This is a genomic window from Streptomyces sp. NPDC058620 (genome assembly GCF_042717135.1).
GTDB lineage: Bacteria > Actinomycetota > Actinomycetes > Streptomycetales > Streptomycetaceae > Streptomyces.
In genome coordinates this window covers 50,035-106,713 of the sequence record NZ_JBHXQO010000007.1, presented here as the reverse complement: position 1 = coordinate 106,713, position 56,679 = coordinate 50,035, and the positions used below count along the sequence as shown (strand labels likewise).

Genomic DNA, 56,679 nt, shown 5'->3' with positions numbered 1-56,679 from the left:
AGGAGGGCGAGGACGGGGCGCCGTCGGCCGACGAGGAGGACGTCACCCGCTACGGGCTGGTGAAGCTCACCCCGCTCGGCCTCTACGGCGTCCGGGCCCGGATGCTGGAGGCGGGGGTGGACGCTCCCGCGATCGGCGACCTCACGGAGAAGGGGGCCGAGGAGCTGCTCGCGGGCATCGCGTACTACCCCGAGGCCGCCGTACGCGCCGAGACCGAGCTGTGGCTCGGCCGGCACGGGAGCGCCGGTGCGGTGACGGCCGCGCGCGAGCTGCTGAGCGCCTCGCGCGGTTCCGACGCCGGCGCGCCGCTGCGCCGGCTCCACTGTCAGCAGGCCCTCGCCCTGGTCGGCCCGGAGGCGGAGCCCGCCGTGCGCGCGGTGCTGGACGACTCCGAACTGGGCGGTCTGGCGCGGGTCTGGCTCGCGGAGCGGGGTGCGGCCGACGTGCCCCCGCCGCCGGAGTCCATGATCTTCTGGCTGGCCGTCGACACGATCGCCGCCCAGCTCGACGCCGAAGGTGATCTGGACGAACTCCAGGGCCTGGTGGAGGGTCTGTCGGGTCAGCACAGCGGCTTCTTCGACGAGGTGTGGCGGGTGGACCATCCCGGCACGGCTGAGGTCCTGGAGGCGATGGGGCGGCTGCACAGCGACAAGAAGGCGGCGAAGGAGGCGCGGAAGGCGGCGTTCAAGGCGCGTTCGCGCAAGAGCGGCTGACGTTCGGTCAGGGGCTTCGGGCGGTCGACGGCTTCAAGCTCTCCGGGCGGCATCCTCGGCGAGGTCGAGGGTGCCGCCTGTGGCCGCGGTGGGGCTCCGGGCGCACGAACTCGGCAGGTCACGGGCATCTCTGGCCACAGCCTCACAGGAAGGGTGCCGCTCGAAGTCGTTCGTTGTTCAACCTCCGTTGGTGTGAGGGAGGGAGCCTGGGCGCGCAAACCACCCGCCCGTTACCTCACATGGAGTCCGCGATGTCCTTCACTCGCAGGGAATTCACCCGGCAGTCCGCCCTCACCGGTGCGGGTATCGCCCTCACCGGTGCGGTCGGCGCGCTCGCCACCGCCCCAGGCGCCCTGGCCGCCGAGGACCCGGAGCACGGCCCGGGCCACGGCTCCGAGAACGGCCGCGGGCACGGTCACGACAAGTCGCCGGGTTACGGGCCGCTGCTCCCCGACCCCGAGGGCATCCTCGCGCTGCCCGCCGGATTCTCGTACCGGATCGTCACGCACAGCGGTGTCACCACGCTGGAGTCCGGCGAGCCCACCCCCTCCAACCACGACGGCACGGCCGCCTTCGAGGGTCCGCGCGGAGTGACGCTGCTCGTCAACAACCACGAGCTCAAGGGCCCCCGCTCGAAGTGGAAGTACCCCGTCCCGCTCGCCGAGGGCCTGGTCTACGACCCCGCCGCGTCCGGTGGCTGCACGGTCGTCGAGACCCGTAACGACGGCCGGACGGCCGAGTGGGTCGGCATCGCCGGCACCTCCACCAACTGCGCGGGCGGCTCCACCGCCTGGGGCACCTGGCTGACCTGTGAGGAGAACTCCGACAAGGCCGGACAGAACGGGATGACCAAGGATCACGGCTACGCGTTCGAGGTCGACCCCTACGACCGGCGCGCCAACCGTGACCCGCGGCCCATCAAGGCGTTCGGCCGGTACGACCACGAGGCGGTCGTCATCGACCCCAAGGCGGGCCACGCCTACCTGACCGAGGACGCCTCCGGCCCGAACGGACTGTTCTACCGCTGGGTCCCGCCGCAGGGCTTCAAGCACGGCCGCGGCAAGCTCCGCACCCTCGCCGACGACGCCGGAGTCCTCCAGGCCGCCAAGTGCTTCGACCGCAACGGCGTGTTCGTCGACGACCTCTCCCGCGCCACGAAGACCGGCACGGTCTACGGCGTGGACTGGGTCGACGTCCCCGACCGTGACGCCAGGACCGTCCCCGTGCGCAAGCAGTTCGGCCAGCTGGACGTCACCCGGGGTCGCAAGCTCGAAGGCATGTGGTGGGGAGACGGGGGCGCGTACCTCGTCTCCTCGTACGCCCGCGACGAGAGCCCCGTCGAGCACGACGGGCAGGTCTGGTTCTACGACCCCAAGCGCCGCACGCTGACCCTGAAGGTGCTTCTCGGCATCAACCCCGACCCGTCCAAGGACGGCGCCTTCGACAGCCCGGACAACATCACCGTCTCGCCGTACGGCGGTCTCGTCATCGCCGAGGACGGCGAAGGCATCTCGCACCTCTTCGGCGCCACGGAGAACGGCCGTACGTACCCGATCGCACGCAACGACCTCAATGTGGGCACGGCCGAGGCCCCCGCGTACAGCGAGTTCGCGGGCGTCACCTTCTCGCCCGACGGGAAGACGCTCTTCGCCAACATCCAGACGCCCGGCATCCTGCTCGCCATCACCGGGCCGTGGAAGCGCCAGCCGAACCGGCCCCGCACCGCGGGCGGCACGACGTCGGACTGACCCGTCACGGTGAGACAGTGCGCGTGCGCGCTGCGTCGTGAAGCCTGGAGGAAGCCCGGCCCGCGGGTCGGCCACGCCCCGTCGGGAAGCGAGAACCGCCACACCTTCGGGGGGCGTTCCTGGGCGGCATTCCGCATAGCGCCCCTGGTGGCAGCGGGCAGAAGCCCCGTGCGGCGCCGGAACGGCTGATTACGAATCCGGCACTACTGCGCCCCCAGGAGTGGTCGGGCATGGCGTCGGGCGCTCTCAGGGCGCATACTCGACGTAATGAAACAGTCAGCCGGTTCCCGGCGTCACCTGCCTTCCAGTCCCTTCAACCGCCCGGCCCAGGCGGCCCCACCGGTCGAATGTTTCGATGTGGGCGACAGGGTGTCGCACGACCAGTTCGGGCTCGGCAGAATCCTCGCTGTCGAGGGCGACAACGATGCGGTCCTCATCGACTTCTCTGGGCGACAGGGGAGGATTCTGAGCCCGTACTCCAAGCTGACCAAGCTCTGAGAAGGATCACGAGCACACACAGCGTCCGCCTGGAGAATCCTCGGACCCGGGGCACCTGAGAGCCATCAGGTGCCCCGGAAGCCGTTTCCGGGGGGTGCCCGTCGCCGGGTTTACAGGGACTTGGCGGCGGGCTTCACCATGCCCCGGACGGTCCGTGACTTCACGAACTCGCCCATGCCGGTCATCTCCCACTCGCCGGAGAACTGCTTGATCAGCTTGGCCATCAGCACGCCGGTCTGCGGCTCCGCACCGGTCAGGTCGAAGCGGACCAGCTCCTCGCCGGTGGCCGCGTCGATCAGCCGGCAGTACGCCTTGGCGACCTCGGTGAACTTCTGGCCGGTGAACGAGTTGACCGTGAAGACCAGGCCGGTCGCCTCGGCGGGGATGCGGCCCAAATCCACGACGATCACCTCGTCGTCACCGGCGCCCTCACCCGTGAGGTTGTCGCCGGAGTGCTTGACCGCGCCGTTCAGGATGGAGAGCTTGCCGAAGTAGCAGCTGTCCAGGTGATTCCGGTTGGGGCCGTAGGCGATGACGGACGCGTCCAGGTCGATGTCCTTGCCGCGGAACGCCGGCTCCCAGCCGAGGCCCATCTTGACCTGGGAGAGCAGCGGCTTGCCGCCCTTGACGAGGGAGACCGTCTGGTTCTTCTGGAGGCTGACGCGGCCCTTGTCCAGGTTGATCTTGCCGGAGCCCGCGGGCGCCGGTGCGGCGGCGGGCGGGGCGGGCGGAGCCGCCGGGGCCGGGGGAGCGATCCGCGGGTCGACGGGGGCGGCCTGCGGGACCGGCGGGGCGGGGGCGGCCGCCGGGGCGGGCTCCTCCACCGAGACGCCGAAGTCCGTGGCGATGCCCGCCAGCCCGTTCGCGTAGCCCTGGCCGACGGCGCGGGCCTTCCAGACGCCGTTGCGCAGATAGATCTCGATGACCACGAGCGCTGTCTCGGCGCCCAGTCGGGGCGGTGTGAAGGAGGCGAGCGCGGTGCCGTCGTCCGCGTTGCGCACGGTGGCCGTGGGCTCGATGCCCTGGAAGGTCTGGCCGGCGGCGTCGGGGCTCGCCGTGATGACGATCTTCTCGATGCCGGGCGGGATCGCCGTGGTGTCCACCACGATCGCGTCGGGCGCCGAGCCGCCGCCGGACCGGTAGGTCACGCCGGAGCCCGAGGGCTGGTTGTAGAAGATGAAGTCGTCGTCGGAGCGCACCTTGCCGTCGGCGGTGAGCAGCAGGCCCGAGACGTCGAGCCGCACGGGAGCGGCGACGTCCACCGCCACGCGGGCGGCGGAGAGAGGGATGTTCGAGCCGGGTGTCATTGCGGTCATGCACGGGGTAACGAACGACCCCGCTTTGCCGTTCCCTTACCTTTGCCCCGCGTGCTCCGTACGGGTTCCGCCGTGCCCGGGTGGGCTCCGTACGGGTTCCTTCCGTCCGGCGTGCTCCGTCCCGCGTGCTCCGTACGGCTCAGCGGGCGCCCCGCTGGTTGCGGGGGTGGCTGCGGGCGGCGCGCTCGTTGCCGTGCTTGTACGCCCCGGTCCAGCGGGCCATGACGAGTTGGGCGTCTCCCGCGGCCACCTCGGTCAGGAACTTCTCGGCCCGGGCCCCGCGCAGGGTGCCCGCGGGGCGGCCATGGTGGGTGAGGGTGACGCTTGCGTCGGCATGCTGCTCGTACAGGAATCCGGAAGGTTTCGGCATGGCCCGCATGATGCCCGCGCGCACGGCGGGCTGTCACCGGAGTTCCGGCATCCCCGGGCTCGCGGTCAGCGGGGCCAGATCGGCGGGTCGGTGACGAAGTGGCCGCCGATGTGGGCGTGCTCCGGCTTGGCGGGGTCCAGTTCGCCCTGCTCGGCGACGAGTTCGGCCGCGTACGGCTCGGAGTCGTCCTTGGGCTCGTACCCCAGGGACCGGGCCGAGCTCAGGTCCCACCACAGGCGCGTGTTGTCCGACGAGCCGTAGACGACGGTGTGCCCGACGTCCTCGGCGGTGAGCGCGGCGTGGAACAGCCTGGCGGCGTCGGCCGGGCTCATCCAGACCGAGAGCATCCGCACCGAGGTGGGCTTCTCGAAGCACGAGCCGATGCGCACGGACACGGTCTCCATGCCGTGCCGGTCCCAGTAGAGCTGGGCGAGGTCCTCGCCGAAGGACTTGGAGAGGCCGTAGAAGGTGTCGGGGCGGCGGGTGACCTCGACCGGGATCAGCGGGTCGCCGGGGAGCGGGCGCGGGGTGTAGCCGATGGCGTGGTTGGACGAGGCGAACACCGTGCGGCGCACGCCCTCCTCGCGCGCGGCCTCGTAGAGGTTGTAGGTCCCCTCGATGTTCGCGCGCAGAATCTTGTCGAAAGAGGCTTCCAGGGAGATGCCCGCGAGGTGGATGATCGCATCGACGCCCCGCACCGCCTCGCGCAGCGCGTCCTTGTCGCCCAGGTCGGCGACGACCGCGCCCGGTTCGCCCTCGACCGGGACGATGTCGAGGAGCCGGAGCTCGTATCCGTACGCGGGAAGCAGGGCGCGCATCAGGGTGCCGAGGCCGCCGGCGGCGCCGGTGAGCAGGACGGTACGGGGAGCGGGCATTGGGGGATCTCCTCGGTGCGGTCGCGGACGCGACAGACGCGCGCAGCACATCAAATCCATGGATGACATTCACATGCATGGACAAGCTACGAACGCGCGGCGGATCGCGTCAAGTGTTTCGTGGAGTGGGTGAGTCCGCCTCCAGGTCGGTGTTGCTGTCTTGACCTGCGCCAGGTGGCTGCTTTAGCGTGGCGGCGTTCATAAATATGGACACTGATCAGAATTGTGCACGCCTGAACCTGCTCAGGGAGCGTCTGTGACCTCAGCCCCCCTTGCCGCCCGGCTCACTCACGTCGCCGGGCCGCTCTTCTTCCCCGTCACCGCGTACGGGCCGGACGGTGCCATCGACCTGACCGCCTTCCGTACGCATGTGCGCGACGGCATCGACGCCGGCGCGGCCGCGGTCTTCGCGTGCTGCGGCACGGGCGAGTTCCACGCGCTGACCCCGGACGAGTTCCGGCTTCTCGTCGCCGCCGCGGTCGAGGAAGCGGCCGGGCGGGTGCCCGTCGTCGCCGGCGCCGGATACGGCACCGCGCTCGCGATCCAGTACGCGAAGCTCGCCGAGGAGGCGGGCGCGGACGGGCTCCTCGCCATGCCCCCGTACCTCGTCGTCGCCGGCCAGGAGGGCCTGCTGCGCCACTACGCGGCGCTCGCCGCGGCCACCCGGCTGGAGACGATCGTCTACCAGCGCGACAACGCGGTCTTCACTCCGGAGACCGTCGTCGCGCTCGCCGGGACGCCCGGAATCATCGGCCTCAAGGACGGCCTCGGCGACCTCGACCTGATGCAGCGGATCGTCAGTGCCGTACGCACCCGGCCGCCCGGCCAGGACTTCCTGTACTTCAACGGGCTGCCGACCGCCGAGCTCACCGGTCTCGCCTACCGTGGCATCGGTGTCGCGCTCTACTCCTCGGCCGTCTTCGCCTTCGCCCCCGATATCGCCCTCGCGTTCTACCGGGCACTCGACTCGGGCGACGACGAACTGGTCAACGCGCTGCTCGACGACTTCTACCGGCCGCTGGTCGAACTGCGCGCCAAGGGCCACGGCTACGCCGTCTCGCTGGTGAAGGCGGCGGTCCGGCTCGGCGGGCTGGACGTCGGAGAGGTGCGCACCCCGCTCACCGAACCGCCTGCCGCCCACATCGAGGAGCTCACCGCGATCATCGCGAGCGGACGCGCCCTGCTTGAGGGGCGCGGGGCCGAGGCACCGGCGGCGGGAGCGCGCGGGTGAAGACCTCCGCCTTCCTGTACCCCTGGGACGTCGTCGGGGACCCGGACGCGGCGGCGCGCATCGCCGGCCTCGGCGTCGAGCAGGTGACTCTCGCCTCCGCCTACCACTCGACCCGGGCGCTGACCCCGCGCCACCCCGGCCGCCGGATCGTCACCGCCGAGTACGCCGCGGTGCTCTACCCGCCGGACGCGGCACGCTGGTCGGGGCGCGCGCTGCGGCCCTACGAGCAGTCCTGGGTGCCGGGTGCAGACCCGTACGCGGAGGCGGCGCGGGCGCTGACCGACGCCGGTCTCCAGGTGCACAGCTGGGTCGTGCTCGCGCACAACTCCCGGCTGGGCGCCGAACACCCGGACACCTCGGTGGTCAACGCCTACGGCGACCGCTATCCGTGGGCGCCCTGCATCGCGCAGCCGGCCGTCCGCGCCTATCTGGTCGGCCTGGCCGCCGAGGCGGCGGTCCGCGAGGGGACGCTCGGCACCGAGCTGGAGTCCTGCGGCTGGTACGGCTTCGCCCATCTGCACGCCCACGACAAGACCGCGGGTGTCGGACTGGGGGAGGCTGCGCAGTATCTGATGTCGCTCTGCTTCTGCCCGGACTGCCGGTCCGGGTACGGCGAACAGGGTCTGGACGCGGACGAGCTGAGCGCGTCGGTGCGGCGCGCGCTGGAACCCGTCTGGGCCGGGTCCGCCACCACGGGGGCGGGCTGGGCGGGAGTGGGCGGACTTCTCGGCGCCGAGCTCGCCGACGCCACCCTCCGGTGGCGCCGCCAGGTCGCCCGTACGCTCCAGGAGTCCGCGGTCGCCGCCGTGCGGGAGGCGGCAGGGGCCGGGTTCCAGGTGCTTCTGCACGCCGACCCGGCCGTGTACCGCTCGGGTGCCAACGTGGGTGTCGACGCGCGGCACATCCTCTCCGTCGCCGACGGTGTGGTGCTGCCCTGCACGGGTGGCGACGCGGCGCGCGAGGCGGTCCTCGGGCCGTTCGCCGGTGAGGCCGGTGTGCTGGCCGCGAACTTCGGCGTCGTCTCCGGGATGGGCGGCAGCCCCGGCACGCTCGCCCGGGACGCCGCCCACGCGGCCTCGCTCGGCGCGAACCAACTGCGGCTCTACCACGCCGGGCTGGCCTCGGGCCCGGACCTCGAAGCCGTCGCCGACGCGCTCTCACGCATCGGGCGATGACGGGACCGGGCCGGTGGGGGTGCCCGTCAGCCACCCCCACCGGCCCGTGACCAGCAGGATCGCGGTCAGCAGCCCCACCGATCCGGCCAGGGGCAGCAGCATCCGCACGTCGGCCACGGCGACCAGTCCGGCGCCGCACGCCAGAGCCACCGCGTTCGGCGCCGTCATCAGGGAGCCCGCGGTGGCCGCAGTGCGTCCCAGGACCGGGGCCGGCGTCTCCCGCTGCACCGCCGTCATCGCGGCGATGAGCACACAGGGCAGCCCCACCCCGATCCCCGCGCTCGCCGCCAGGGCCACCGCGTCGTACGGCAGCGCCCGCGCGCCCACCGCCACGGAGAACAGGGCGATCCCCGACGCCGCGAACACCCGCTCCGGCATCCGCCGCAGCAGCGGCCCCGCCAGCAGCCCGACCGCCACGGAACCGGCGCCCTGGGCCGCGTACAACACCCCGGTGTACGTGGGGGAGTGGCCCAGCCCCTTGTCCACCACGGCGTGGATCGCCGCCCCGTTGAGCCCGGCGAGCAGCATCGTCACGGCCGCGGCGAGCACCAGGGGCCGCAGGGCCGCCGAGTGCCACAGCACGCGCGCGCCGGCCGCCAGATCGCCCCGCCGCCACGCCGGCGCCGCCGGGGCGGACGCCCGTACCCGGATCCGGGTGAGGATCAGTGCGGCCAGGACGAACGTCACCGCGTCGAGCAGTACCACCACCTCGCCTCCGAAGCGCGCGAACAGGCCCGCGCCCGCCAGCGGTGCGAGGAGTTTCATGCCCTCGTTCGCCGTCGTCCGCAGCCCGTTGAAGTCACCGAGCAGCCGGGCGTCGACCGTCTGCGCGACCAGCGAGGACTCGGCCGCGTCGAGCAGCACCCCGCTCACCCCGTAGAGGACGAGCACGGCGAAGAGCAGCGGGATCCGGTACGCCGCGCCGGCCGGCAGCAGCGCGGCCAGCAGCGCCGCCATGGCCAGGTTCACCCGGACCAGCAGCGGCTTCCCGGGCATCCGGTCGGCGAGCGCGCCGAGGGCGGGTCCGGCGAGCACCGGCGCCCACATCGCGAACACCGTCAGCGCCGCGAGACTGTCCGAGCCGGTGAGGGACTTGACCCAGATGCCGGCGGTGAGCCACATCGCGGAGGTCCCGAAGCCCGAGACGAGGACGCCGGCCAGGCAGAGGGCGGCTGTGCGGTCGCGCAGTACGTCTTTCACCGTGCCGATGCTGCTCACTAAGGAGGCCGGTGGACATCGGGCGCATGGCCTGGTCGCGCCGCCTTCGGCCCCTTTGGGGACATAACGGCAACGGCAATGCGACGAGCCGCGAAACTTCTTTTGTCAGAAGCGTTGACGAAACATTCGGCACAGCTCTAGCTTCATCGCGTCGTACTTCGTACGTCATATATGAGACGCGATACGCGAGATGCGAGAGCCCTTCACTCATGACCTTTGCGCCCACCCCGATTCCGTCCCGCACCCAGTACGTGCTGGAGGCGATCAAGCACGCGATCCTCACCGCGCAGCTGAGACCAGGGCAGGCGCTGGTGGAGACCGAACTCGCCGCACAGTTCGGGGTTTCCAAGACCCCGGTGCGGGAGGCGCTGAAGACACTGGCCGGTACCGGGCTCGTCGTCATGAGCCAGTACAAGGGCGCCACCGTACGGCTCGTCGACGCGACCATGGCCCGCGAGGTCTACGACGTGCGGCTCCTGCTGGAGCCCGAGGCGCTGCGCCGCTCGATCACCCGCAAGGGTTCGCTCGACGAGGCCCAAGAGGCGCTGGAACGCGCCGACTCGGCGCTGGACAAGGCCGAACGGTCCCTGGCCAACCGGGACTTCCACCGGGCGCTCTACCTGCCCTGCGGCAACCCGCTGCTCGCCCGGATGCTCGACGAGATCCGTGACCAGGCCGCCCTCGTGTCGACCGTCGCCTGGTCGGCCATTCCGACCTGGGAGCGGGAGGCGGCCGAGCACCGGGAGATCCTGCGGCTCGCGCTCGCCGACGACGCCGAGGCGGCCGCCGGGGCTCTGCACGACCACATCGCGTCGTTCGTGCGCCGCGCCTTCCCCGACGACGTAGACGGGGGTGACGCGGCGTGAACCACCAGCACACCGACGAAAGGCGTGTCCGCATGGACCTCACTCCGCTGAAGGCGGCCCTCGCAGATGTCGTGGCCATCCCGGTGACCCCGTTCGCCGAGGACGGGACCATCGACACGACGGCGCACCGCGCCCTGCTGCGACGGCTGCTCGACGGCGGCGTCCGCATCCTCACCCCGAACGGCAACACCGGGGAGTTCTATGCGCTCACGCCCGACGAGCGGCGGGCCGTCACCGAGCTGACCATCGACGAGACGGGCGGCCGCGCCACCGTCCTCGTAGGCGTCGGACACGACGTGCCGACCGCCGTCGCCGCCGCCCAGCACGCAAGGGACGCCGGCGCCGAGATGGTGATGGTGCACCAGCCGGTGCACCCGTACGTCTCGCAGGACGGCTGGATCGACTACCACCGGGCCATCGCCGAAGCCGTACCCGAGCTCGGCGTCGTCCCCTACATCCGCAACCCGCTGCTCGGCGGTGAGGCGCTGACCACCCTCGCCGACAGCTGCCCCAACGTCATCGGTGTGAAGTACGCCGTGCCGGACGCGGCCCGCTTCGGCGCCTTCGCCCGGGACGCCGGCCTGGAGCGCTTCGTCTGGGTCGCGGGCCTCGCCGAGCTGTACGCCCCCTCCTACTTCGCGACCGGCGCCACCGGCTTCACCTCCGGCCTCGTCAACGTCGCCCCCGGCGTCTCGCTGAGCATGCTGGAGGCCCTGCGGGCCGGGGACTACGCGGCCGCGATGAAGGTCTGGGAGCAGATCCGCCGCTTCGAGGAACTGCGCGCCGACCGGCAGTCCGCCAACAACGTGACGGTCGTCAAGGAGGCCCTGGCCTCGCTCGGGCTCTGCCGCCGCGACGTCCGCGCCCCCAGCAGGGTGCTGCCCGAGGCGCAGCGCGCCGAGGTCGCCGATCAGGTCGCCGGGTGGTCCATATGACCGCCCGTCTCACCTCCGGGGAACTGCGCAGCCACCAGTGGTACGGCACGGACGGGCTCCGCTCGTTCAGTCACCGTGCCCGCACCCGTCAGCTCGGCTACCTCCCCGAGGAGCACCTGGGCAAGCCGGTCATCGCGATCCTCAACACCTGGTCGGACATCAATCCCTGCCACGTCCACCTGCGCGACCGCGCGCAGGCGGTCAAGCGGGGGGTCTGGCAGGCGGGCGGCTTCCCGCTGGAATTCCCGGTCTCCACGCTCTCGGAGACCTTCCAGAAGCCGACCCCCATGCTCTACCGCAACATGCTGGCGATGGAGACCGAGGAGCTGCTGCGCTCCTATCCGGTGGACGGCGCCGTGCTGCTCGGGGGCTGCGACAAGTCGACGCCCGCGCTGCTGATGGGCGCCGCGTCCGTCGACCTGCCGACCGTGTTCGTCCCCGCGGGTCCGATGCTGCCGGGCCACTGGCGCAACGAGGTCCTGGGCTCCGGCACCGACATGTGGAAGTACTGGGACGACAAGCGGGCCGGGCTCATCGGCGACTGCGAGATGGCCGAGCTGGAGAACGGGCTGGCCCGTTCTCCCGGCCACTGCATGACGATGGGTACCGCGTCGACCCTGACGGCCGCCGCCGAGGCGCTGGGCGTCACCGTGCCGGGTGCCTCGTCCATCCCGGCCGTCGACTCCGGTCACGACCGGATGGCGGCGCAGTCGGGCATCCGGATCGTCGAACTGGTGTGGCAGCAGCTGACCTTGTCGAAGATCCTCACGGCGGAGGCGTACGAGGACGCCGTCGCCACGGTCCTCGCGCTCGGCGGTTCCACCAACGCGGTCATCCATCTGATCGCCATGGCGGGCCGCTCCGGGGTGAAGCTCTCCCTGGACGACTTCGACCGCATCGCCCGTACCGTGCCGGTGCTCGCCAACCTCCGCCCCGGCGGTAAGTACCTGATGGAGGACTTCCACTTCGCCGGCGGGCTGCCCGGCTTCCTGTCCCGCCTCACCGACGTCCTGCACCTGGACCGTCCCACCGTCTCGCACACCTCGATGCGCGAACAGCTCGACGGGGCGCTCGTGCACAACGCGGACGTCATCCGGGAACGGGACAACCCGCTCGCCGAGGAGGGCGGCGTGGCGGTGCTGCGCGGCAACCTCTGCCCGGACGGCGCGGTCATCAAGCACATCGCCGCCGAGCCGCACCTGCTGCGTCACACCGGTCCCGCGGTCGTCTTCGACGACTACAAGGAGATGCAGCGCACCATCAACGACCCGGCGCGGGCCCTCACCGCCGACCACGTCCTGGTGCTCCGCAACGCCGGACCCAAGGGCGGCCCCGGGATGCCCGAGTACGGCATGCTGCCGATCCCCGACTATCTGCTGAAGCAGGGTGTACGGGACATGGTGCGGATCTCCGACGCCCGGATGAGCGGCACCAGTTACGGGGCGTGCGTCCTGCACATCGCCCCCGAGTCGTACGTCGGCGGGCCGCTCGCCCTCGTCCGCACCGGTGACGCGATCACCCTGGACGTCGGGGCGCGCGTGCTCCACCTCGACGTGTCCGACGAGGAGCTGGCGCGTCGCCGCGCCGAGTGGACACCGCCGCCCAACCGGTACGGGCGCGGTTACGGGGCGCTCTACCAGGACCAGATCACCCAGGCCGACACCGGTTGCGACTTCGCCTTCCTGGCCCGGCAGGGAGACGTGCCCGACCCCTACGCCGGCTGAACCGCCGCAGAGAATTCCAGCGCACCGTCCCGTTCGGCAGGCCGAACCACATGCGGGAAGCGCTTGCGCACTACACGCACCACACCCGTACACCGCAAAGAACGGAGACGTGTCATGGCCCAAGCCGCAGCCGTGGCCAAACCGCCCAAGGTGCCCAAGCGCCGATCGGCGAGCCCGCGCCGACTGCCCTACCTGCTGATCGCGCCCGCCGGGCTGCTGATGCTGGGCTTCATCGCCTATCCGGTGATCAGCGTCTTCTACTACAGCCTGCAGAACTACAACGTCACCAAGCCGTGGCGGAACGGCTTCGCCGGGTTCGACAACTTCACCCGCATCTTCACCGAGGACGACCAGTTCTGGACGACGCTCGGCTTCAGCGCCCAGTGGGTCGGCGTCCAGGTCTCGCTCCAGCTCGCGCTGGGCCTCGCCCTCGCGCTGATCGTGAACCAGAGCTTCATCGGCCGCGGCATCTCCCGCGCGATGGTCTTCTCGCCCTGGGCCGTCTCCGGCGTGCTCACCAGCACCATCTGGATTCTGCTCTACAACTCCTCGACCGGCTTCAGCCGTTACCTCGCGGACGCCGGAATCGGTGACTACGGCACCTCGGTGCTCTCCGACACCGGCACCGTCTTCTGGGCCGCCACGGTCGCCGAACTCTGGCGCGGAGTCCCCTTCTTCGCCATCCTCATCCTCGCCGACCTCCAGTCCGTGTCGAAGGAGCTGTACGAGGCGGCGTCGGTCGACGGCGCCGGCCGGATGCGCCAGTTCTTGCACATCACCCTGCCGCACCTGCGCGACGCGATCATCCTCTCCACCCTGCTCCGCGGGGTCTGGGAGTTCAACAACGTCGACCTGCTCTACACCCTCACCGGCGGCGGACCGGCGGGCGAGACCACCACCCTGCCGCTCTACGTCGCCAACACCGGTATCGAGGGCCACGACTTCGGCTACGCCTCCGCGCTCACCACCGTCGCCTTCGTGATCCTCCTCTTCTGCTCGATCGTCTATCTGCGCCTGAGCAAGTTCGGAGGCGACCACAAGTGACTGCCGCACTCGCCGAGAAGCACACGGGCACGGCCCCGGAGCCCGTACGGAACCCCCCGCCGCCGCCCGCACGGCGCCGCCGCGGGCGCGAGCGCGCCTTCGACGACGTACCGCGCTGGCAGATCTACGTGCCCCTGGGCATCTATCTGCTCTTCACCCTCATCCCGTTCTACTGGATGTTCCTCTTCGCCGTACGGCCCGCGGGCTCCACCTCGCTGGTGCCCTGGCCGATGACGGGCGAGCACTTCTCCAAGGTCTGGAACGAGCGCAGCTTCGCGATCTTCTTCCAGAACAGCATGATCGTCGGGGTCGCCACCCTGTTCACCACGACACTGGTGGCCCTGGCCGGCGGGTACGCACTGGCCCGCTTCAACTTCAAGATCAAGAACGCGTTCATGCTGGCGCTGCTCTGCTCCCAGTTCATCCCGGGCGCGCTGATGCTCGTACCGCTCTTCGAGATCTTCAAGAACCTCCAGATGATCAACTCCCTCGGCAGCGTCATCATCGCCGAGACGGTCTTCCAGCTGCCGCTGTCGATCATCCTGATCAGCGGCTTCATCAAGAACGTGCCCATGACGCTGGAGGAAGCCGCCTGGGTGGACGGCTGCTCGCGCTTCCGTGCCTTCTGCGCGGTCGTGCTCCCGCTGCTCAGGCCCGGACTGATCGCCGTCGGCTCCTTCGCCTTCGTCCACAGCTGGAACCACTTCCTGTTCGCCCTGATGTTCCTCAGCGAACAGGACAAGCAGACGATCCCGGTCGGCCTGAACACCCTCATCGGCGCTGACAGCGTCGACCTGGGGGCGCTCGCCGCGGGCGGCGTCATCGCCGCCGTGCCCGTGGTGATCGTCTTCGCCTTCATCCAGAAGTGGCTGATCACCGGCTTCAGCGCCGGCGCAGTGAAGGGCTGACGCACATGACCGCACCTTCCCCCATGACCGCGTCCCGGCCCCGCACCGGCCGCCGCGCCGCCGCGGCGCTCGTCCTGCTCGTCGGCTGCCTGGCCCTCCAGCCCGGAGCCGAGGCCGCCACCCCCGCGGTGCCCGCGGCCGTCGTACCGGACCTGGGCCGGGAGATCCTCGCAGCCGATGACGGCTGGGCCGCCGAGGGCGCCGGGACCACGGGCGGTTCGGCCGCCGACGACGCCCATGTCTTCACCGTACGGAACCGGGCCCAGCTCGTCGCCGCACTGGACGGCGGCAGCTCCGTACCGAAGATCATCCGTATCGCGGGGACCATCGACGCCAACACCGACGACCGGGGCCGCGAGCTCGGCTGCGACGACTACGCCACCGGCGGCTACGACCTGCCGGCCTATCTCGCCGCGTACGACCCCCGCACCTGGGGCGGCGCGAAGCCCTCCGGGCCGCAGGAGGAGGCCCGCAAGGCATCCGCCGCCCGGCAGGCCGAACGCGTCGAGCTGCGCATCGGCTCCAACACGACACTCGTCGGCCTCGGCCGCAACGCGGTGCTGAAGGGCGCGAGCCTCCAGGTCAGGGACGCCGACAACGTCATCGTCCGCAACGTCGAACTCCGCGACGCCTACGACTGCTTCCCCGTCTGGCAGCCCAACACCGGTGGCCTCGGCGACTGGAAGACCGCGTACGACACCCTCTGGCTGCGCGGCGCCACCCATGTCTGGGTCGACCACGTCACCGCGAGCGACAAGGGCCATCCGGACGAGAAGGAGCCCACGCACTTCGGCCGCAACTACCTGCGGCACGACGGGCTGCTGGACATCACCAACGGCTCCGACCTGGTCACCGTCTCCTGGAGCCGTTTCCAGGGCCACGACAAGGCCATCCTCATCGGCAACGGGGACACCGTCACCACCGACCGCGGCAAGCTGCGGGTCACGCTGCACCACAACGAGTTCGACGCCGTGGTGCAGCGCGCACCGCGCGTCCGCTTCGGACAGGTCCACCTCTACAACAACCGGTACGTCGTCCCGGAGGGCGCCGCCTACCGGTACTCCATCGGCGTCTCCACCGAGTCCCGGACCGTCGCCGAGAACAACTCGTTCACCGCCCCCGGCCACATCGAGGTCGCCGACCTGCTGAAGAGCTGGAACGGCAGCGCCCTGGCCCAGAGCGGCAACGAGTTCAACGGCTTCCCCGTCGATCTGCTGGCCATCTACAACGCGTACAACTCCGGCAGCGAGCGCGATCTCACCGCGGACGTCGGGTGGACACCCACCCTGCACGGACCGGTCGACAGCGCGGCAGCGGCCGCCAAGGCAGTGGCACGCGGCGCGGGCGCGGGGAGGGCCGGATGAGCACGACCGCCACCCCCCTCCCGATCGTCCTCGCGGGGGCCCGCGGCCACGGAAGCTGGCACCTCGCCAACATCCGCAGGCTCCAGGACCAGGGCCTCGTCCGGCTCGCCGGGATCTGCGAACTGACACCGCTCGGTCCTGCCGAACTCGACGCCTTCGCCGGAGAACTCCCGGAGCAGTCCGCCGACTTCGGGGCGCTCCTGGACTCCACCGGAGCCCGCGCCGCCGTCGTCTGCACCCCGATTCAGACGCATACCGAGCTGGCTCTCACCGCCGCCGCGCGTGGTGTCCACCTCCTCCTGGAGAAGCCGCCGGCCGCGACGTACGCCGACTACCTCCGGATGACCGACGGGGTACGGGAAGCGGGCGTCGCCTGCCAGATCGGCTTCCAGTCCTTCGGCTCGCACGCCGTCCCTGCCATCCGGGAACTCGTGGGCAGCGGTGCGATCGGCACCGTCCAGGGCTACGGCGCCGCCGGCGCCTGGGTCCGTGACGCGGCCTACTACCGGCGGGCGCCCTGGGCCGGACGCCGCAGGATCGGCGACACCGACGTGGTCGACGGGGTCCTCACCAACCCGCTCGCCCACGCCGTCGCCACCGCGCTCGAACTCGCGGACAGCGGGACGGCCGACGACGTGGTGGCCATCGACACACAGCTGTTCCGGGCCAACGACATCGAGGCCGACGACACCTCCTGCCTCCGCGTCACCACCGCGGGCGGGCCGCCGGTCACCGTCGCCGTCACCCTCTGCGCCGAACAGGCCGCCGAACCGTATGTGATCGTCCACGGGGACCGGGGCCGGATCACCTTCTGGTACAAGCAGGACCGCGTCCTCGTCCAGCGCGCGGGCCGGGGCCCCGAGGAAGTCGTGCACGGGCGGACCGACCTCCTGGAGAACCTGGTCGGCCACCTCGCGCACGGCACCGCCCTCCTCGTACCCCCGCACCGCACCGGCGCGTTCATGCGCGTCGTCGAAGCCGTGCGCACCGCCCCCGAGCCCACGGCGCTGCCCGCCGCGGCCTGGTACACGGAACCCGCCACCGCCACAACCGGCGTGCGACGCGTCGTACGTGGCGTCGACGCCCTGGTCGCGGCGGGCGCCGACACCCTCAGCCTCTTCTCCGAACTCGGCGCCCCCTGGGCGCACCCCAGCGAGGTGAGTACACCGTGACCACCGCACTCCTCAGCTGCGCGGGCCGCACTGTCGGCCGCTACAGCTACCTCCCCGCCGCCGACGACGGCCGCCCCTACCTCCACCCCGTCACCACCCTCGCCGGCACCCCCGTCACCGAGGAACGGCCCGCCGACCACATACACCACCTCGGCGCCTCCGTCGCCGTGCCCGACGTGGCCGGATACAACTTCTGGGGCGGCCGCACCTTCGTCCGCGACCAGGGCCCCACCGAACTCGACAACCACGGGGTGCAGCGCCATCTCGGCTGGAAGCTCCGCGACCCGGACGGCTTCGTGGAGGAGCTCAGCTGGGAGGCCGACGGCACCGAGCTGCTGCGCGAACACCGCACGGTCGCCGTCACCGGGCTCTCCGGCACCGCCTGGGCGCTCGACCTCTCCTTCTCCCTCACCAACCGGGGGAGCACCGAGCTCTCCATCGGCAGCCCCGCCACCAACGGCCGCCCCGGCGCCGGATACGGCGGCTTCTTCTGGCGCGCCCCCAAGGAGCCCGCCGCCCCCGCCGTGTTCAGCGCGGAACTGGAAGGCGAGGAGGCCGTGCACGGCAGCACCGCCGACTGGATGGCCCTCGCCGGGGACGGCTGGACCCTCGTGTTCGCCGGGGCGACCGAGGAGACCCGGCGCGACCCCTGGTTCGTCCGCGGCGACGAGTACCCCGGAGTGGGCTCCTCCCTCGCCGCCGACCGGCGGCTGACCGTCGCCGCGGGAGCCACCGTCGTACGCCGCGTCGTCACCGTCGTCGCCGACGGCACACTCGGCCGGGACACCGCGGAGGCGTACGTCCGCAAGGTCGTGACGGCATGAACGGCCACTCCAAGCTGCGCTCCGCCGACCTCGGCGACGGTACCTACCGCAACCCGGTCCTGGACGCCGACTGGTCGGACCCCGACGTCGTGCGCGACGGGGACGACTACTACATGACCGCCTCCAGCTTCGGCCGGGTCCCCGGCCTGCCGCTGCTGCACTCCCGAGACCTGGTCAACTGGACGCTCATCGGGCACGCCCTGGAGCGCCTCGAACCGGCAGCCGACTTCGCCGTGCCGCGCCACGACTGCGGGGTGTGGGCGCCCTCCCTGCGCCACCACGCAGGACGGTTCTGGATCTTCTGGGGCGACCCGGACCACGGCATCCAGCAGATCAACGCCGAGGACATCCGGGGCCCGTGGAGCGCGCCGCACCTCATCAAGGCGGGCAAAGGGCTGATCGACGCCTGCCCGCTGTGGGACGAGGAGACCGGTCAGGCGTACCTCGTGCACGCCTGGGCCAAGTCCCGCTCCGGCATCAAGAACCGGCTCACCGGGCACCGGATGAGCGCCGACGGGCGCGAACTGCTCGACGAGGGCCGGACCCTGATCGACGCCGACCTGATCCCCGGCTGGTTCACCCTCGAAGGCCCCAAGCTCTACCGCCACGAGGGCCACTTCTGGATCTTCGCCCCGGCCGGCGGGGTGGAGACCGGCTGGCAGGGCGCCTTCCGGTCGCGGGACTTCTTCGGCCCGTACGAGGAACGCGTCGTCCTCGCCCAGGGCAGCACCCGGGTCAACGGACCGCACCAGGGCGGCTGGGTGCGTACGGCGCAGGGCGAGGACTGGTTCCTGCACTTCCAGGCCAAGGGTGCGTACGGGCGCGTCGTCCACCTCCAGCCGATGCGCTGGGACGCGGACGGCTGGCCCGTCATCGGTGACGAGGGCGAACCCGTCTCCGTGCACACCAAGCCCCTCGCCCCCGAGCAGCCCCCGGAAGCGCCCGCCTTCGACGACGACTTCCCCGGGGGGCGCTTCGGCCGGCAGTGGCAGTGGACGGCCGCACCCCGGTCCGGCTGGACGGTCGAGCACGCCGACGACGGCCTGCGGCTCAGCTGCGTACGGACCGCGTACGCCCACGATCTGCGGGCCCTGCCCAACGTGCTGGTCCAGCGGCTGCCCGCCGAGTCGTTCACCGTCGAGACGGGGCTCGTCCTGAACACCGACGAGCCGGGCGCCAAGGCCGGACTCGCCGTGCTGGGCGACGCGTTCAGCTGGATCGGCCTGGAAGCGGGGGACGACGGGGCGCCGCGCCTCGTGCACCGGTACGCCGAGACCGTCGCCGAACACGAACGGGACGCCGAGCACGCACGCCCGGCTCCGGAGGGCCGTGTCCGGCTCCGCGTCGAGGTCACGGCCGGCGCACGCTGCCGCTTCTTCGCCGACACCGGCGACGGCGCCGGTCTCCGTCCCTCGGGCCAGGTCTTCGCGGCGACCCCCTGGCGCTGGGTCGGCGCACTCCTCGGACTGTTCGCCACCGCACCGGCCGGGTCGGGACCCGCCGGAACGGCCGACTTCACCGCCTTCCGCACCGCGGACTGAACGCCCGCCCGCCTTCGCAACCGTTTGTATGGGAGCCGCAACGATGCACCTCCGTACCAAGCGCACCAGAACCCGCACGCTCACCACGGCCTTCGCCCTGGCCGCCGCCCTCCTCGTACCGAGTGCGCCGGGCCAGGCAGCCGAGGCCGGAACCGCCGGGCGGGACTTCGCCGGTCACCGCACCTGGCCGGACACCCCGCACGGCTTCGCGTCACTGGCCGGCGGGACCACCGGGGGACTGGGCGGCAAGGTCGTCACGGTCTCCACCCAGTCGGACCTGGCGAAGTACGCCGGGGCCGAAGGGCCCTACATCATCCGGGTCGCGGGCTCCCTCGTGGTCGAGCCGTTCGGCGGCGACATCGTCGTGACCTCGGACAAGACGATCGTCGGCGTCGGCGACACGGCCGAGATCGTCCACGGTGAGCTGCATCTGAACCCCGGCACCAGCAACGTCATCATCCGGAACCTGACCATTCGCGACTCGTACGTCGAGGGCGACTGGGACGGCAAGACGACGGACTTCGACGCCATCCAGATGGACTCCGTCGACCACGTCTGGATCGACCACAACCGCCTCACGCACATGGGCGACGGCCTGCTCGACATCCGCAAGGACAGCGAGTACGTCACCGTCTCGTACAACCACTTCGACAACCACAACAAGGCGCTCGGCATCGGCTGGACCCCGAACGTCAGGACGCAGATCACGATCGACCACAACTGGTTCAGCGGCACCAAGCAGCGCAACCCGTCCGCCGACAACTGCGCCTACGCGCACCTCTACAACAACTACCTCTCCGCGCAGGTCGCGGACGGGGACCCGCTGTGGACGTACGGGAACTGGGCGCGCGGCGCCACGAAGATGGTCATCGAGAACAGCTACTACGAGGGCGTCCAGCACCCCTACCAGGCCGATGCCACCGCCGAGCTGGTCCAGCGCGGTTCGGTCCTGAAGGACACCACGGGCCGCACCGACGCCTGGGGCGCCGCGTTCACCCCGCGCGACTTCTACCCGTACACCCTGGACCGCGCCGCCGACGTCCCGAAGCTGGTCACCCGCTACTCCGGGCCGCAGAAGAACATCGGCACCGACACCGTGCTGCGGGTCCCGGCCCACTACCCGACCGTGCAGGCGGCCGTCGACGCGGTGCCCGCGGGCAACGACGGGCGGATCACGGTGCGGCTGGCCCCCGGCACCTACCGCGAGCACGTCAGGATCGGGAGGAACCAGCCGTACGTCTCCCTCGTCGGCACCGGGACACACCGCGACGACACCCTCGTCGTCTTCGGCACCCCGGCCGGTGGACTCAAGCCCGACGGCACCACCCAGGGCTCCTGGGGCAGCGCGACCCTGGTCGTCGAAGGGCACGACTTCAGTGCCCGCAACCTGACCTTCTCCAACGACTTCGACGAAGCGGCCGTGGAGCTGAACGGCGAGCAGGCGCTCGCCGTGAAGACCACGGGCGACCGGCTGACCTTCACGGACACCGGCTTCCTGGGCAACCAGGACACCCTGATGACCGACACTCCGACCCTCACCCAGAAGGCCCGCGTCTACATCCGGGACTCCTACATCGAGGGCGACGTCGACTTCATCTACGGGCGCGCCACCACCGTCGTCGAACGCTCCGTGATCAAGGCGCTGAGCCGGGGCTCGGAGACCAACAACGGCTACATCACGGCCGCTTCGACCTGGAAGGGCAACCCGTACGGCTTCCTGATCACCCGGAGCCGGATCATCAGCGACGCCCCCGCGGACTCCTTCCACCTCGGCCGGCCCTGGCACCCGGGCGGCAACCCCGACGCGATCGGCCAGGTCCTCGTCCGCGAGACGCTGCTGCCGGCCGCCGTCAAGGCGAGCCCCTGGACCGGCATGAGCGGCTTCCCCTGGCAGGAGGCGCGGTTCAGCGAGTACCGGACGTACGGCCCCGGCGCCGCCGTCACCGCTGACCGGCCGCAGCTTCCGGCGCGGGACGCCGCACACCACGACGTGGCCGACTACCTCGCGGGCGAGGACGGTTGGACCCCCCACAGCACGCAGTACTGAACTCCCTCCCCGACATCCCCCCGAACACCAGCACAGCGACCGAACCGAGAGAGAAGAGCCGACCATGAACATCTCGAAGACGTACCGGGGGCGCACCGCGGCAGCGGTCTCCCTCACGGCAGTGCTCGCGCTGACGGCCACGGCCTGCGGTGACGACGGCAGCGCCTCGGGCAACGAGGGCAGCGGCAAGGGCGAGATCACCTTCTGGGACAACAACGGCGGTCCGCGCACGGCCGTCTGGACCGAGATCATCAAGGACTTCGAGAAGAAGAACCCGGACATCAAGGTCAAGTACGTCCCGATCCCGATCGCGGACGTCCAGTCCAAGTACGACACCGCGATAGCGGGCGGCGGGCTGCCGGACGTCGGCGGCGTCGGCACCGCGTACCTCTCCAACATCGTCTCGCAGGAGGCGCTGGAGCCGGTCCAGGACCGGATCAAGGAATCCGCCCTGAACGGCAAGCTCGTCGAGTCCATGGTCGCCGGCGTCAAGGTCGCGGGCGGCCGGGGCGAGGACATGTACACCGTGCCGACCTCCGCGAACAACGGTGCGCTCTGGTACCGCACCGACCTGTTCAAGGCCGCCAACCTTGAGGCGCCCACCACCTGGGCGAAGTTTTACGAGGCGGCGGAGAAGCTGACCGACGCCAAGAACAACAAGTTCGGCTACACCATCCGCGGCGGCGCGGGCTCCATCGCCCAGGCCATCGACGCCTCGTACGGCCAGTCCGGCATCACGGAGTTCTGGAACGGCGACAAGACGACGCTCAACGACCCGAAGAACGTCGCCGCGCTGGAGAAGTACGTCGGTCTCTTCAAGAGGACGACACCGTCCGCCGACGTCAACAACGACTTCACCAAGATGGTCGCCCAGTGGGACACCGGCACCATCGGGATGCTCAGCCACAACCTCGGCTCCTACCAGGACCACCTGAAGGCGCTGGGTCCAGACAAGTTCGCCGGTATCCCCAACCCGGTCGGTGACGGCGGTCAGCGCGTCCAGGTCTCCAACCCCGTCGACGGGCTCGGCCTCTTCCGGGCGAGCAAGAACAAGACGGCGGCCTGGAAGTTCATCGAGTTCGCGGCCTCGCACGAGGCCAACAGCAAGTGGAACGAGTCGGCCGGTGCCATCCCCGCCAACACCGAGGCGGCGAAGGACCCGTGGATCGCCGCCTCCGAGCCGACCGCGCTCGGTGCGAAGGCCCTGACGGACGGCTCCACCACGATCGTGCAGCTGCCGTACTACCTGCCCGACTGGAACAACATCAGCAAGGCCGACAACGAGCCGGAGTTCCAGAAGCTGCTCCTCGGCAAGGTCACGGCCAAGCAGTTCCTCGACAAGATCGCCGACGAGCTGAACGCCGCGCAGAAGGAGTGGAAGGAGCTGGGCAACGGCTGATCCGGCCGGCTCCGCCTCCCCCTGACCGGGACCGGCGGCGGTACGGGTCGCGCCCCGCCGCCGGTCCCGCTCCACGCAGGACCATCACCCCCCAGAGAGAGGCAGTCCCACCGTGTCCCTCACCCGCAGAAGGACGGCAGCCGCACTGCTCGCGCTGCCCCTCGCCTTCGCCGCCACGCCCGCCTTCGCCGAGAGCGGCGGCGGCCGGCCGAGGCCCCGGACCCTGCACATCGCGGGCGACTCCACCGCCGCCCAGAAGTACGCGGACGCCGCACCCGAGACGGGCTGGGGCATGGCCCTGCCCTTCTTCCTCGGTCATGGCGTGGACATCGCCAACCACGCGGTGAACGGCCGGAGTTCGAAGAGCTTCATCGACGAGGGCCGCCTCGCCGTCCTCCTGGAGGGCGTCGGCGAGGGCGACCTCGTGCTCGTCCAGTTCGGGCACAACGACGCGAAGAGCGCCGACCCGACCCGCTACACGGAGCCCTGGTCGACGTACCAGGAGCACCTGCGGCAGTACATCGACGGTGCGCGGGCCCGTGGCGCGCTGCCGGTCCTCGCGACCTCGGTGGAGCGCAGGAAGTTCGACGCGAGCGGTACGGCGCTGCCCACCCACGGCGCCTACCCGGCGGCGATGCGGGCGCTGGCGGAGGAGGAGGACGTGGCGCTGGTCGACATCCAGGCCCTGTCGCTCGCCCTGTGGCAGAAGCTCGGCGTCGAGGAGACCAAGAGGTACTTCAACTGGACCGCGGCCGAGCAGGACAACACCCACTTCAACCCGCCGGGCGCGATCGCCGTGGCCCGCCTCGTCGCGACCGGGCTGCTGGACCTCCGCGCGCTGGCCCCGCGCGAGGTGCGCCGCCTCGACGACGAGATCCCCGAGTCCTGGATCACCTGGCCCCAAGCCTGAACCGCACGAAGGAGAGCCGCACAATGAGAACCCAAAGATGTCATGGGCGCGTCATGACCATGCTGGTCGGCTGCACCGCCCTCGTCCTCGGCGCCACCGGAACCGCCCAGGCCGCGGGCCACCGCCCCGACCCCGCCCGCCAGACCCTCGCCGCGCAGGACGGCTGGGCCTCCGAGGGCACCGGCACCACCGGCGGCTCGGCCGCGGACGCCGCCCACGTCTTCACCGTCACCACCTGGGCCGAGTTCAGGGCCGCGCTCGTCGCCGCCGCGGGCGCCCCGTCGATCATCAAGGTCAAGGGTGTCATCGACGCCACCTCCGAGGGCTGCGCGTCCTTCGAGGCGCCCGGCTACGACTTCGACCAGTACCTCGCCGACTACGACCCGGCGGTCTGGGGCCTCGACACACCGCTCACCGGCGAACAGGAGGCGCTGCGGGCCGCGTCGGCGGACAACCAGAAGCTGGGCATCATGGCGTACGTCCCCGCGAACACGACCATCGTGGGCGTGGGCAGGGACGCCGGAATCAGGGGCGGCAGCCTCCAGATCAAGGGCGTCGAGAACGTCATCCTGCGCAACCTCACCATCGAGGCACCGCTGGACTGCTTCCCCGCGTGGGACCCGACCGACGGCCCGACCGGCGCCTGGAACTCCGAGTACGACGCGGTCGTCGTCCACGGCTCCAAGCACGTCTGGGTCGACCACAACACCCTGACCGACGGCCGCTACCCGGACTCCACCCTGCCCTCGTACTTCGGCGAGATCTACCAGCAGCACGACGGCCTCCTGGACATCGTCCGCGGCGCCGACCTGGTCACCGCCTCGTGGAACGTCCTCACCGACCACGACAAGACCCTCATGATCGGCAACAGCGACAGCGCGGGCGCCGACGACCGGGGCAAGCTGCGCGTCACCCTCCACCACAACCACTTCGACGGAGTCGTCGAGCGCGCCCCGCGCGTCCGCTTCGGCAAGGTCGACGCGTACAACAACCACTTCACGGTCACCGCCGGCCAGAAGTACGGCTACTCCTTCGGCATCGGCATCGAGTCCCAGCTCGTGGCGGAGAAGAACTCCTTCTCCCTGCCGTCGTCGGTGCAGGCCGGCGCCGTCCTCAAGAAGTGGAAGGAGGCCCCCCTGACGGCCTCCGGCAACTACGTCAACGGCGCCGCCACCGACCTGATCGCCGTCCACAACGCGCAGTACCCGGCCGAGCAGCTGGCGTCCGGCGCGGGCTGGACCCCGGAGCTCCGCACCAAGGTCAACGACCCGCGCGCGCTCCCGGGCCTCGTCGCCAGGAAGGCCGGCGCGGGCAAGATCTGCTGACCGCTCCTCCACGCCGGGGCGGGACCCGCCGCTCCACCCGCCCCGGCCCCTCCTGTTCCCGCTGTTCCCGCGCCGCAACGGAGGTACCTCCCGCATGACCTCGTACGTCCCCCTCGCCCGCCGCTCCCTCATCGCGGGCGCACTCGCCACCGCCGGACTCGCCCTCGCCCCCCGCGCACACGCCACGGGGCGGGCCCCCTTCGGCCGGTACGGATCACCGTCCAAGCGCCTCACCGCGCAGACCCTGTACGTCGATCCGCTCGGCCGCGGCGACCACACCACCGTGCAGGCCGCCGTCGACGCGGCCTCCGGCACCGGCAGTGTCCTCGTCCTGGCCCCCGCCGTGTACCGCGAGACCGTCTCGGTCCCCGAGGCCCGCACCGGCCTGACCCTGATCGGGGCGAGCGAGGACCCGCGCGCCACGGTCATCGTGTACGACAACGCGGCCGGCACCCCCAAGCCCGACGGCTCCGGCACCTACGGGACCAGCGGATCGGCCACCACCACCGTCAGGGCCGCGGACTTCACCGCGCACCGGATCACCTTCGCCAACGACTGGCTGCGCGCCGACCACCCGGAGATCACCGGCACCCAGGCCGTGGCCATCAAGGTCATGGGCGACCGCTCGGCCTTCCACCACTGCCGCTTTCTCGGCCACCAGGACACCCTGTACTCCGACACCCTCTCGCTGCCGGTCTTCGCCCGGCACTACTTCTCGCACTGCTACGCCGAGGGCGACGTCGACTTCGTCTTCGGTCGTGCGACCAGCGTCTTCGAGCACTGCCGCTTCCACGGCCTGGACCGGGACGTCGACTTCACACCCAAGGGGATGTTCTTCGCCCCCTCCACCGCCCGCGCCAACCCGCACGGCTACCTGGCGGTGCGGTGCCGCTTCACCAGTGGCGCGCAGTACGCGGCCTACAAGCTGGCCAGGCCGTGGGTGCCGAGCTCCGACCCCACCGCCCGGCCGTCCCTCGTCGTACGCGACTCGGTCATCGGACCGGGGACGGACGCCACCGCTCCCTACACCAACATGGCGTCCGGCCACCCGTGGCAGGACCAGCGCTTCGCCGAGTACGCCAACACCGGCCCCGGAGCACGCGTCACGGTTCCGGAGAACCGCCCCCAGCTCACCCGGGAACAGGCGGGCTCGCACACCCGCGCCGCGTACCTGGGCGACTGGCGCCCGCACCTCTGAGCACGCACGACTCGCACCTCTACGTGGCGGGGCCGAAGTCCCCGCCCACCGCCGCCTGTTCACCGGGAACACGGGAGCGTGCCGTGTAGTCGTCGGCCCCGGAGTCCCGGGCGCCCTCGGCGTGGTTGTACTGGCCCGCGAACGTGTGCGTACCGACGGGGACCGTCCGTCCCGGCTTCAGGCTCCAGCGGTAGACCAGGAAGCCGTCCTCCTCCCGCGCGGAGGCGGTGAAGTCCTCCACCGGGAGGGAACGCCAGGACCCCGTGGTGTTCACCCCGCCCGTCTGCGCGATCCGCAGCTCCACGGTGAGTGCCGAGAGGGCCTTCCCGGTCTTCACCGTGACCTCGCTCTGCGCCCAGTAGCGGTTGCTGTTCGAGTTCACCGAACCGTCCGACCACAGGGGCCCGTCCTCGGCGGGCAGTGCGGGGCCCCGCACTGCCACCCGTGGCGACGCGGACACCGGAGGCGGCCCCGCCACCCGCTGCCCGCCCCCGTCGTCGTGCACCGCGGCGGTGACCGCGAGCGTGCCCACGGCCAGCACCCCGCACACCGCGACGCTCGCGCCCACGACCCGCAGCCACGGCGCCGGGCCCCGGAAGGGCCGCGCGGCCCTTCCGGCACGGGGGGCCTGCCCTCGCGCCATCCCGCGCTCCACACGGGCGAGCATCCGCTCCCTGTCCGGGCGGTGGGCCCGCGCCGCGTCCCGAAGCCTCTGCCGCAGCTCGTCGTCCATCAGTGCTTCCCTTCGCTGCGCCGCGCCGCGGCGGCCACCTGCACCTGCGCGGCGTCTCCGTGCGGTCCGAGCAGGCGTTGCAGCTCCGAGACACCGCGCGAAGTCTGGCTCTTCACCGTGCCGACCGATATCCCGAGCACCAGCGAGGTGTCCCGCTCGGACAGATCGAAGGCGTGCCGCAGCACCACACACGCCCGCTTGCGGAACGGCAGCCTGCGCAGCGCTCCCTGGACGTCGACGACCGCCGACACGTCGGGATCGTCGACGGCGTACCCGTCCCCGCCGCCGCGCGGCGCCCAGAACAGCGCGACCCGGCGACGCTCCCGGACCGCGCTGCGGATCCGGGTACGGGCCAGGTTCGCGACGACGCCCCGTGCGTACGCCACCGGATGCTCGACGCCCCTCACCCGGTCCCACCGGTGCCAGAGCGCCATCAGCGCGTCCGCCGCCAGGTCGTCGGCGGCATCGGCCTCACCGGTCAACATATGGGCCAGCCGCGCCAGTTCGGCGTAGTGGGCCTCGAAGAACTCATGGAACTCGGCGGCAGCGGCATCGTCGACGGCTCTGTCCACGGGTACCTCTCTCTGCGGTCGAATCCCTGTCGTTGCGGGTGTCCGCCGTGCATTCCCCGGAACACCCGCGGGGAGCAGGCGGGCGAGAGCGTACCAGCGCATGCCGGAAGCGCTTCGACACGGGTGTACTACCCAGTAAGGCGCATCGCCGCGAAAACATGAACCCTTGGGACCAAGGTCAACTACCCGCACCCGCTGCCGCTCAATGGGCGGGCGGGAATTTCGACCAGAAGTGGTCCAGGATCTCTTCCAGGTAGCGCAGACCAGCCTCGCCCGAGGCGGACGAACCGCCGGCCCTGCTCAGGGTCGCCGTCATCAGCTCCTGGTACTCCTGGTGCATCTCGCGCAACGGGCCCGACAGTTCGCGGCGGTCCGCGGACAACAGCCGGGCGATCGAGCGGGTGTGAGCCTGCCAGCGAGTGCCGACGGCTTCGTGCAGCAACTGCGCCAGTTCCCCGTCCAGTCCGGTCACGGTGATGAAGTCCCGAGGACTCAGTGCAAGGACTGCCGCAAGTGCCGCGGACTGGCGGCTGGTGCCGGTCCACTCCCCGGTCGACTCCATGAGCTGGTAGGCGTGAACGTCCAGGCCCGTGGCGCGGGCCACGTCCTCGATGGCGAACCCGCGCGCCAGGCGGTGCTCCCGCAAGGTTCTTGGAGCCCCGATGAGTTCGCTCGGCGCGCACCACAACGCCCCTGCCAGCGCAGCGAGTTCAGGAGCGGAGGGGAGGGCGGTGCCGCGCTCCCAGGCGCTGATGTGGTCCGAGGTGATGTGGGTCATCCCGTAGGAGGCACGCATGCCGTGGGCCACGTGCCCGGGAGCCATTCCCAGGCTTTCGCGCAGCACCCGGGCAGCGCGGGAGTTGAAGGGGGGTGCTGGTTCGGCTGAGGAGGGATGATGCACCGCCACAGGGTAGGGGGTGCACGTCATATGTGCGATCGCACGTATGGTCAGTTTCCGGATTTCATAGGAATGCGCCCGCTTGATTCTGTAGGAAATGACAAGGCGAGGCTCTGGAATGCGGCATCCCGTAACGCTCTGATCGCCTGACCGGCCGCGCCTGTGGGGAAATCTACGAATCCTCCGCGCGTATGATCCGCACACGCCTGTCGCGTGTGTGTTCGTTTCCGACGCCCGCCGTGCGGCAATCGGCGTATCCCACAAGGGTGTCGACTCCTCCGTGCCGTGCGACGGCGCAGGGGTGCGGGACCTCGCACCTCATCCGTAACCACAGGAGAAACCATGCAGACCAGCGCGACCGGCAAGGCGGATTCTGCCAGACCGCCCGCGGGGGGATCCGGATCGGCGGTGGACCGCTACTTCCGCATAACGGAGCGCGGTTCGACGTACGCAACGGAGATACGCGGCGGCTTCGCCACGTTCTTCACGATGGCGTACATCCTTGTCCTCAACCCGATCATCCTGGGCAGCGCCAAGGACAAGTTCGGCGACCAGCTCGATGCGGTCCAACTCGTCACGGCCACGGCTCTGGTGGCCGCCGTGATGACAGTGATCATGGGTGTGGGCGGCAATCTGCCGTTGGCTCTGGCGGCCGGGCTCGGACTCAACGCCGTCGTTGCCTTCCAGATCGCGCCTCTCATGAGCTGGGACGACGCGATGGGCCTCATCGTGCTTGAGGGCCTGCTGATCTGCGTTCTCGTCCTGACGGGTCTGCGAGAGGCGGTGATGCACGCCATTCCGCAGCCGCTCAAGCAAGCCATCAGCGTTGGCATCGGCCTGTTCATCGCTTTCATCGGCTTCGTCGACGCCGGCTTCGTCACACGCATCCCGGATGTCGCTCAGACCACCGTGCCGGTCCAGCTCGGCACCGGCACGCTGAGCGGCTGGCCCATGCTGGTCTTCTGCGCCGGGTTGCTTCTGACGATCGTGCTGCTCGCGCGCAAGGTCAAGGGTGCGATCCTCATCAGCATCGTCCTGATGACCGTGGTCGCCGTGGTGGTCAACGAGTTCGCCGAGGTCAAGTCCTGGGGTCTGACTGTGCCCCAGGTACCTGACGAGATCGTCGCCTCGCCGGACTTCGGGCTCCTCGGCAACTTCGACCTGTTCGGCTCCTTCGGGCAGGTGAGCGTGCTGACCGTGGTGCTCCTGGTCTTCACCCTGATCCTGTCGGACTTCTTCGACACCATGGGCACCGTCGTCGGCGTCACGGCCGAGGCCGGCCTGCTCGACGAGCGTGGCCAGGTCCCGGGCCTGGGCCGGGTGCTGCTCATCGACGGCGCGGCCGCCGTCGCGGGCGGCGCAGCCTCCGCTTCTTCCGCCACGACCTACATCGAGTCGGCCGCGGGCGTCGGCGAGGGTGCGCGCACCGGATTCGCCAACCTGGTCACCGGCGGCCTGTTCACGCTCGCCCTCTTCCTCACCCCGGTCCTGACCATGGTGCCGATGCAGGCCGCGGCGCCGGCGCTGGTCGCGGTCGGCTTCCTGATGATGACCCAGGTCAAGCACATCGACTGGGACCGTTTCGAGGTGGCCATCCCGGCCTTCCTGACCATCGCCGTGATGCCGTTCACGTACTCCATCACCAATGGCATCGGCGCCGGCTTCATCGCGTATGTCGTCATCAAGGCGTTCCTCGGCAAGGCCCGCGAGGTGCACTGGCTGCTGTGGGGCACCTCGGTGCTGTTCGCGGTGTACTTCGCCATCGACCCGATCGAGCAGCTGCTCGGAGTGAAGTAACCGAACCGGCACCGGCACCGCCCGTCAGGCGGTGCCGGTGCCGCGCTCACCCCTCCAGCGCCGCCTTCATCATCTTCTGGGCGATCGGCGCCGCGAGACCGTTGCCGCTGACCTCGGACCGGGCCGAGCCCGAGTCCTCGACGACCACGGCGACCGCGACCTCCTTGCCGGTGGAGCCGTCCTTCGCGTACGAGGTGAACCAGGCGTACGGAGTGTTGCTGTTGTCCACGCCGTTCTGCGCGGTGCCCGTCTTGCCGCCGACCTCGGCCCCGGGGATCCGCGCGTTCGTGCCGGTGCCCTCCTCGACGACGGTGACCATCGCGCTGCGCAGCTGCTCGGCCGTCGACCCGGACACGACGCGCTCGGTGTCCCCGTCCGGGAACTCCTCCAGCGTGGCCCCGTTCTCGTCCGTCACCTGGGAGACCATGTGCGGGGCCGCCAGCTCGCCGCCGTTGGCGAGGGCCGCGGAGACCATGGCCATCTGCATCGGAGTGGCGGTCACCTCGAACTGGCCGATGCCCGTCAGCGCCGTCTGCGCCTTGTCCATACCGGTCGGGTAGACGCTCTCCGAGGCCCGCACCGGTACGTCCAGCTCCTTGGTGTCGAAGCCGAAGCGGTCCGCCATCGCCTTCACCTTGTCCTGGCCGAGATCCGCGGCGGCCTTTGCGAACACCGTGTTGCAGGAGTACTTGAGCGCGGTGCGCAGGGTCGCGTTCTCGCAGGGGGCGGTGGAGCTCTCGTTCTTCAGGACCGTCGTGGTCCCGGGCAGCGTGTACGGATCGGGGCTGTCCGTCGGCTCGTCGACGGAGCCGTACAGACCGCCCTCCAGCGCCGCCGCCGCGACCACCAGCTTGAACGTCGAACCCGGCGCGAGGGGCTGCCGCAGCGCCCGGTTGACCAGTGGCTTGTCCTTGTCGTCCAGCAGTTCCTGCCAGGCGTCGCCGTCCGCCGTCCCGCTGATGCCGGAGGGATCGTACGAGGGGGAGGAGACCATGCCCAGGATCCGGCCGGTCTCCGGGTCCATGGCGACGGCGGCGCCCTTGTCGTCGCCCAGCGCCTCGAAGGCGGCCTTCTGGACGTCCGGGTCGATCGTCGTCAGGACACTGCCCGGCGCGGTCTGCCTGCCGGTGATCACATCGGCCGGGTTCTTCAGCCGGTCGTCGGTGCCGTCGAGGACATCGCTGTAGATGCCTTCGAGCTGGGTCGCCCCGTACGCCTGCGAGCTGTAGCCGGTGACCGCCGCGTAGAGCTCGCCCTGCGTGTAGGTGCGCTTGTACTGAAGATCGCCGCCGCTCGTCCTCTTCGATCCGGTGACCGGGGAACCGGCCACGATGATGTCACCGAGCGGCTGCGCGTACTGCGCGATGGTGTTCCGCCGGTTGTGCTCGTCGTCCGCGAGCGCCCGGGCCTCGTACGCCTGCACCCAGGTCGCCCGCACCAGCAGGGCGAGAACCATCAGCAGACAGAAGACCGACGCACGCCTGATCGTCTTGTTCATCCTGCTGGGGGGACGAGCGGGGCCGGGCGGGACGTTCCCGTCTGTGCCCCTTCTCACCCTTTTCTCACGCGCCCCGCACCCGTCGAAACGGCAGGTCAGCCGGGGGTGATGAAACCCGATTCGTACGCCGCGATCACCGCCTGTGTACGGTCGCGGGCACCCGTCTTCGCGAGCACGGCCGCCACATGGGACTTGGCCGTCGCCGGCCCCACCCGCAGCCGTCCGGCGATCTCCGCGTTGGTCAGGCCGGCCGCCATCAGCCGCAGCACCTCCGCCTCCCGCTCGGTGAGCCGCGCCACCCAGGGCGGCGCCGCGGACACCTTCTGCCTGCCGTACCGGTCCGCCAGTCCACGGACCGCGGCGGGGAACAGCAGCGAATCACTGCGGGCGACCAGCCGCACCGCCTGGACCAGCTCCTCGGCAGCGGCCCGTTTCAGCAGAAAGCCCGCGGCTCCGGCGCGCAGCGCGTCGTACACATAGGAGTCGTTCTCGAAGGTGGTGACGACGACGATCCGCGGCGGCGGGTCGAGCGTGCCGAGGATCTGTTCGGTGGCCCGGATGCCGTCGATCTCCGGCATCCGCACGTCCATGAGCACCACATCGGGGCGTAGCCGGCGCACGACCGACACCGCCTCGGCGCCGGTGGCCGCCTCGCCGACGACCTCCAGACCGGCCTCGGCGTCCAGGATCACCCGCAGCGCCGTACGGACCATGCGTTCGTCGTCGGCGACCACGATCCGGATGGCCGTACTCATCGCCGCCCCTCTCCGGAGGCCGGCGGGCCCGTCAGCGGAAGCCGGGCGTTCAGCCGCCACACACCGCTCCCGGGCCCCGCGCAGGTACGGCCGCCGAGCAGCACGGCCCGTTCGGCGACACCGCGCAGCCCGCGCCCTCCGCCCGGCCTCACCACCGGGGGCCCTTCGGGCAGTGCGTTCTCCATCGTGATCTCCAGGTCCTCGTCGCGCACCGCGATGCGCAGCTCCACCGGCGCACCGGCGGCGCCGTGCCGCAGCGCGTTGCTCAGCCCCTCCTGCACGATCCGGTACGCCTCCCTCGAAACGGTCTCCGCGACCGCACCCGGATCGCCCCGCGCCACGTACGAGACGGGCACCCCGCAGTGCGCCAGCAGTCCGTCCAGCGCGTCGAGGCCGGGGCCTGCCGGACCCTGCGGACCGTCCTCGCCCTGCCGCAACAGGCCGAGCACGGAGTCGAGTTCACCGACCGTACGCCGGGTGGTCTCCTCGATCGCGGTCAGCGCCTCCCGTACGAACTCGGTATCGCTGTCCAGGACCCTGCGTGCCGCACCGGCCTGCAGGGTGACCGCGCTGAGCGCATGGCCGACGGAGTCGTGCAGTTCCCGGGCGAGCCGGTTGCGTACGGCCAGGTCGGCGGCCCGGCGCTCGGCCGCGGCCAGCCGGTCGTCGGGGGTGGGGCCCAGCAGCTCCGGTGCCCGGCGGGCGAGGAGCGCCGCGGCCGCCGCCGCACAGCCCGCCATCGCGAGCAGCAGCGCGATCCCGGCGACCGGAGCCAGGGCCGTGAACCAGGGGCCGTCCAGCGACTCGGGCAGCAGCAGCGCCCGGGAGTCGCGCCCCGTGGCGAGGAGAGGGGCGACCATGACGGCCACCGCGTACGGCGTCAGCGCCAGGGTCAGCCCGCTGATGATGCCGCCCAGCGCCAGATGCAGCGTGAACCAGCCCGCGGCCCGGACCCTCGCCTGCCGGGTCCTGGCCGGCCCGTCGGCGAACAGATCGGCGCGGACGTCGCACAGGGCGCGGGCCGCGGCCACCGACAGGGGCCGGACGAGCGGGAAGAGGCCGGTGACCGCGGCCATCGGCAGCGCGATCAGGAACGCGGCCAGCTGGGCGGCGGGGGAGGTGAAGACGTCGGCGCCGCCCCGGTACGAACCGACGATCACCGTGCCGACGAGGAAGTACGGCATGAGCAGGGCGCCGCCGATGATCAGGTGCAGCCAGCGCAGCCGGGCCCGCCGCCCGAACAGGAGGGTCACGGGCGCGGGCCGGACGGCTTCGCCGCCGCCGCCCGCTCCGCGAAGAAGTACGCACCCTGAGTGACCACCAGCGCCCCGACCAGCATCTGCACAGCGTAGAGCAGGACCATGCCGGTGGTGGGCTGGTCGGCTGTCTCCTGGGCCCCGGTCAGCGACGCGACGCTCATCCAGCCGCCCCAGCAGGCCAGGGCGCCCGAGCCGCCCCAGGCCAGGGCGAGCGGGACCCAGAGGGGGAGCCCGCCGCCGCGGCGGAAGGCGAGCAGCAGCACCCCGGCGACGGTCGCGGCGACGAACAGCACGTCGACCGCCTGGAGGGCGTAGAAGCCGCTGGTGCGTTCCTCGATCCGGGTCGGGTTGAGTGCGGCCGTGCTGCCGGCGGCCCACAGCAGGTGCATCGTGCCGGGCACCAGGGCGATCACGGTCGCCACCACGGCGCCGAGGCGCAGGACGGGCGTCGTGGGACCGTCCTGGAGGTCGCGCAGGGCGCCCTGCCAGAGATGACCCCAGCGGTCCCTGGCGTAGAGGACGAACAGGGTGCCGAGCGCGAGCCCCTGGACGATGAAGCCGGTGTAGACGACGCCGAAGACCCATTCGTCGAGGAAGGGGCGCCGGCCGGCGTTGGCGGTCGCCGGTGTCCCGCCGCCGAGGAGCCCGGCCAGGAGCTGTACCGGGAAGCCGGTCATGATCGGCAGGAGCAGACCGGTCGCGATCCACATCGGCAGGGCCATCAGCCAGGCGGGGAGGCGCCGTCCGCGGGCCTGGGTGAGGAGCAGGGCGATGACGACGACCGATCCGTCCATCAGGATGGTCGCGCCGTTGGCGACGATCATCGTGGTGCGGTGGTCGAGGAGCGGGCTGCCGTCCGGGATGCCCAGGTGACTGCCCGCGATCCAGGCCGCCTTGAGCGCCAGATACGGCACACAGGACGCGATCGCGATGTTCCTGAGCACGGTGCGGGCCCGGCCGGGGCCGGCGGGTGGTGCGACGGGTGGTGCGACGGGGGACTGGGGGCGGGGTTCGAGCGGTGTCTTCGGCATGACCCCCACGCTTCCGGCCCGCGCTCCCGGGCACGTCCTGCTGGGCGACGATCCGTCTCCGCCGCGCGGCGGAGACGGCCCTCGTCCCCGGAGACCGCCCTCGCCGGAGACCGCCCTCGCCTCCCGGGACGGGGCTCAGGCGTCCAGGGTCAGCAGCAGCTCTTCGGTCTCCTCGCCGCGCGCCTCGGCGAAGCCGCGGTCCCGCCCCGTCACGGCGAACCCGCACTTGCGCAGCACCCGGACCGAGCCGAGGTTGTCGGCGGCGGCCCGTGCGTGGAGCGGGCGCTCCGGTACGAGGTCGAGCAGCGCGCGCAGGGCGGCGGTCGCGAGACCGCGGCCCCAGTGGGCCCGGTCGATCCAGTACGTGACCTGCCGGTCGTCCGGGGGCCCGTACACCCCGGTGTTGCCCACCACGACTCCGTCGGCGAGGACGGTCCGCATGAGTATGTGCTCGGCCGCGCGGATACGGGCCCAGTGGGCGTCGAACGCGGCCCGGTCGGTGGGGTCCTTGCTGGTGAAGGCCGCGACCCGGTTGGCTTCCGGGTCGCTCATGCAAGCGAAGAAGAGAGGCAGGTCCCCGTCCCGCACCTCGCGCAGCGTCACGTCCACGGGTCAGAGCCTGCGGGTCGCGAGAGTGAGCCGGTCGCGGGCGTCGAAGAGCGAGTCCTTGACCATCTGCTCGTGTCCCGGGGTGAGCCGGGCCACCGGCACCGAGCAGCTGATCGCGTCCCGCGCCGGGGTCCGGTAGGGGATCGCGATGCCGAAGCAGCGCAGTCCGAGCGTGTTCTCCTCGCGGTCCACCGCGTAGCCCTGCTCGCGGATGACGTTCAGCTCCTCGATGAGCTTCTCGCGGTCGGTGATCGTGTGCTCGGTCAGCGCGGGCAGGGTCTCCGGGAGCAGCTTGCGGACCTGCTCGTCGCTGTGGGTGGCCAGCAGGGCCTTGCCGAGCGAGGTGGAGTGGGCGGGCAGCCGGCGGCCGACGCGGGTGAAGGGGCGCAGATAGTGCTGGGACTGCCGGGTGGCGAGATAGACGACGTTCGTCCCGTCGAGGCGGGCCAGGTGGATGGTCTCCGTGGTGTCGTCGGAGAGCCGGTCCAGGGTGGGCCGGGCGGCGGCGACGACCTCGTCGCCGTCGATGTAGGAGGTGCCGACGAGCAGGGCCCGTACGCCGATCCCGTACCGCGTGCCCGTTGCGTCGGTCTCCACCCAGCCGAGCTCCACCAGGGTGCGCAGCAGCATGTAGAGGCTGGACTTCGGGTAGCCGACGGCCTCCTGCACGGAGGCCAGTGCGTGCATACCGGGGCGCCCCGCGAAGTATTCGAGCAGCTCAACCGTCCGCACCGCGGATTTGACCTGCGCCCCACCAGACTCGGCAACCGACATGCCCTACGCCCCTTCCAACCTTCACGGCAAAACCCAGCGACTTCTTGCCAACACTGATCGCCCGGAAATAGAGTCCCCAATAAGTTCACGATCAGGAACGCTGTTCAGAATACCGAACAACTCCTGGTTGTGCGGTAGAGGAGCGGGAAGGAATCACGGTGGCAGCAGCACCAGTCTGGAGCGTCGACCCCCGAACCGGGAACCCGCGTGAGCAGGTTGCGGTGGAGGCTACAGCGGAGGAGGTCGACCGGGCGGTCCGGGCCGCCCACGCCGTACGCGGCTCGCTCGCCGACCGCACGGTGCGCGCCGCGTTCCTGCGTACCGCGGCCGATCTGCTCGTGGAGGCCGGGGAGCACGTCATCGAGGCCGCCGACGCCGAGACGGCACTCGGCCCGGCCCGGCTCACCGGTGAGCTCGCCCGCACGGCGGCTCAGCTGAGGGCGTTCGCCGAGGTGGTCGACGAGGGCACGTTCCTCGACATCCACATCGACCACGAGGACGCCGACCGGACTCCGCCCTGGCCGGACCTGCGCCGCTACAAGATCCCGCTCGGCGTCGTCGCCGTCTACGCGGCCAGCAACTTCCCGCTCGCCTTCTCCGTCCCCGGCGGCGACACGGCCAGCGCGCTCGCCGCGGGCTGCCCCGTCGTCGTCAAGGCGCACCCCGACCACCCCGCCACCTCCGAACTCTGCGCCTCCGTACTGCGCCGGGCCGCCGCGCGGAACGGCCTGCCCGAGGACGTGGTGAACCTGGTGCACGGCTTCGGGGCGGGCGTCGCGCTCGTCAAGCACCCCCTCGTCTCGGCGGCCGGCTTCACCGGCTCGATCCGGGGCGGTCGCGCCCTGTTCGACGCGGCGGCGGCCCGGCCCACCCCGATCCCGTTCCACGGCGAACTCGGCTCCCTGAACCCCGTGGTCGTCACCGAGGCCGCCGCCGCCGAGCGCGGCGAGCAGATCGGGGCCGGGCTCGCGGGCTCGATGACCATGGGCGCGGGACAGTTCTGCACGAAGCCCGGCTTCGTCCTCGTACCGGCGGGCGGGACGGGCGACCAGCTCCTGAAGTCCCTGACCGACGTGGTCAGCGACAGCCAGTCCGCGGTCATGCTCGACCAGCGCATGCGTGACGCCTTCGTTGCGGGCGTACGGGAGCGGGCCGAACTCCCGGACGTGACGGCCCCCGTCACCCCGGGCGCGGGCAGCGAGCACACCGTCTCCCCGGGCTTCCTGACCGTACCGGCGCAGCGGCTGGCCGAGGAGGGCCCGCACGACGCCCTGCTGGAGGAGTGCTTCGGCCCGGTCACCGTGGTCGCGCGCTACGAGACCGAGGACGAGATCACCGCGGTCCTCTCCCGCCTCCCGGGCAACCTCACCGCCACGCTCCAGACGGCCGGCGAGGAGACGGACGAAAGCGCGGCACGGCTCCTCGCCGCGCTCACCCCGCTGGCCGGCCGCGTCCTGGTCAACGGCTGGCCGACCGGTGTCGCCGTCGCCCCCGCCCAGCACCACGGCGGCCCGTACCCGGCGACCACCTCCACCTCCACCTCGGTCGGCGCGACGGCGATCGAACGCTGGCTGCGCCCGGTCACCTACCAGACGACCCCGGACGCCCTGCTGCCGCCGGAACTCCGCGAGTCCAACCCGCTGGGCCTGCCCCGCCGCGTGGACGGACACCGCGAATAGGTCCCGTACTCACACGAGCTGAGTAGCAGTCCCCACCCTCCGGCCCCGGCCGGAGGGTGGAATGGCTCCATGCCTCGAACAACCACCCCACAGCGTCGGCGGGCCGTATCGGGCCACACCCGACGCCCCGGCCCGCCGGACTGACGGACCGCAAGCTGCGCCGCTGACGACCGCGGCGTTCGGCGTCGCGGCGTCCGCCCGCCCCCGCGCACGGCTGCCCTTCGCCCAGGCGCGTGCCTGGGCTCTCTTCCTCCAGTACGTAACACTGCTCACCGGCGCGGGCATGATGCTCGGCTACACCTGAGCGGGGCACCAGCGGCGCACTTCCGTCCGGCCGCCACCTCGCGCGGCAACCGCCGGCCGGGCCCGCGCGTCCCCTTCACCATGATCCGTACCGCCATACCGGACGACCTCGACGCCGTCGTCCGGCTGCACACCGAGGCACGTGCCACCTATTACCGGGGCCACCTCCCGTCCGAGGAGTACGAGGGAGCGGCCGAGGTCGGCCGCAGCCGCGACGGCTGGGCGCGCGCCATCGGCCGTTCCGGCGCCACCGTGCTCTGTGCCGAACGCGCCGGGGTCCTGGCAGGCATCGCGGCCTATGCCGAGCGCGACGGTTCCATGTATCTGTCCCAGCTCCACGTCTCGCCCTCCCAGTGGCGTACGGGAGTGGGCACCGCCCTCCATACCGCGTGCACCGATGCCTGGCGCATGGCCGGAGTACGGACCGCCCGGTTGGAGGTGTTCGTGCACAACACCCGCGCCCAGGCGTTCTACGCCCGCCACGGCTGGACCCCTGACCCGGACGGCCCCCGCGCGGGCAGTCATCTGGCGTTCTGCTTCGACGTGGGGAATCAGCCGGAGCCGTTGAATGTTGAACGGGGATAGCGGAGGCTACCTCCGTCGTGCGTCCGTGGTGCCGAGATCCTGGAGAGAAGAAGAGTCATGCGCGTCGAGATCTGGAGCGACATCGCCTGCCCGTGGTGCTACATCGGGAAGGCCCGCTTCGAGAAGGGCCTGGCCGAGTTCGCGCACCGCGACGAGGTCGAGGTGGTGCACCGTTCCTTCGAGCTCGACCCGGGACGGGCCAAGGGCGACACCGCGCAGGTGATCGACATGCTGGCGCAGAAGTACGGGCGCACCCGCGAAGAGGCGCAGGGCATGGAGGCCAACGTCGCGGCCAACGCGCGGGGCGAGGGTCTGGGCTACCGCGGCGAGGGGCGCGACCACGGCAGCACCTTCGACATCCACCGGCTGCTCCACCTGGCCAAGGCACGCGGACGTCAGGACGAGCTGCTGAACCTCGCCTACCGGGCGAACTTCGCCGAGGAGCGCTCGGTCTTCGACGACGCCGTCCTCGTGGAACTCGGCGTCGAGGCGGGGCTCGACCGGGACGAGGTCCGTGCGGTGCTCGCGGACCCCTCCGCGTACGCGGACGACGTCCGGGCCGACGAGCGCGAGGCGGCCGAGCTGGGTGCCAACGGTGTCCCGTTCTTCGTGCTCGACCGGCGGTACGGGATCTCCGGCGGCCAGCCGTCAGAGGTGTTCCTCAAGGCTCTGGAGCAGGCGTGGAAGGACCGGCCAGTCACCGCCCTCACCGCGCTCGGCGAGGACGCCGCGGCCTGCGACGTGGACGGCTCCTGCGAGGTCCCGCAGCCCGGAGTTCCCGCCTGAGCGTCCCGCTCGACAGCCGTACACATAAGCAGTCCTTGGGTGCACCCCTTAACTCTTGGTAATTGACTATGAGTTGAGGGGCGCCCAGGCTGGACGTATGCAGACGATCACGCTCAGCCAAGCGGTCACCGCGGAGTTCGCTCAGGAGACCACCTACCTCAACACGTCCAGCTGCGGGCTGCTGCCCCGCCGTACCGTGGAGGCCGTCAAGGCCCTCGCCGACGAGAACGCCACGGGCACGCGGGCCGGGGCAGGCAGCTTCGACGCGGTGGACGCGGCGCGGGCCGGTTTCGCCGGGCTCGCCGGGGTCGGCCCCGACCGGGTCGCCGTCGGCGGTTCGGTCACCGTCCATGTCGGGCTGGTCGCGGCCTCCCTGAAGCCCGGGACCGAAGTCCTCGCTCCCGAGGGCGAGTTCAGCTCCGTCGTCAGTCCGTTCGCACTCCGAGGCGATCTGCGGATGCGGTACGTCCCGCTGGAGGCGCTGGCCGACGCGGTGGGACCGGAGACCGGGCTCGTGGCCTTCTCCTGCGTCCAGTCCGCCGACGGCCGGGTCGCCGACCTCGACGCCATCCGCGCGGCGGCAGCCGCGCACGGCGCACGGACCCTGCTCGACGCGTCCCAGTCCGCGGGCTGGTTCCCGCTGGACGCCGGAGCCTACGACTACACCGTCACCGGCGGCTTCAAGTTCCTGCTCTGCCCCCGGGGCGCGTCCTTCCTCACGGTGACCGAGGAGGCGCAGGCCACCCTGCCGCCGCTCTTCGCGGGCTGGGTCTCCGCCGAGGACCGGTGGAACAGCACGTACGGCCCTGTCCAGCGGCTCGCCTCCGCCGCACGCGCCTTCGACGAACCGCCCGCGTTCCTCGCGTACCACGGGGCCGAGCACTCCCTCGCGCTGCTGGCGGAGATCGGCACCGACGCCCTGTACGCCCACGCCACCGGACTCGCCGCCCGCTTCAGCGGCGGCCTCGCGGCGCTCGGCCACGAGCCGGTGCCCGGCACGTCGGCGATCGTCGCAGTGCCCGGACTCGGCGCGCGCACCCCGGAGTTGGCGAGGGCCGGGATCATGGTCTCGGACCGGGCCGGGAATCTGCGGGCGGCCTTCCACCTCTACAACACCGAAGCGGACGTGGACCGGGCGCTGGACGTCCTGGGCGGCTGAGGAGGAAGCGAGCGGGCTGGGGCCGCCTGATCCGCACGGCAGGCCCTAAGCCCTTTCGGGGCAGTTGGCGGTCTCCTGGCAGAGGTTCTCCTCGACCTTGCCCAGCAGCCGGGCCAGCTCCGCGCGCTCGGCGGGGTCCAGCCCCACGAGCGTGTGCTCCTCCAGGTTCGCCCACGCCTCCCGTACGTCCGTGAGCAGGCCGCAGCTGCCGTCCGTGGCCTCGACCAGGACCGCCCTGCGGTCGTCCGGGTCGGGACGGCGGCGGACGTGCCCCGTCTGCTCCAGGCGCTGGAGCATCTTCGTGACCGTCGACGGGTCGAGATCCATGGCCTTGATCAGGTCCGACTGACGCACGGCCCCGGAGTCCCACAGGTGCATCATCAGGTGCTCCTGGCCCGGGTAGAGGCCGAGCCCCTTGAGCAGCTTGCCCGCCGCGATCCGGTGCAGCCGTGCTACCCGCGAGAGGGCATGGCTGACCGGGCCGCCGCGGGCGGCCTCGGGCAGCAGGCCCTCCGTACAGGCGGGGTCTGCCGCGGCTGCGGAATCGGCCTTCATCGGGACTCCTCGGGGGTGGTGCCCGGGGTGGCGTCCGGCCGGACCGTGTGGTCCCGGGTCACTTACCGGAAACTTTACCTTGGTCGGCCAAGCATTGCGCTACAGTGGCGGCGGAGCGATTGATTGGCCGACCCAATATTGGTCGGCCACATATTCCTGGGAGCTTTTATGACCACCGTGTTCGACCCCATCGACCTCGCCGGTACGCAGCTCGCCAACCGCATCGCCATGGCGCCGATGACCCGCAGCCGGGCGGGCGAGGGTGGCACGGCCACCGATCTCGTCACCGAGTACTACACGCAGCGGGCCTCGGCCGGGCTCATCATCACCGAGGGCATCCAGCCCTCGCCCGTGGGCCAGGGCTACCCCTCCACCCCCGGCCTCCACAGCGCCGAGCAGATCGCGTCCTGGCGCAAGGTCACCGACTCCGTGCACGCGGCCGGCGGCCGGATCTTCGCCCAGCTCATGCACTCGGGCCGGATCGGCCACCCGGTGCTCCTGCCGGACGGTCTGGTGCCGGTGGGTCCCTCCCCGGTCGCCGCTCCCGGCCAGGTCTACACCCACGTGGGTCCGAAGGACTTCGTGGAGCCCCATGAGCTGACCGACGCGGAAGTCCGCGCCACGGTCGCGGACTTCGCCACCGCCGCACGCAACGCGGTCGAGGCCGGGTTCGACGGCGTCGAGCTGCACGGGGCCAACGGCTACCTGATCCACCAGTTCCTCGCGCCCAACACCAACCTGCGCGAGGACGCCTGGGGCGGCTCCGATGAGGCCCGCACCCGCTTCGCCGTCGAGGTGGTCAAGGCCGTCGTCGCCGAGATCGGCCCGGAGCGCACCGCGCTGCGCATCTCGCCCTCCAACCCGTACAACGGCATCGAGGAGCCCGCGCCGGACGCCGTCTACACCGCGCTGGTCCGCGAGATCGAGCCGCTCGGCCTCGCGTATCTGCACGTGCTGGAGGGTGTGGAGATCCGCGAACTGACGCTCGCGCTGCGCAAGCAGTTCACCGGCACCTTCGTCCTCAACGTGCTGACCGAGGGCCCCACGGGTCCCGAGGACCACACGGTGATCGACGACGGGATCGCGGACATCGTCTCCTACGGTGCGCTGTTCCTCGCCAACCCGGACCTGCCGGCCCGGCTCAAGGCCGGCGGCCCCTTCAACACCCCCGACGCCACCACCTTCTTCGGCGGAGACGCGAAGGGCTACACGGACTACGCGCCGCTGGACGCGTAACCCGTGCAGCCCCTGTGACACCAGGCGTCACGCCGATTCGCGCCGCACCAGTTCCGTGGGGAGTATCACCGCCGCCGGGTCCTCCCCACCGATCTGGGCCAGCAGCACCCGTACCATCTCGGCGCTGATCCGGTCCCAGGGCTGCCGGATCGTCGTCAGTGCCGGGCGGGAGGCGAGCGCGGCGGGGGAGTCGTCGAAGCCGCCGACGGCGACGTCCTCCGGCACCCGCCGCCCCGCCTTCTCCAGCGCCGCGAGCACCCCCTGGGCCATCAGGTCGGACGCCACGAACACCGCGTCCACGTCGGGCGCGCGCTCCAGGAGAAGGGAGGCGGCGGCCTGACCGCCCGCCCGGCTGTAGTCGCCCGGGACGATCAGCGCGTCGTCGGCCGGCAGTCCGCAGTCGGCGATCATCTCGCGGTAGCCCGCGAGCCGCTCCACCCCGCCCGGGGTGTCCAGGGGGCCGCTCACCGTACCGATGCGCCGGCGCCCCGACTCGTACAGGAACCGGACCATCTCGCGGGCGCCGTCGCGGTCGGCCGCCGCCACGTAGCTGACCTTCGAACGGTGCCCGAGCGGCTTCCCGCAGGCCACCAGCGGCACCCCCGCCTCGTGCAACCGGGCGGAGACCGGGTCCCCGGAGTGGCTGGAGACCAGCAGGACGCCGTCCACGTGACCGGCGATGTACCGCATGTTCCTGCGGCGCTCCGCCTCCGTGCCCGCGATCATCAGGATCAGCGGAATGTCGTGCGCGGCCAGCGCGGTGGTGCAGCCGCGCAGCAGCACATTGAAATTCGGGTCCTCGAAGAACCGCTCCTGGGGCTCGGTCAGCAGGAACGCCACCGAGTCGGACCGGCCGGTGATCAGCGAGCGCGCGTGCCGGTTCACGGTGTACCCGGTCTTGCGGATGGCGGCGTTGACCGCCTCCAGCGCGCCGGGGCTGACGTTGTGGCCGCCGTTGAGCACCCGCGAGACCGTGCCGCGGGAGAGACCGGCCTCGCGCGCCACGTCATGGATCGTCGGCGGCCTGCGGCGTCCCGTACCGGACTGTCCGTACTGCCCGTACGGTGCGGAGTTGCTGGAGCGACCGGGCTGTTCTGAGCGGCTCATGGTGCATGATCTTTCATCAAATGAAGCCCTGGTGAGGAGCTGTCAGGACTTTACGGCGCCGGAGAGCAGATCGAGACTCCAGAAGCGCTGGATGACCAGGAACAGCGCGATCAGCGGAATGATCGCCAGCAACGCGCCCGTGATCACCAGCGTATACAGGGCCGGGGTGCTCGATCCCTGCTGGAGCAGCGTGAAGAGCCCCAGTGTCACCGGGAACTTCTCGTCGTCGCCGAGCATGATGTAGGGCAGCAGGAAGTTGTTCCAGACCGCGACGAACTGGAACAGGAAGACGGTCACCAGCCCCGGGAGCATCATCGGCAGCGCGATGGTCCGGAAGATCCGCCACTCGCTGCCGCCGTCCACGCGCCCGGCCTCGATCACATCGGCAGGCACTGCGGCGCTCGCGTAGATGCGGGCCAGGTAGACGCCGTACGGGGAGAGGATCACCGGCAGCAGGACCGAGAGGTACGAGTCGGTCATGTCGGCCTTCGCCAGCAGCAGGTACTGCGGCACGGCGAGGATCACCGGAGGCATCAGCACCCCGGCCATCAGGACGTTGAAGATGCTCTCGCGCCCCCGGAAGCGGTACACGGCCAGGGCGTAGCCCGTGATCGCGGACACGGCCGTGGACAGCAGGGCGCCGGCACCGGCGTAGAAGGCCGAGTTGGCCATCCACTTCCAGTACACGCCGTCGCGGTACGCCGACAGATCGGCGACGTTGTCGGCGAAGCCGCTGCCCGGCAGGAAGGTGAAGGTGGAGAAGAGCTCGCTGCCGGACTTGGTCGAGGCGACGAGAATCCAGGCGACGGGCAGCAGGCAGTAGGCGGCTCCGATCAGCAGTACGGCGGTGGGGACGAGGGCCGGGCGGCGGCGGACCGGCGGGCCCTGGGGCGTACCGGGGGTGGTTCCGGCGGCGGGCGCCGCCTTGCGGATGCGCGGGGTGGCCAGGTCACTCATCGGGAATCTCCCTGCTTCGTACGGGAGTTGGCTGCGCGGAGGAAGCCGAAGGACAGGGCCAGGGTGGCGACGGCGATGATGACCGCCTGCGCCGCTGCCGCGTAGATGTCGTTGTTGACGAAGGCGTCCTGATAGACCTTCATCAGCGGACTCCACGTGGTGGAGAGCGAGTTGGTCAGCGGCTTCAGGGTCGTCGGTTCGCTGAACACCTGGAGCGTGGCGATGATCGAGAAGAAGAACGTCAGCACCAGCGAGGGCGCCACCATCGGGATCTTGATCCGGAGCGCGATCTGCAACTGCGAGCAGCCGTCGAGCCGCGCCGCCTCGAACACCTCGACCGGGATCGCCCGCAGCGAGGTGTAGATGACGATCATGTTGAAGCCGGTGCCGCCCCAGACCGCGATGTTGGCCAGGGCGAGATACAGCGGCCCGCCGTCGAGCAGATCGGGCTGTGGCAGTCCCGCCCTGTCCAGCAGGTAGTAGAAGGGGCTGACGTCCGGCAGATACAGGAAGCCCCACATCAGCGCGGCGACGACACCCGGAATCGCGTACGGGAGGAAGATCGCCAGCCGGGTGAAACCGCGCAGCCGGACCCGGTCGGTGTCCAGGAGCAGCGCGAACAGCAGGGCGAGGCCGAGCATCACGGGGACGACGATCACGCCGTACCCGAGGATGCGCAGCGCTCCGTTCAGCAGCTCGGAGTCGGTGAGCGCGTCGCTGTAGTTGGCGAGGCCCGCCCAGATCTCGGTGCGGGCGCCCTTGCCCAGACCGAGGCCGGAGACCGCGGTCCTGCGGAAGCTGAGGTAGAGCGCGTACCCGATGGGCAGGGCGAAGAAGAGCAGGAAGAGCAGGGTGGCGGGGACCAGGAACGCGTACGGGGCGCTCTTGACCCCGTACGACGTCCTGCGGCGTGCGCGTGTCACTCGGAGACTCCGAAGCCCTGCTTCTTGAGGTCGGCGACGGTGGCGTCCTGCATGGCGGTGAGGGCGGCCCCGAAGTCGGACTTGTTCTTGGCGGCCTGCGCGAAGTTGTCCTTGAAGGCGGTGTACGCGACGTTCACGTTGGGGCCCCAGGCAGCCGGGGCGGTGCCCTCGGCGATCTCGGCGGCCGTGGCGTAGAAGTCCGGCTGGTTGGGGAAGAAGGCGGGGGCCTGGGCGAGCGGGCCGCCGGTCTGCGCGGCCGTGGCGGCCGGGTAGACACCGCCTTCCTTCACCAGGGCGGTGAGCGCGGTGGTGTCCGTGTTCAGCCACTTCGCGAAGGTCGCGGCGGCTTCCTTGTGCCTGGAGTCGTTGGTGACCGCGGTGGAGGAGCCGCCCCAGCTGCCCGTGGCCTTCTCTCCGGCGTTCCACTGGGGGAGCGGGGCCATGGCCCACTTGCCCTTGGTGTCGGGGGCCGCCGTGGTCAGGGTGCCGGGCGCCCAGACCGCGCTGACCCAGGCGACCTGCTTGCCGGTGTTGAGCGCCTTGTTCCAGGCCGGGGTGTACATCGGCTGGTTGTCGATGGCGCCCTCCTTGACCAGGCCGCCCCAGAAGTCGGCGACCTTCTGCGTGGCCGGGTCGTCGATCGCGACCTTCCACTTGTCGTCGCCGGTGGTCCACCACTGGGCGCCGGCCTGCTGGGCCAGACCGGCGAAGAGGCCGGAGTCGTTGGACGAGAACGTGGTGAGGTCCTTGTCCGGCGCCTTCTTCTTCAGCGCGCGGGCGGTCTCGGTGAACTCGTCCCAGGTGGTCGGGACGGTCAGGCCGTACTGCTTGAACAGGTCCTGGCGGTAGTAGAACATCAGCGGGCCCGAGTCCTGCGGCAGCGCGTACAGGGCGTCCGAGCCCAGCGTCGCCTGCTGCCAGACGCCCTCGGCGAACTTGTCCTCGGCGTCACCGGCCTCCTTGGATATGTCGGCCAGCACATCGTTGGAGACCAGCGTGGGGAGCGCCTGGTACTCGGCCTGGACCAGGTCGGGGGCCTTGTGCGCCTTGGCCGCCGTGATGATCTTGGTGACCAGGTCGTCGCCCGATGCCTGCTTCTTCACCGTGACCTTGATGCCGGCCTTCTTGCCCTCGCCCGCGTTCCAGATGTCCGCGACCTTGTCCAGGCCGGGCGCCCACGCCCAGTAGGTGAGCTCGACCGGCCCGGAGGCGGCCGGGGTGCCGCTGTCCTCGTCCGACGAGCCGCAGCCCGAGAGCAGAGCGGTGGCGGCGAGCACGGTGGCCGTGGACGCCGCGGCGATGCGGTACTTCATGGATTTCTCCCCTGACGAGAAAGCGGGCTGCAGCGACGACGTGCGCTGTGAGCGTTCACAGTAGAGAAACGAAACTGACACTTGTCAATGGTTGTTGCTGTGCGGTTATGTTGGCTCAACGCCACCGAGAGTGTGTGTGCACGTTCCCAGAAGTTGTACCAAGAGCTCAGGAGACACCCATGCCGTACCCCGCCGGCGCGAGCGCCCCGCTCGGCCTGCACAAGCTGGCCTTCGGCGGTGACTACAACCCCGAGCAGTGGCCCGAGGAGGTCTGGCACGAGGACGTGCGCCTCATGCGGGAAGCCGGCGTGACGATGGTCAGCGTCGGGATCTTCTCCTGGGCCCTCCTGGAGCCCGAGCCGGGCGTCCACGACTTCGGCTGGCTCGACCGGCTCCTGGACCTGCTCCACGCCAACGGCATCCGCGCCGACCTCGGCACCCCCACCGTCGTCCCGCCCGCCTGGTTCTACCGCGCCCACCCCGACGCGCTGCCCGTCAGCCGCGACGGCGTGCGCTACGCCTTCGGATCACGCGGGGCGATCTGCCACAGCTCGCCCGCCTACCGGGCGGCCGCGGCGGACATCACCGAGCAGCTCGCCCGCCGGTACGCGGACCACCCGGCCCTCGCGATGTGGCACGTCCACAACGAGTACGGCGTCCCGGTCAGCGCCTGCTACTGCGACCAGTGCGCCGCCCACTTCCGCCGCTGGCTCGCCGGACGGCACGGCTCCGTCGAGGCCGTCAACGAAGCCTGGGGCACCGCCTTCTGGGGACAGCGCTACCGCGACTTCGACGAGATCGACCCGCCCCGCACCACCCCGACGGTCGGCAACCCGGCCCAGCAGCTGGACTACGCCCGCTTCGCCGACGCCACCATGCGCGAGAACTTCTGCGCCGAGCGGGACATCATCCACCGGCTAGCCCCCGGCGCCCCCGTCACCACCAACTTCATGACCGCGCTCAGCCAGTGCGACTCCGTCGACTACTGGGCCTGGGGCCGCGAGGTCGACCTCGTCAGCAACGACCACTACCTGATCACCGACGGCCGCCGCACCCACGTGAACCTCGCCATGGCCGCCGACCTCACCCGCTCGGTGGCGGGCGGCGCCCCCTGGCTGCTGCTGGAGCACTCCACGAGCGGCGTCAACTGGCAGCCCCGCAACCCCGCCAAGCGCCCCGGCGAAATGGCCCGCAACAGCCTCGCGCACGTCGCCCGAGGCTCCGAGGGCGCGATGTTCTTCCAGTGGCGCCAGTCCCGCCGCGGCGCGGAGAAGTTCCACTCGGCGATGATCCCGCACGCCGGCACGGACTCCCGGATCTGGCGCGAGGTCACCTCGCTCGGTGCCGGCCTCGGCCTGCTGGAGGGCATCCGCGGCACCCGGACCGTCGCCGACGTGGCGATGCTGTGGGACTGGCAGTCCTGGTGGGCGCAGTCCCTGGAGTGGCGCCCCAGCGAGGAGCACGACGCCCGCGAGCGCGCCGACGCGTTCTACGCCTCGCTCTACGACCGGCACCTGACCGTCGACTTCGCCCACCCCGAGGCCGACCTCTCCGCCTACCCGCTGATCGTCGTCCCGGCGCTCTACCTCGCCACCGAGGAGACCGGCCGCAACCTGAGCCGTTACGTCGAGGGCGGCGGCACCCTCGTCGTCTCGTACTTCTCGGGCATCGTCGACACCGACGACGCCGTGCACCCCGGCCCCTACCCGGGCGTCCTGCGGGACGTACTGGGCCTCCACATCGAGGAGTTCGCGCCGCTCGGCGTGGGCGGCACGGTGCGGCTCATCACCCCCGAGGGCGCGCCCGAGGGACCCGACCTGACCGGTGACCTCTGGTCGGACGTCGTGATCCCGCGCGGCGCCGAGACCGTCTGGTCGTACGCCGACGGCATCCCGGCGGGCCGCCCCGCCGTCACCCGCCACCGCCTGGGCGAGGGCACCGCCTGGTACGTCTCCACCCGGCTCTCCGGCTCCGGCCTGGACGCCGTGCTCGACCGGGCCTGCGAGGACGCCGGGATCGCCCCCCGCACCGCCCTTCCGTACGACGTCGAGGTCGTACGCCGCACCGGCGAGAGCGGCACGTACCTCTTCGTGATCAACCACACCGAGGGCGACACCGAAGTGCCGCTGGACGCCCCCGGCACCGAACTCCTCACCGGAGAGCCCGCCAAGGACCACCTCGCCGTTCCGGCGGGCGCGGTCCGTGTCGTACGGCTCGACGTCTGAGGTCCACCCCGCACATCCCCCGCACCGCACAACTGTCGAAGGGACATCGACGATGTACGGAACGTCGCACGGAAAGATCAGAGCCGCGGCAGCGGCAGCCCTCGGAGGGCTGCTGTTCGCCGCACTCCCCGCCCAGACCGCCCACGCGGCCACCACCCCCGCCAACCCCGGCTTCGAGTCCGGCGCCACCGGCTGGTCCACCTACTCGGCGGGCGGCCAGAACACCGCCTCCTTCACCGAGGCGGGCGGACACAGCGGCTCCGCCCGGCTCAGCCACTGGTCCTCGTCGGCCTACAAGGTGGAGACCTACCAGCACCTCTCCGGCCTCACCGACGGCACGTACACCCTGAGCGCCTGGGTCCGTTCCAGCGGCGGGCAGAACGCGGCGTACCTCGCCCTGCGCAACTGCGGCAGCGCCGAGCAGCGCACCGACCTGCCGCCGACCGCCAACGGCGCCTGGATACGTCTGGTCACCTCGGTCAAGGTGACCGGCGGTGCCTGCACCCTCAGCCTCAACTCCGACGCGCACGCGGGGGAGTGGGCCAACTTCGACGACATCACCTTCACGCCGGGGGCCACCGGGCTCGCCGTGAAGGGCGGTGACCTCTCCACCCTCCCGAAGAACGAGGCGTACGGCGCGACGTACCGCAACGCGAGCGGTGCGACCGGCGACGCCATGAGCATCCTGAAGAACTCCGGGATGAACTACGTACGCCTCAAGGTGTGGGTGAATCCCGCCGACGGCTACAACGACAAGGCCCACGTCCTGGCCATGGCCAAGCGCGCCAAGGCGCTCGGCATGAAGGTGCTCGTCGACTTCCACTACTCCGACGCCTGGGCCGACCCGGGCAAGCAGATCAAGCCCGCCGCCTGGGCCGGTCACAGCTACACCCAGCTCAGGACGGACGTCTACAACCACACGTACGACGTGCTGAACGCCCTCAAGGCCCAGGGCACCACCGCCGACATGGTGCAGATCGGCAACGAGACCAACGCCGGGATGCTCTGGCCGGAGGGCTCCACCGACAACTGGTCCCAGCTGGCCGGGCTGCTCACCTCCGGGGCCAACGCGGCGAAGGCCGTCTCCTCGGGTACGAAGGTGGCCCTGCACCTGGCAAAGGGCGGCGACAACGCGGGCACCCGCTGGTGGTTCGACAACGCGGTGTCGCGCGGCGTGCCGTTCGACGTCATCGCGCTCTCGTACTACGGGTACTGGCACGGCTCGCTGGCCGAGCTCCAGACGAACCTGGACGACGCCGCCGCACGGTACGGGAAGCCCGTCCTGGTCGCGGAGACCGCCTACGCCCACACCCTCGCCGATGACGACGGCCTGGAGAACAACGTGGCCACCGCCGACCAGCTCGTCACCGGCTACCCTGCGACCCCCGCCGGCCAGGCCGCCAACCTCCGGGACGTCATGAACGTCGTCGAGGCCGTACCGAACGGCCGGGGCATGGGCGCCGTCTACTGGGAGCCCTCCTGGACCGCCGTCACCGGCAGCGGCTGGGACCCGGCCGACCCGTCATCCGGCAACGCGTGGGAGAACCAGGCGGTGTTCGACTACAACGGGAAGGTGCTGCCGGCGGCGAGCTGGTTCTCGCACCGCTAGGGTCTGCCGGAATCAGCCGAGCGGTGCGCCCTGCCACCGCCACGACGTCACACGCTCACGCCCCGGCAGTCCGGCGCGGCCGGTGGACCAGAGCAGGACGGTCCACCGGTCCTCGTCGGCCGGGGCGTCGGGGAAGAGCCGGGCCAGCACCCGGTCGCACAGGGCGGCGGGCGGCGACCAGGTGATGCCCAGACCCTCGGCCACGTCATGGGTGTGCACCAGCGTCTCCACGATGCCCATCGCGGCGAAGCCCTCCGGGTCGGAGACGCCGTACGAGTGGTAGGAGCGGACGGCGGGAGAAGCCGTCCGCACCATCGCCGACAGCAGCGCGCCGCTCGCCTCCAGCGTCTGGAGCAGCCCGGCGGTCCCCGCCTCCGGGTCCGCGAAAACCGCGTTCCAGGGGCCGCCCTCGCGCTCCGGGGCCCACCGGTAGGGAACCTCGCTCTCCACCGGGGGCGTGCGCGGACCGAGCTGGACGGCGTACGCGAAGAGGTCGTCGCTCAGATGCTCCACGGTCTCCCAGCAGTCCCAGTCCAACGACCCCGCCGGGACACGCCAGTTGTCCGTCGCGGACTCCCCGAGCGCGTCGACCGCGAGACGCACCGCCGCGGTCACGTCGTCCGCGGTGACCGGCAGCCGGCTCCCGGTCAGCCGGGCCCGTTCGGCGGCACCGCACTCCACACAGAACTCGTTGCCCTCCGGGTCGGCCAGGGTCGCCCAGCCGCGCCCGTTCGGCTTGCGGTGATCGCCGGCCATCGTGGCGCCGAGCGCCAGAAGCCGCTCCACCTCCTCGTCCCGCGTGCGGTCGTCGGGCTGGATGTCGAGGTGGAGACGGTTCTTGGTGCTCTTCGGCTCGGGCACGGAGATGAACAGCAGGGCGGCGCCGGGGGCCTCGACCAGTGCCTCGGGGTCACCGGGCGCATCCTCGTCGGACACCTGGGTGCCCAGCACCTCGGCCCAGAAGGTTGCCAGCTCGTAGGCGTCGGCACAGTCGATGGTGATGTGGCGCACATGAGAACTCATGGGCGCCACTGTCGCGTTCCGGAGTGGCCCCGGTCCACCCCGTTCGGGCGGGGGCACCCGCCCCCGCCCGAACCGTGCCGGTATGTCACTTCACCGGAGTGAAGTCCCGCGCCCCGATGAACTCCGGGCGGCGGATCGGGGCCGCGAAGGGCTCCTGTGCCGCGTTCTCCACGCTGTTGAAGACGATGAAGACGTTGCTGCGAGGGAACGGGGTGATGTTGTCCCCCGAGCCGTGCATGCAGTTGCAGTCGAACCAGGTCGCCGAACCGGCCGCGCCCGTGAACAGCTTGATGCCGTGCCGGTCGGCCATCTTCGTCAGCGCCTCGTCGGACGGGGTGCCCGCGTCCTGCATCTGGAGGGACTTCTTGTAGTTGTCCCGCGGCGTCTCGCCCGCGCAGCCGAGGAACGTCTTGTGCGAACCGGGCATGATCATCAGCCCGCCGTTGGTGTCGTGGTTCTCGGTCAGCGCGATCGAGACGGACACGGTCCGCATGTTCGGCAGGCCGTCCTCGGCGTGCCAGGTCTCGAAGTCCGAGTGCCAGTAGAAGCCCGAAGCCCCGAAGCCCGGCTTGACGTTGATCCGCGACTGGTGGACGTACACGTCCGAGCCGAGGATCTGGCGGGCCCGGCCCACCACCCGCTCGTCGCTGACGAGGCGGGCGAAGACCTCGCTGATCCGGTGGACCTCGAAGACGGAACGCACCTTCTGCGACGTCGGCTCGACGATGGAACGCTCGTCGGCCCTGATCGCCGGATCGGCGATCAGCCGGTTCAGCTCGGCGTGGTAGACGGCGACCTCGTCCGGCGTGATCAGCTGGTCGACGGTGAGGAATCCGTCCCGCTCGAACCCCTGGAGGTCCTTGACGGCGACCGGCCCGGGTGCGCCGGGCGCGGACCAGATGACCGGGTCCTGGCGGGGAGTGGTCATCTCGGCGGCGCCGCGCGACGGGTACAGGTCTGCGCGTACATCAGTGGTCATGGTTCAGCCCTCCTCGGTCAGCAGCGGATAGACACCGTTCTCGTCGTGGTCCTCCCGTCCGGTGACGGGAGGGTTGAAGACACAGACGCAGCGGAAGTCGGTCTTGGGACGCAGCGTGTGGTGCTCGTGCCCGTCCAGCAGGTACATCGTGCCGGGGGAGATCCAGTGCGTCTCGCCGGTCTCGTCGTTGGTGAGCTCGGCCTCGCCCTCGGTGCACAGCACGGCCTCGATGTGGTTCGCGTACCACATCGACGTTTCCGTGCCGGCGTACAGCACGGTCTCGTGGAGCGAGAAGCCCACCTTCTCCTTGGCGAGCACGATGCGCTTGCTCTCCCAGGTGCCGGAGGCGGCCTTCACATGCCGGTCGGTGTTCTCGATGTCACTGAACGATCGGACGATCACGGTGGGTTGATGCCTTTCTCTCTGCGTGGTGCTTCTTCGGGCCCGGCCCGGGTCTCCCCGGGTCAGGCGGTCTCGCGGACGCAGCGGGCCAGTGTGCGCAGGCCCTCGTCCAGCTCGTCGGGGGTGATGGTCAGCGACGGCAGCAGCTTCACCACCTCGCTCTGCGGACCCGAGGTCTCCAGGAGCAGACCCAGCTCGAAGGCGCGGGCGCAGACCGCGGCGGCGCGCGCGGGGTCGGGGAACTCCAGGCCCCAGACCAGGCCGCGGCCACGGAACTGCCCGCCCGCAGCGGGGTTCTCGTCGCAGATCGCCAGCAGCGCCTGCTCGACCTGCTCGCCGCGGGCCAGGGTCTGCTTCTCCATCTGGCCGTCCGCCCAGTAGGCGTCGAGCGCGGCGGCGGCGGTGACGAAGGCCGGGTTGTTGCCGCGGAAGGTGCCGTTGTGCTCGCCCGGCTCCCAGATGTCCAGCTCCGGCTTGAACAGGCAGAGGGACATCGGCATCCCGTAACCGCTGATCGACTTGGACAGCGTCACGATGTCCGGCGTGATCCCGGCCTCCTCGAAGGAGAAGAAGCCGCCGGTCCGGCCGCAGCCCATCTGGATGTCGTCGACGATGAGCAGCATGTCCTGGCGGTGGCACAGGCTCTGGAGCGCGCGCAGCCACTCGGCGCGGGCCACGTTGATGCCGCCCTCGCCCTGGACGGTCTCCACGATCACGGCGGCGGGCTTGTTGAGCCCGGAGCCCTGGTCCTCCAGGAGCCGCTCGAACCAGAGGAAGTCCGGCACCTGGCCGTCGAAGTAGTTGTCGAACGGCATCGGCGTGCCGTGGACCAGGGGGATACCGGCGCCGGCCCGCTTGAACGCGTTGCCGGTGACGGCGAGCGAACCGAGCGACATGCCGTGGAAGGCGTTGGTGAACGAGACGACGGACTCGCGGCCCTTGACCTTACGGGCCAGCTTCAGCGCCGACTCGACGGCGTTGGTGCCGGTCGGGCCGGGGAACATGACCTTGTACGGCAGGTCGCGCGGGCGCAGGATCACGTTCTGGAAGGTCTCCAGGAAGGCGCGCTTGGCCGTGGTGGCCATGTCCAGGCCGTGCGTGATGCCGTCGCGCTCGATGTAGTCGATCAGCGCGCGTTTCAGCACCGGGTTGTTGTGGCCGTAGTTGAGTGAACCGGCACCGGCGAAGAAGTCGAGGTACGAGTGGCCGTCCTCGTCCGTCAGCCGGGCGCCCTGCGCACGGTCGAAGACCGCCGGCCAGCCGCGGCAGTAGCTCCGTACTTCCGATTCCAGGGTCTCGAAGACACTCAGGGCGGGGCGGGTGATGGTCACAGCGGATCTCCTGCGTGAGAGGGGGGTGGTGTGACGGGCTGCGCTCGGCGGGGCACAGGTGGTGCGCTCGTGCGGGAGCCCGGGAGCCCGGGGGCGTGGGGGCGCGCTCAGGCGTGGAACGGGCCGATGCGGTACAGCACTTCCGGCAGATGCGTTTCCTCGGGGAACAGCTCGCCGTCGAAGAGCACCTCGCGCTCCAGGCCCACGTCGTGGCGGAGCGCGTAGGAGGTGAACAGCCGGTCGGACGCGGTGTTGTCCGGGGTGATGGTGGTCTCGACCGAGACCAGTCCCTGGTCGGCGGTGACCCGGGTGGTCAGCGCGTCCAGCAGGGTGGCGGCCAGCCCCTTCCCGCGGTGCGCCTCGTCGACGGCCACCTGCCAGACGACGAGCGTCTGCGGGCGGTCGGGGCGGATGTATCCCGTCACGAAGGCGATGGCGTCGCCGTTCTCGTCGCGGGCGACCACGGAGGTCGCCGCGAAGTCACGGCACCACAGCAGGTAGCTGTACGAGGAGTTGAGGTCCAGGACCTCGGAATCGCGGGCGATGCGCCAGATCGCGGCTCCGTCCTCCACTCGCGGGGTGTCGATCCTGAGGAATTCGCTTCGGGCACGTGCAAAATCTGCTGGTGCGGCGGTCATGCGAATTGAATTTACCCAGCAAAAATCGAAATTGCATCGTGGAGAGGGGTTGGGTGAGCGGAGCTCTTGTGTTATCACGCGGGCGCGTACCTTCGCGCGAATCGGTGGCAATTTCTCACCTTTTGACCGGAATTTATCCGGCATAACGCCTGTCGTGTGGAGTCGGTCACAGGCTTGTAACTCTCGGGAGACGTGCCCGAATCACGAAGATCGCTCTTGTTGAATCTTTAGCGTTTAGGGTGAGGGGAAGCGGGCAGAAGAATGCGGGGAGCTACTCTCGATAAAATAGCTCCCCGCATTCATGAATTGTTTTTGTTTATGCGTTCGGCCAGGTTTCCGATACGGCCCTGCGGGCAGCCTCGACATCGACCTGCCGGCCCTGGCCGGCCAGCGCCGAACCCAGAGCCGCGAGCGAGGACAGCACCGCGCCCCGCGTCGCATCCACACCGTAGTGATTGACCCGGATCATCTCCTTGGACAGCGCCCCGCCCCCCGCGATCAGCGGCAGCGACGGGTCGGCCGAGAGCGCCCGCGCCACCAGCGAGGCGGCGTCGACGCCCGCCGGGGCTCGCAGCGTCGTGGCGACCGGCGCCGCGTCCCGGGCGTCCTCGACATACGGCACCAGGCCCCCGCCGAGCGCCAGGGCGCCCGCCCGGGTCGCCGCCGCCGCCGAGGCGTGGCGGGCCATCACCGCGTCAAGGCCCTCGTTCTCGATCCGCTCCACACAGGCTTCCAGCGCCAGCATCTCCAGTTGCGCGGGCGCGTGCAGCAGCGTGGTGCGGCCACCGTCGATCCAGCGCTCCTTCCAGTCCAGGAGCGAGAGGTAGGACCGGCGCGGAGCCCGCGGGTTGGCGGCGATGCGTTCCCAGGCGCGCTCGCTCACCGACACCGCCGACACCCCGGCGGGGCCACCCATCGCCTTCTGCGCGCCGATCACACAGAGGTCGACGCCCCAGGCGTCGGGCAGCAGCGGTTCGGCGCCCACCGAGGCGACGGCGTCCAGCATGAACAGCGCGCCGTGCGCCCGGACCACCTCGCCGATCCCGGCGACCGGGTTGGTGTTGCCTGTCGCGGCCTCGGCGTGGACCAGCGAGACGAAGTCGGTCTCCGGGTGCTCGGTCAGCGCCCGTGCGACCTGGTCCGCCGTCACCGCCGTGTGGAACGGCACGGCGAGATCGACGACTTCGGCCCCGCAGTCCCGCAGCCAGTTCCCGAAGGTCTGTCCGTAAGGCCCCGTGACGATGTTCAGCGCGGTCGAACCGGGCCGGGCGCCGCCCCGGATGCAGCCCTCGAGGGGCAGCAGCGCCTCGCCCTGCATGATCACGACGTCCGCCTGCGTGGCGAGGAGGCCGGCCACCCGCCGCTCGACGGCCGCGAAATGCGCGGCGGTGAGCGGGGCGAGGTCGAGGAAGGGGTGCGTCACGGTGGTGCTCTCTTCGGATCGGTCAGTGGTTCGGTGGGGGGGGGGGCGGCCCCGCCCCAACAAGGCGGTGTGGGTGGGTACGAGGGGGCCGTAAATTGGCGCCAAGATTGGGTAACGAA

52 protein-coding genes (1 of these 52 only partly in view) are annotated in these 56,679 nt (G+C 70.9%); 28 read left to right on the top strand and 24 right to left on the bottom strand.

The window, feature by feature from the left end; translation table 11 throughout:
- The 3 genes from ACFWSK_RS10345 to ACFWSK_RS10335 form a co-directional block, all read left to right on the top strand.
- Positions 1-713, top strand: the final stretch of a protein-coding gene (locus tag ACFWSK_RS10345; RefSeq protein ID WP_383783454.1) for a hypothetical protein. It extends 790 nt beyond the left edge of the window; the window shows 713 of its 1,503 coding nt (coding positions 791-1,503); its start codon lies beyond the left edge, outside the window; it ends in the stop codon at positions 711-713.
- A gap of 251 nt (positions 714-964) precedes the next feature.
- Positions 965-2,461 carry an alkaline phosphatase PhoX gene (locus ACFWSK_RS10340; RefSeq protein ID WP_383783453.1) on the top strand — a complete coding sequence of 499 codons (1,497 nt, stop codon included), beginning with the start codon at positions 965-967 and terminating at the stop codon, positions 2,459-2,461.
- 267 nt (positions 2,462-2,728) lie between these two features.
- Positions 2,729-2,959, top strand: a complete 231-nt coding sequence (locus ACFWSK_RS10335; protein ID WP_073720249.1) for a hypothetical protein — start codon at positions 2,729-2,731, stop codon at positions 2,957-2,959.
- A 110-nt stretch (positions 2,960-3,069) separates the two neighbouring features.
- On the opposite strand, the gene ACFWSK_RS10330 is transcribed toward ACFWSK_RS10335, so the two are convergent.
- The 3 genes from ACFWSK_RS10330 to ACFWSK_RS10320 all read right to left on the bottom strand — a co-directional run bounded on the left by ACFWSK_RS10330 (position 3,070) and on the right by ACFWSK_RS10320 (position 5,520).
- Entirely contained in the window at positions 3,070-4,275 is a 1,206-nt protein-coding gene (locus ACFWSK_RS10330) for a TerD family protein (protein WP_383783452.1), read from the bottom strand.
- Between the two features lie 139 nt (positions 4,276-4,414).
- On the bottom strand, positions 4,415-4,645 hold the full coding sequence (locus tag ACFWSK_RS10325) for a hypothetical protein (RefSeq protein WP_383783451.1): 231 nt from the start codon (positions 4,643-4,645) through the stop codon (positions 4,415-4,417).
- A 65-nt stretch (positions 4,646-4,710) separates the two neighbouring features.
- The gene (locus tag ACFWSK_RS10320) at positions 4,711-5,520 is read right to left on the bottom strand and encodes an NAD-dependent epimerase/dehydratase family protein (protein ID WP_383783450.1); all 810 of its coding nucleotides are present in this window, start codon (positions 5,518-5,520) and stop codon (positions 4,711-4,713) included.
- A 256-nt stretch (positions 5,521-5,776) separates the two neighbouring features.
- On the opposite strand from ACFWSK_RS10320, the gene ACFWSK_RS10315 reads away from it, so the two are divergent.
- Positions 5,777-6,751, top strand: a complete 975-nt coding sequence (locus tag ACFWSK_RS10315; protein WP_383783449.1) for a 5-dehydro-4-deoxyglucarate dehydratase — start codon at positions 5,777-5,779, stop codon at positions 6,749-6,751.
- Positions 6,748-7,926, top strand: coding sequence for a hypothetical protein (locus ACFWSK_RS10310; RefSeq protein ID WP_383783448.1), 1,179 nt, complete (start codon positions 6,748-6,750; stop codon positions 7,924-7,926). Before ACFWSK_RS10315 ends, ACFWSK_RS10310 begins: the two co-directional genes overlap by 4 nt.
- Here ACFWSK_RS10310 and ACFWSK_RS10305 read toward each other — a convergent pair.
- Positions 7,909-9,144: an MFS transporter gene (locus ACFWSK_RS10305; protein WP_383783447.1), complete on the bottom strand. Its 1,236-nt coding sequence runs from the start codon at positions 9,142-9,144 to the stop codon at positions 7,909-7,911. The genes ACFWSK_RS10310 and ACFWSK_RS10305 overlap by 18 nt on opposite strands.
- A 209-nt stretch (positions 9,145-9,353) precedes the next feature.
- Between ACFWSK_RS10305 and ACFWSK_RS10300 the strand changes: the two genes are divergently transcribed.
- From ACFWSK_RS10300 to ACFWSK_RS10235, 14 genes are all read left to right on the top strand, one after another.
- Positions 9,354-10,010, top strand: a complete 657-nt coding sequence (locus ACFWSK_RS10300) for a GntR family transcriptional regulator (protein ID WP_383783446.1) — start codon at positions 9,354-9,356, stop codon at positions 10,008-10,010.
- Positions 10,011-10,042: 32 nt separating this feature from the next.
- Positions 10,043-10,945: a dihydrodipicolinate synthase family protein gene (locus ACFWSK_RS10295; protein WP_383783445.1), complete on the top strand. Its 903-nt coding sequence runs from the start codon at positions 10,043-10,045 to the stop codon at positions 10,943-10,945.
- Positions 10,942-12,669, top strand: a complete 1,728-nt coding sequence (araD, locus tag ACFWSK_RS10290) for an L-arabinonate dehydratase (protein WP_383783444.1) — start codon at positions 10,942-10,944, stop codon at positions 12,667-12,669. Before ACFWSK_RS10295 ends, araD begins: the two co-directional genes overlap by 4 nt.
- A 114-nt stretch (positions 12,670-12,783) precedes the next feature.
- Positions 12,784-13,713, top strand: a complete 930-nt coding sequence (locus ACFWSK_RS10285) for a carbohydrate ABC transporter permease (protein ID WP_383783443.1) — start codon at positions 12,784-12,786, stop codon at positions 13,711-13,713.
- Complete coding sequence (locus ACFWSK_RS10280; RefSeq protein ID WP_383783442.1) at positions 13,710-14,621, top strand: carbohydrate ABC transporter permease; 912 nt, start codon at positions 13,710-13,712, stop codon at positions 14,619-14,621. The genes ACFWSK_RS10285 and ACFWSK_RS10280 overlap by 4 nt, the downstream gene beginning before the upstream one ends.
- Positions 14,622-14,626: 5 nt before the next feature.
- Positions 14,627-15,985 carry a polysaccharide lyase family 1 protein gene (locus tag ACFWSK_RS10275; protein ID WP_383783441.1) on the top strand — a complete coding sequence of 453 codons (1,359 nt, stop codon included), beginning with the start codon at positions 14,627-14,629 and terminating at the stop codon, positions 15,983-15,985.
- On the top strand, positions 15,982-17,157 hold the full coding sequence (locus tag ACFWSK_RS10270; protein WP_383783440.1) for a Gfo/Idh/MocA family protein: 1,176 nt from the start codon (positions 15,982-15,984) through the stop codon (positions 17,155-17,157). The genes ACFWSK_RS10275 and ACFWSK_RS10270 overlap by 4 nt, the downstream gene beginning before the upstream one ends.
- Complete coding sequence (locus tag ACFWSK_RS10265) at positions 17,154-17,981, top strand: PmoA family protein (protein ID WP_383783439.1); 828 nt, start codon at positions 17,154-17,156, stop codon at positions 17,979-17,981. The genes ACFWSK_RS10270 and ACFWSK_RS10265 overlap by 4 nt, the downstream gene beginning before the upstream one ends.
- Positions 17,978-19,522, top strand: coding sequence for a glycoside hydrolase 43 family protein (locus ACFWSK_RS10260; RefSeq protein ID WP_383783438.1), 1,545 nt, complete (start codon positions 17,978-17,980; stop codon positions 19,520-19,522). The genes ACFWSK_RS10265 and ACFWSK_RS10260 overlap by 4 nt, the downstream gene beginning before the upstream one ends.
- A gap of 43 nt (positions 19,523-19,565) precedes the next feature.
- Positions 19,566-21,569, top strand: a complete 2,004-nt coding sequence (locus ACFWSK_RS10255) for a pectinesterase family protein (RefSeq protein WP_383783437.1) — start codon at positions 19,566-19,568, stop codon at positions 21,567-21,569.
- Between the two features lie 64 nt (positions 21,570-21,633).
- Positions 21,634-22,968 (top strand): ABC transporter substrate-binding protein, encoded by a 1,335-nt coding sequence (locus tag ACFWSK_RS10250; protein ID WP_383783436.1) that lies wholly within the window; start codon positions 21,634-21,636, stop codon positions 22,966-22,968.
- Between the two features lie 112 nt (positions 22,969-23,080).
- Positions 23,081-23,878 carry a rhamnogalacturonan acetylesterase gene (locus ACFWSK_RS10245; RefSeq protein ID WP_383783435.1) on the top strand — a complete coding sequence of 266 codons (798 nt, stop codon included), beginning with the start codon at positions 23,081-23,083 and terminating at the stop codon, positions 23,876-23,878.
- Between the two features lie 53 nt (positions 23,879-23,931).
- Positions 23,932-25,203, top strand: coding sequence for a polysaccharide lyase family 1 protein (locus tag ACFWSK_RS10240; protein WP_383783434.1), 1,272 nt, complete (start codon positions 23,932-23,934; stop codon positions 25,201-25,203).
- A 94-nt stretch (positions 25,204-25,297) separates the two neighbouring features.
- Positions 25,298-26,401 carry a pectinesterase family protein gene (locus ACFWSK_RS10235; RefSeq protein ID WP_383783433.1) on the top strand — a complete coding sequence of 368 codons (1,104 nt, stop codon included), beginning with the start codon at positions 25,298-25,300 and terminating at the stop codon, positions 26,399-26,401.
- A gap of 19 nt (positions 26,402-26,420) precedes the next feature.
- Here the strand turns inward: ACFWSK_RS10235 and ACFWSK_RS10230 are convergent, their stop codons facing one another.
- The 3 genes from ACFWSK_RS10230 to ACFWSK_RS10220 form a co-directional block, all read right to left on the bottom strand.
- Entirely contained in the window at positions 26,421-27,134 is a 714-nt protein-coding gene (locus ACFWSK_RS10230) for a hypothetical protein (RefSeq protein WP_383783432.1), read from the bottom strand.
- Positions 27,134-27,706 carry a SigE family RNA polymerase sigma factor gene (locus ACFWSK_RS10225; protein ID WP_383783431.1) on the bottom strand — a complete coding sequence of 191 codons (573 nt, stop codon included), beginning with the start codon at positions 27,704-27,706 and terminating at the stop codon, positions 27,134-27,136. The genes ACFWSK_RS10230 and ACFWSK_RS10225 overlap by 1 nt, the downstream gene beginning before the upstream one ends.
- A gap of 202 nt (positions 27,707-27,908) precedes the next feature.
- Complete coding sequence (locus ACFWSK_RS10220) at positions 27,909-28,529, bottom strand: helix-turn-helix domain-containing protein (RefSeq protein WP_383783547.1); 621 nt, start codon at positions 28,527-28,529, stop codon at positions 27,909-27,911.
- Positions 28,530-28,946: 417 nt separating this feature from the next.
- Between ACFWSK_RS10220 and ACFWSK_RS10215 the strand changes: the two genes are divergently transcribed.
- A complete protein-coding gene (locus tag ACFWSK_RS10215) occupies positions 28,947-30,401 on the top strand; it encodes an NCS2 family permease (RefSeq protein ID WP_383783430.1) in 1,455 nt (484 codons plus the stop codon).
- 46 nt (positions 30,402-30,447) lie between these two features.
- On the opposite strand, the gene ACFWSK_RS10210 is transcribed toward ACFWSK_RS10215, so the two are convergent.
- The 6 genes from ACFWSK_RS10210 to ACFWSK_RS10185 all read right to left on the bottom strand — a co-directional run bounded on the left by ACFWSK_RS10210 (position 30,448) and on the right by ACFWSK_RS10185 (position 36,327).
- On the bottom strand, positions 30,448-31,899 hold the full coding sequence (locus ACFWSK_RS10210; RefSeq protein ID WP_383783429.1) for a peptidoglycan D,D-transpeptidase FtsI family protein: 1,452 nt from the start codon (positions 31,897-31,899) through the stop codon (positions 30,448-30,450).
- Between the two features lie 95 nt (positions 31,900-31,994).
- Positions 31,995-32,654 carry a response regulator gene (locus ACFWSK_RS10205; protein ID WP_383783428.1) on the bottom strand — a complete coding sequence of 220 codons (660 nt, stop codon included), beginning with the start codon at positions 32,652-32,654 and terminating at the stop codon, positions 31,995-31,997.
- Positions 32,651-33,907, bottom strand: a complete 1,257-nt coding sequence (locus ACFWSK_RS10200) for a sensor histidine kinase (protein WP_383783427.1) — start codon at positions 33,905-33,907, stop codon at positions 32,651-32,653. Before ACFWSK_RS10200 ends, ACFWSK_RS10205 begins: the two co-directional genes overlap by 4 nt.
- On the bottom strand, positions 33,904-34,944 hold the full coding sequence (locus ACFWSK_RS10195; RefSeq protein WP_383783426.1) for a hypothetical protein: 1,041 nt from the start codon (positions 34,942-34,944) through the stop codon (positions 33,904-33,906). Before ACFWSK_RS10195 ends, ACFWSK_RS10200 begins: the two co-directional genes overlap by 4 nt.
- Before the next feature lie 135 nt (positions 34,945-35,079).
- Entirely contained in the window at positions 35,080-35,553 is a 474-nt protein-coding gene (locus ACFWSK_RS10190) for a GNAT family N-acetyltransferase (RefSeq protein ID WP_383783425.1), read from the bottom strand.
- 3 nt (positions 35,554-35,556) lie between these two features.
- Positions 35,557-36,327 carry an IclR family transcriptional regulator gene (locus ACFWSK_RS10185; RefSeq protein ID WP_383783424.1) on the bottom strand — a complete coding sequence of 257 codons (771 nt, stop codon included), beginning with the start codon at positions 36,325-36,327 and terminating at the stop codon, positions 35,557-35,559.
- Positions 36,328-36,485: 158 nt separating this feature from the next.
- Between ACFWSK_RS10185 and ACFWSK_RS10180 the strand changes: the two genes are divergently transcribed.
- From ACFWSK_RS10180 to ACFWSK_RS10160, 5 genes are all read left to right on the top strand, one after another.
- The gene (locus tag ACFWSK_RS10180; RefSeq protein ID WP_383783423.1) at positions 36,486-38,006 is read left to right on the top strand and encodes an aldehyde dehydrogenase (NADP(+)); all 1,521 of its coding nucleotides are present in this window, start codon (positions 36,486-36,488) and stop codon (positions 38,004-38,006) included.
- A gap of 61 nt (positions 38,007-38,067) precedes the next feature.
- Positions 38,068-38,310, top strand: a complete 243-nt coding sequence (locus ACFWSK_RS10175) for a hypothetical protein (protein WP_383783422.1) — start codon at positions 38,068-38,070, stop codon at positions 38,308-38,310.
- Positions 38,311-38,390: 80 nt separating this feature from the next.
- A complete protein-coding gene (locus ACFWSK_RS10170) occupies positions 38,391-38,894 on the top strand; it encodes a GNAT family N-acetyltransferase (protein ID WP_383783421.1) in 504 nt (167 codons plus the stop codon).
- 57 nt (positions 38,895-38,951) lie between these two features.
- Complete coding sequence (locus ACFWSK_RS10165) at positions 38,952-39,680, top strand: DsbA family oxidoreductase (RefSeq protein ID WP_383783420.1); 729 nt, start codon at positions 38,952-38,954, stop codon at positions 39,678-39,680.
- A gap of 97 nt (positions 39,681-39,777) precedes the next feature.
- On the top strand, positions 39,778-40,839 hold the full coding sequence (locus tag ACFWSK_RS10160) for an aminotransferase class V-fold PLP-dependent enzyme (protein ID WP_383783419.1): 1,062 nt from the start codon (positions 39,778-39,780) through the stop codon (positions 40,837-40,839).
- A gap of 45 nt (positions 40,840-40,884) precedes the next feature.
- Here ACFWSK_RS10160 and ACFWSK_RS10155 read toward each other — a convergent pair whose 3' ends face one another.
- Entirely contained in the window at positions 40,885-41,394 is a 510-nt protein-coding gene (locus ACFWSK_RS10155; RefSeq protein WP_383783418.1) for a MarR family winged helix-turn-helix transcriptional regulator, read from the bottom strand.
- Between the two features lie 168 nt (positions 41,395-41,562).
- On the opposite strand from ACFWSK_RS10155, the gene ACFWSK_RS10150 reads away from it, so the two are divergent.
- Positions 41,563-42,630 carry an alkene reductase gene (locus ACFWSK_RS10150; RefSeq protein ID WP_383783417.1) on the top strand — a complete coding sequence of 356 codons (1,068 nt, stop codon included), beginning with the start codon at positions 41,563-41,565 and terminating at the stop codon, positions 42,628-42,630.
- Between the two features lie 27 nt (positions 42,631-42,657).
- On the opposite strand, the gene ACFWSK_RS10145 is transcribed toward ACFWSK_RS10150, so the two are convergent.
- Genes ACFWSK_RS10145 through ACFWSK_RS10130 form a run of 4 tightly spaced genes read right to left on the bottom strand, consistent with a single transcriptional unit; the run spans position 42,658 to position 46,930 of the window.
- A complete protein-coding gene (locus tag ACFWSK_RS10145) occupies positions 42,658-43,737 on the bottom strand; it encodes a LacI family DNA-binding transcriptional regulator (protein WP_383783416.1) in 1,080 nt (359 codons plus the stop codon).
- A gap of 42 nt (positions 43,738-43,779) precedes the next feature.
- Complete coding sequence (locus tag ACFWSK_RS10140) at positions 43,780-44,694, bottom strand: carbohydrate ABC transporter permease (RefSeq protein WP_383783415.1); 915 nt, start codon at positions 44,692-44,694, stop codon at positions 43,780-43,782.
- Positions 44,691-45,617, bottom strand: coding sequence for a carbohydrate ABC transporter permease (locus tag ACFWSK_RS10135; RefSeq protein WP_383783414.1), 927 nt, complete (start codon positions 45,615-45,617; stop codon positions 44,691-44,693). The genes ACFWSK_RS10140 and ACFWSK_RS10135 overlap by 4 nt, the downstream gene beginning before the upstream one ends.
- Entirely contained in the window at positions 45,614-46,930 is a 1,317-nt protein-coding gene (locus tag ACFWSK_RS10130; protein ID WP_383783413.1) for an ABC transporter substrate-binding protein, read from the bottom strand. The genes ACFWSK_RS10135 and ACFWSK_RS10130 overlap by 4 nt, the downstream gene beginning before the upstream one ends.
- A 179-nt stretch (positions 46,931-47,109) precedes the next feature.
- On the opposite strand from ACFWSK_RS10130, the gene ACFWSK_RS10125 reads away from it, so the two are divergent.
- Together ACFWSK_RS10125 and ACFWSK_RS10120 are read left to right on the top strand one after the other, a co-directional pair.
- Positions 47,110-49,155, top strand: a complete 2,046-nt coding sequence (locus tag ACFWSK_RS10125; protein ID WP_383783412.1) for a beta-galactosidase — start codon at positions 47,110-47,112, stop codon at positions 49,153-49,155.
- Between the two features lie 52 nt (positions 49,156-49,207).
- Positions 49,208-50,764 carry an arabinogalactan endo-beta-1,4-galactanase gene (locus ACFWSK_RS10120; protein WP_383783411.1) on the top strand — a complete coding sequence of 519 codons (1,557 nt, stop codon included), beginning with the start codon at positions 49,208-49,210 and terminating at the stop codon, positions 50,762-50,764.
- A 12-nt stretch (positions 50,765-50,776) separates the two neighbouring features.
- On the opposite strand, the gene ACFWSK_RS10115 is transcribed toward ACFWSK_RS10120, so the two are convergent.
- The 6 genes from ACFWSK_RS10115 to ACFWSK_RS10090 form a co-directional block, all read right to left on the bottom strand.
- Entirely contained in the window at positions 50,777-51,787 is a 1,011-nt protein-coding gene (locus tag ACFWSK_RS10115) for a VOC family protein (protein ID WP_383783410.1), read from the bottom strand.
- Positions 51,788-51,872: 85 nt separating this feature from the next.
- Positions 51,873-52,766: an ectoine hydroxylase gene (thpD, locus tag ACFWSK_RS10110; RefSeq protein WP_383783409.1), complete on the bottom strand. Its 894-nt coding sequence runs from the start codon at positions 52,764-52,766 to the stop codon at positions 51,873-51,875.
- A 3-nt stretch (positions 52,767-52,769) separates the two neighbouring features.
- Positions 52,770-53,168 carry an ectoine synthase gene (locus ACFWSK_RS10105; RefSeq protein WP_124267637.1) on the bottom strand — a complete coding sequence of 133 codons (399 nt, stop codon included), beginning with the start codon at positions 53,166-53,168 and terminating at the stop codon, positions 52,770-52,772.
- Positions 53,169-53,230: 62 nt separating this feature from the next.
- On the bottom strand, positions 53,231-54,499 hold the full coding sequence (gene ectB, locus ACFWSK_RS10100; RefSeq protein WP_383783408.1) for a diaminobutyrate--2-oxoglutarate transaminase: 1,269 nt from the start codon (positions 54,497-54,499) through the stop codon (positions 53,231-53,233).
- A gap of 107 nt (positions 54,500-54,606) precedes the next feature.
- Positions 54,607-55,071: a diaminobutyrate acetyltransferase gene (gene ectA, locus ACFWSK_RS10095; protein ID WP_383783546.1), complete on the bottom strand. Its 465-nt coding sequence runs from the start codon at positions 55,069-55,071 to the stop codon at positions 54,607-54,609.
- A 382-nt stretch (positions 55,072-55,453) separates the two neighbouring features.
- On the bottom strand, positions 55,454-56,560 hold the full coding sequence (locus tag ACFWSK_RS10090) for a pyridoxal-phosphate-dependent aminotransferase family protein (protein ID WP_383783407.1): 1,107 nt from the start codon (positions 56,558-56,560) through the stop codon (positions 55,454-55,456).
- Positions 56,561-56,679 lie beyond the last annotated feature (119 nt).

Bases quoted from the DNA above. Each gene is read 5' to 3' on its own strand.
- ACFWSK_RS10340 (WP_383783453.1), top strand. From the start codon at position 965: ATGTCCTTCACTCGCAGGGAATTCACCCGGCAGTCCGCCCTCACCGGT.
- ACFWSK_RS10335 (WP_073720249.1), top strand. From the start codon at position 2,729: ATGAAACAGTCAGCCGGTTCCCGGCGTCACCTGCCTTCCAGTCCCTTC.
- ACFWSK_RS10330 (WP_383783452.1), bottom strand. From the start codon at position 4,275: ATGACCGCAATGACACCCGGCTCGAACATCCCTCTCTCCGCCGCCCGC.
- ACFWSK_RS10325 (WP_383783451.1), bottom strand. From the start codon at position 4,645: ATGCCGAAACCTTCCGGATTCCTGTACGAGCAGCATGCCGACGCAAGC.
- ACFWSK_RS10320 (WP_383783450.1), bottom strand. From the start codon at position 5,520: ATGCCCGCTCCCCGTACCGTCCTGCTCACCGGCGCCGCCGGCGGCCTC.
- ACFWSK_RS10300 (WP_383783446.1), top strand. From the start codon at position 9,354: ATGACCTTTGCGCCCACCCCGATTCCGTCCCGCACCCAGTACGTGCTG.
- ACFWSK_RS10295 (WP_383783445.1), top strand. From the start codon at position 10,043: ATGGACCTCACTCCGCTGAAGGCGGCCCTCGCAGATGTCGTGGCCATC.
- araD (WP_383783444.1), top strand. From the start codon at position 10,942: ATGACCGCCCGTCTCACCTCCGGGGAACTGCGCAGCCACCAGTGGTAC.
- ACFWSK_RS10285 (WP_383783443.1), top strand. From the start codon at position 12,784: ATGGCCCAAGCCGCAGCCGTGGCCAAACCGCCCAAGGTGCCCAAGCGC.
- ACFWSK_RS10275 (WP_383783441.1), top strand. From the start codon at position 14,627: ATGACCGCACCTTCCCCCATGACCGCGTCCCGGCCCCGCACCGGCCGC.
- ACFWSK_RS10270 (WP_383783440.1), top strand. From the start codon at position 15,982: ATGAGCACGACCGCCACCCCCCTCCCGATCGTCCTCGCGGGGGCCCGC.
- ACFWSK_RS10260 (WP_383783438.1), top strand. From the start codon at position 17,978: ATGAACGGCCACTCCAAGCTGCGCTCCGCCGACCTCGGCGACGGTACC.
- ACFWSK_RS10255 (WP_383783437.1), top strand. From the start codon at position 19,566: ATGCACCTCCGTACCAAGCGCACCAGAACCCGCACGCTCACCACGGCC.
- ACFWSK_RS10250 (WP_383783436.1), top strand. From the start codon at position 21,634: ATGAACATCTCGAAGACGTACCGGGGGCGCACCGCGGCAGCGGTCTCC.
- ACFWSK_RS10240 (WP_383783434.1), top strand. From the start codon at position 23,932: ATGACCATGCTGGTCGGCTGCACCGCCCTCGTCCTCGGCGCCACCGGA.
- ACFWSK_RS10235 (WP_383783433.1), top strand. From the start codon at position 25,298: ATGACCTCGTACGTCCCCCTCGCCCGCCGCTCCCTCATCGCGGGCGCA.
- ACFWSK_RS10230 (WP_383783432.1), bottom strand. From the start codon at position 27,134: ATGGACGACGAGCTGCGGCAGAGGCTTCGGGACGCGGCGCGGGCCCAC.
- ACFWSK_RS10220 (WP_383783547.1), bottom strand. From the start codon at position 28,529: ATGGCTCCCGGGCACGTGGCCCACGGCATGCGTGCCTCCTACGGGATG.
- ACFWSK_RS10215 (WP_383783430.1), top strand. From the start codon at position 28,947: ATGCAGACCAGCGCGACCGGCAAGGCGGATTCTGCCAGACCGCCCGCG.
- ACFWSK_RS10210 (WP_383783429.1), bottom strand. From the start codon at position 31,899: ATGAACAAGACGATCAGGCGTGCGTCGGTCTTCTGTCTGCTGATGGTT.
- ACFWSK_RS10205 (WP_383783428.1), bottom strand. From the start codon at position 32,654: ATGAGTACGGCCATCCGGATCGTGGTCGCCGACGACGAACGCATGGTC.
- ACFWSK_RS10195 (WP_383783426.1), bottom strand. From the start codon at position 34,944: ATGCCGAAGACACCGCTCGAACCCCGCCCCCAGTCCCCCGTCGCACCA.
- ACFWSK_RS10185 (WP_383783424.1), bottom strand. From the start codon at position 36,327: ATGTCGGTTGCCGAGTCTGGTGGGGCGCAGGTCAAATCCGCGGTGCGG.
- ACFWSK_RS10175 (WP_383783422.1), top strand. From the start codon at position 38,068: ATGGCTCCATGCCTCGAACAACCACCCCACAGCGTCGGCGGGCCGTAT.
- ACFWSK_RS10170 (WP_383783421.1), top strand. From the start codon at position 38,391: ATGATCCGTACCGCCATACCGGACGACCTCGACGCCGTCGTCCGGCTG.
- ACFWSK_RS10165 (WP_383783420.1), top strand. From the start codon at position 38,952: ATGCGCGTCGAGATCTGGAGCGACATCGCCTGCCCGTGGTGCTACATC.
- ACFWSK_RS10160 (WP_383783419.1), top strand. From the start codon at position 39,778: ATGCAGACGATCACGCTCAGCCAAGCGGTCACCGCGGAGTTCGCTCAG.
- ACFWSK_RS10155 (WP_383783418.1), bottom strand. From the start codon at position 41,394: ATGAAGGCCGATTCCGCAGCCGCGGCAGACCCCGCCTGTACGGAGGGC.
- ACFWSK_RS10150 (WP_383783417.1), top strand. From the start codon at position 41,563: ATGACCACCGTGTTCGACCCCATCGACCTCGCCGGTACGCAGCTCGCC.
- ACFWSK_RS10145 (WP_383783416.1), bottom strand. From the start codon at position 43,737: ATGAGCCGCTCAGAACAGCCCGGTCGCTCCAGCAACTCCGCACCGTAC.
- ACFWSK_RS10140 (WP_383783415.1), bottom strand. From the start codon at position 44,694: ATGAGTGACCTGGCCACCCCGCGCATCCGCAAGGCGGCGCCCGCCGCC.
- ACFWSK_RS10130 (WP_383783413.1), bottom strand. From the start codon at position 46,930: ATGAAGTACCGCATCGCCGCGGCGTCCACGGCCACCGTGCTCGCCGCC.
- ACFWSK_RS10125 (WP_383783412.1), top strand. From the start codon at position 47,110: ATGCCGTACCCCGCCGGCGCGAGCGCCCCGCTCGGCCTGCACAAGCTG.
- ACFWSK_RS10120 (WP_383783411.1), top strand. From the start codon at position 49,208: ATGTACGGAACGTCGCACGGAAAGATCAGAGCCGCGGCAGCGGCAGCC.
- ACFWSK_RS10115 (WP_383783410.1), bottom strand. From the start codon at position 51,787: ATGAGTTCTCATGTGCGCCACATCACCATCGACTGTGCCGACGCCTAC.
- thpD (WP_383783409.1), bottom strand. From the start codon at position 52,766: ATGACCACTGATGTACGCGCAGACCTGTACCCGTCGCGCGGCGCCGCC.